Below are 53,327 nucleotides of genomic sequence, written 5' to 3'. Positions count from 1 at the left end.
CCATGGAGGATTCGGCGATGCCGATGCCGCCGGCCCAGCCGTAGTCGCCGTTGCCGGCGGTGAACGCGCCGGGGCCGTCCGGGTCCTGCTTCGACTCCGCGACCAGCGGATTCCCCTCCGGCATCAGGCGCCGTCCGTGGACTTGTTCAGGTCGTCGGCGACGCCGGATTCGTACTTGTGGTACGCCGCCGCGGCTTCGCGGACCTTGCCGGACACCGCCGTCATCGCGGCCACGGCGTCCTTGAGCGCGTCGATCCCGTACTGCTCCACCGGGTCGAGCAGCATCCGGAACGGCTGGCAGAGGATGCCGTACGCGTCCGTCGGCATGCTGACCTGGTTCGCCGCGTCGACGGCCTGCTGCAACCCGTCACCGATGGCGTCGAGCTGGTGGGCGTGCGCCGTCAGGTCGGTGCTGAGTTCCACATCCGTCATCGGTTCCCCCTCAGGAAAGGATCGGTCCGCCGAAGTCGTCGTCATCGTCGTTGTCCACCGGACGCCGTCGCCGCGGCGGCTGCGGCGGAGCAGGTGGCGCGGCCGGCGGCGGGGTCCGCGGCGGCTGCTGCTCCTCGTTGTCCTCCGGCAGGAACCGGCGGACGCGGTCGGGCTCCGGGAACGCGGGTTCGGGCTCCGGCGGCGGCTGCGGGAAGGTGCTCTGCGCCTCGCGGACGATCTCCGCCGCGGCCTGGTCGCCGGTGCCCGTGGTCTCCGTCATCGCCTGCTGCAGCAGCTCCGGGATCCGCGCCTGCGCGCGCTGCACCAGCTGCATCACCTGTGCCGACACCTCGGCCATCCGCTTGCCCGACGCGGTTTCGGCGATGACGAGGTTCTTCAGCAGCCCGCGCGAATCGACGGTCACCTGCACGGTGCCGTCCTTCGAGCGCTCGGTGACCGACTGGCCCTGCACCCGATCGGCCAGCGCCTGGTACCGCGCGGCGTTCTCCTCGAGCCGCTTGGTCCAGTTGTCGATCATCGCGTCGCTGGCGTCGATGCTGTCCGGCATCCCGGCCCCTTCTCTCTGCTCCACCACACTGACGGATCCGGGCCGCCCGCGGTTCCCCGACGTGTCCCTCAAACGCGCCAAAGGCCACCATAGGGGACCCGGAGGTCTCCCACGGTGGCCTTGGCCGAGATGTGTCAGAGGTTGCCGCGGCGCTCCTGCTCGCGCTCGATCGCCTCGAACAGGGCCTTGAAGTTGCCCTTGCCGAAGCCCAGCGAACCGTGGCGCTCGATCAGCTCGTAGAAGACGGTCGGGCGGTCGCCGATCGGCTTCGTGAAGATCTGCAGCAGGTAGCCGTCCTCGTCGCGGTCGACCAGGATGCTGTGCTCCTTGAGCGTCTCGATCGAAACGCGGACCTCGCCGATCCGGGCGCGCAGTTCCGGGTCCTCGTAGTACGAGTTCGGGGTGTCGAGGAACTCGACGCCGGCGGCGCGCATCGCGGTGACCGTCGCGATGATGTCGTTGGTGGCCAGCGCGATGTGCTGGCAGCCGGCGCCGCCGTAGAACTCGAGGTACTCGTCGATCTGCGACTTCTTCTTCGCCACGGCGGGCTCGTTCAGCGGGAACTTCACCCGGTGGTTGCCGTTCGAGACGACCTTGCTCATCAGCGCCGAGTACTCGGTCGCGATGTCGTCGCCGACGAACTCCGCCATGTTCACGAAGCCCATGACGCGGTGGTACCAGTCGACCCAGTAGTCCATCTTGCCGAGCTCGACGTTGCCGACGCAGTGGTCGACGGCCTGGAACAGCCGCTTCGGCGCGCCCTCGGGCCGCTTGACCGTGCTCTCGCGCGGCTCGTAGCCGGGCAGGTAGATGCCGGTGTAGCGCGACCGGTCGACCAGCGAGTGGCGGGTTTCGCCGTAGGTCGCGATCGCGGCGACGCGCACGGTGCCGTGCTCGTCGGAGACGTCGTGCGGCTCTTCGAGGATGGTCGCGCCCTGCGCGCGGGCGTGCTCGACGCACTTGTCGACGTCGGTGGTCTCCAGCGCCAGGTCGATGACGCCGTCGCCGTGCTTGCGGTGGTGGTCGAGCAGCGGGGAGTCCGGCTTCACGCCACCGGTGATGACGAACCGGGCCGAGCCGGACTTCAAGACGTAGGACTTGCGCTCGAAGTCACCGGTCTCGGGGCCCGAGTACGCGATGAGCTGCATCCCGAACGCGATCTGGTAGTACCAGGCCGTCTGGGTGGCGTTGCCCGCGATGAACACCACCGCGTCCATGGCCTTGACCGGGAACGGGTCGGTCGAGGCGTCGTGGTCCACGAGCCCGACGAGCTGACGCAGCTGGTCGTAGCTGACGTCGTCGAGGCCGCTCTGGGGGTCGGCAGTCTGGGTCATACCTCGAAGGATCACGCCTGCGAGGCAAGATGTGCAATGGTCCGAATTTTCACTGGGCAATCTGCCAAGTACTCGCCGGACATCGGCTGTCATGGTGGACAATCTGTGCATGCCCGAGAACCTCGATGCGCTGGATGCGCGACTGCTGCTCCTGCTCACCGATTCGCCGCGGCTCGGAGTGCTGGAGTGCGCGCGCCGGCTGGGGGTCGCGCGCGGGACGGTCCAGGCGCGCCTCGACCGCCTGACCGAGCGCGCCATCCTGGGCGGCTTCCCGCCGGAACTGGACCTGGCGGCGATGGGCTACGGCCTGACGGCGTTCGCGTGGCTGGAGATCGCCCAGGGCCGCCGCGCGGAGGTGACGGAGGCGCTGTCGGCGATCGACGAGGTCTGCGAAGTCCACGCGACGACCGGGCAGGGCGACCTGTTCGTGCGGATGGTGGCGCGGGGGAACGACGACCTGCAGCGGGTGATCGACGAGGTGGTGGGGGTGCCGGACGTGATCCGGACGTCGACGTCGATCGCGTTGTCGACCCCGGTACCCCCGCGGGTCCGCCCCCTCCTGGAGCGCACCGCACGGGGCTGACCTAAGCTGCACTTTCACGTGAAAGTGCCCACCTGGGGGCCGCACTTTCACGTGAAAGTGCGGCTCTCAGGCTTCCCCGGCCACGTGGGCCAGGTAGCGGCGGGCCGAGCGCTGGACCACCTCGGAGCCGTCGGTGCGGACGATCGCGTCCCACCAGGCCCCGTAGATCGCCTCGAACCGGTACCCCGCCAGCAGTTCCGCCGCGCGGCGCACGACGTGCGGGCGCTCCGGGATCAGGTTCGGGTAGCTGTACATGAACCCGACGTGCGTCCGGTCCGGGATCACCTGCACGATGTCGCCGGACAGCAGCGCGCCCTGCCCGTCCTCGCCGTCCGGCCAGTGCAGCACCGTGCCGCCGGTGAAGTGCACGCCGAGGTTGATCAGGCGCAGGTCGTCGGCGACGTCGAGGGTCGTGCCGGACCACAGCTTCACCGCCGGGTCGGGCCTGCCGATCCACTCCTGGTCGCCTTCGTGGAGGTAGATCGGGACGTCGAACGCGTGCGCCCACTCCACCATCGTCGTGTAGTAGTGCGGGTGGCTGATCGCGATGCCGGTGATCCCGCCCAGGTCGCGGACCTGCGCCACCAGCGCGTCGTCGAGGTACGCCGCGCAGTCCCAGAGGAAGTTGCCCGAGCGCGCCTGCACCAGCAGCGCGCGTTCGCCGATCGCGAAGCCGGGGTTCGAGCCGACGCCGATGATGCCGCGGCCCTGCTCTTCGATCCGCGGCGTGTACGTGCCGCTCGAACGCAGGGCGGCGAGGTTCGTCCACTGCTGCCCGGACTGCGGGACGTACTGGCGTTCGTCCTCGCAGACCGGGCAGTCGTCACGGGCCGCGGCGTACTGCATGCCGCACGCCAGGCAGATCGGTTCGGTGCTCACAGCGAAGTCCTCCCAGAATGTGAATCCTGGGAGGACACGCTAGCCGCGCCTACTTGGTGTCGGTGTAGGGAACCGCCTTGACGAGGGTGACCTTCTGCAGCTTGCCGTTGGGCAGCTCGTACTCGCGGGACTCGCCCTCCTTGGCGCCGAGCAGGGCCTTGCCCAGCGGCGACTCCGGGGAGTAGACGTCGAGTTCGCCCTCGGCGCCTTCTTCGCGGGTGGCGAGGAGGAACTTCTCGTCCTCGTCGTCGCCCTCGTAGCGGACGGTGAGGACCTTGCCCGGGCCGGCGGTGCCGTCGTTCGCGGGCGCTTCGCCGACCTTGGCCGAGCGCAGCAGCTCCTGCAGGTGCCGGATGCGCGCCTCGGCCTGGCCCTGTTCTTCACGGGCGGCGTGGTAGCCGCCGTTCTCCTTGAGGTCGCCTTCTTCGCGGCTGTCGTTGATGCGCGCGGCGATGACCGGACGATTCTCGATCATTTCGTCGAGCTCGTGCTTGAGCCGGTCGTAGGCATCCTGGGTGAGCCAGGTCACCTTGGTGTCGCTCACGGTCACCATCTCCTCGTCGGGCCTGCCAGGCTTGCGTGTTCAAGCCGGCCCACACGGGCGTAGTTGCCCACGTGGCTGAGATAAAGGAAAAACACGGCCCGTCGTGGGCCGTGCTGAAGGGTCAGACTATCACGGCGCGACAGGTCGACGCCCGTTAATTCCGCTGGCCCTGGGCGTTGAGCGCGCGGTTCACCCCGTTGGCCGCTATGGGGTTGACAGATACCGTGGTATGTCGTACGAGCAGCCGAAGACGTCCGCGGTCACCGGTTCCCCGATGCTCTTGATCGTCGTGGTCATCCTGCTGTACTTCGCGCCGGCGGGGATCAGGAGCTCCTTGCGGCCGCTCTCGGCGCCGGTCTTGTCGCGGGCGCGCACGATGCAGACGCCCGGCTTGCCGTTGTCGTCCCGCGTCACGTTGATGGTGATTTCCATCGCGTTGCCCGGTTTCTCACTGAACGCGACGCGCTCGGCGTCGATCGGCGCGGCACCGAGGTTGACGTAGGCGACCCACGTGATCACGCCGCTGACCAGCAGGGCGATGCCCAGGAAGAGCCAGCGGCGCCAGCGTCGCGACGGCGTGGCCCGGCGTGTGCCGTACCGGCCTTCGGGCAGCGCGGGGGCTGCCGTTTTCGCCGGTCCGCTCGCCAACGCGGGGCCTCCTGCTCGTTCTTGTCGGACCCGCGGGGACAATGGAGGGGCGGGTACGGCTTCGAGTATCCGCCCGCTGGGTGGGCGGCCCGCAGGTGGGTCGCGGAATACAGGTAGAGAAGGAGTCGTTCGCAGCATGGTGGACCAGCTGACGAAGACCGCCAAGACGCGTTTGCGCCTGATGGCCGTGCACGCGCACCCCGACGACGAGTCGAGCAAGGGCGCCGCCACGATGGCGCGCTACGCCGCCGAGGGCCACGAGGTGCTGGTCGTCACCTGCACCGGTGGCGAGGCAGGCAGCATCCTCAACCCCGCCATGGACCGCCCCGAGGTGCTGGCGAACATGTCCGAGATCCGCCGCGAGGAGATGGCCCGCGCGGCCAAGATCCTCGGGGTGAGCCAGCGCTGGCTCGGCTTCGTCGACTCGGGCTTGCCCGAGGGCGACCCGCTGCCGCCGGTGCCGGAGGGCTCGTTCGCGGTCGTGCCGCTGGAGGAGTCCACCGAGGCGCTGGTGCGCGTGATCCGGGAGTTCCGCCCGCACGTCATCACGACGTACGACGAGAACGGCGGCTACCCGCACCCCGACCACATCCGCACCCACGAGGTGTCGATGGCGGCGTGGGACGCGGCGCCGGACCCGGACCGGTTCCCCGAGGCCGGCGAGCCGTGGCAGCCGCTGAAGCTGTACTACGGGCACGGCTTCTCGCGTGCCCGGATGACGCTGTTCGACGAGGCGCTCAAGGCGGCCGGGCTCGAGTCGCCGTACACCGAGTGGCTGGCGAAGTGGGACCCGAACCGGGCCGATGTCATGGAGCGGGTGACGACCCGCGTCGAGTGCGGTGAATACTTCGAGGTGCGGGACGAGGCGCTCAAGGCGCACGCCACGCAGATCGACCCCACCAGCCGCTGGTTCGCGGTACCGCTGGAGATGCAGCGCGAGGTCTGGCCGACCGAGGAGTACGAGCTGGTCAAGTCGCTGGTGGACAGCACGTTGCCGGAGGACGACCTGTTCGCCGGCATCAAGGAGAAGGTGAGTACATGAGTCTGACGCTGCCGGCCGGCGTGGCGCTTCCGGTGACCGCGTCGGCCCTGGTGCTGGCGCAGCAACCGGGCAACGGCGACAACGGCGGGCAGGGGGAGGACTTCGGCAAGTCCTCCCCGGTCGGCTTCCTGGTGCTGATCCTGTTCCTCGTGGCGGTGGCCTTCCTGGTCCGCTCGATGACGAAGCACCTGAAGCGCGTCCCGGCGAGCTTCGACGACCCGCCCGCCGCGGCCGCGCCGGAGCAGCCCGAGGTGAAGCCGGAGCAGCCGGAAGCGGCCGAGAAGCCCGTGAAGGACTCCTCGGCCACCAAGGCCGACTAGCTCAGAGCCGCGGGTCCACCGGGTCCGACTCCAGGGCGAGCACCGCGAACACGCATTCGTGGACTCGCCAGAGCGGCTCGCCCCGGGCGACGCGCTCCAGCGCCTCCAGCCCGAGCGCGTACTCGCGCAGCGCCAGCGTCCGCTTCCGGTTCAGCCCGCGCTTGCGCAGCCGGTCCAGGTTCGCCGGCAGCGTGTAGTCCGGCCCGTAGACGATCCGCAGGTACTCCCGCCCGCGCACCTTGACGCCGGGCTGGGCCAGCCCGCGCGAGCCCCGCGTGAGGTTCGCCGCGGGCTTCACGACCATCCCCTCGCCGCCGTCGGCGGTCAGCTCCGCCCACCACGAGACGCCCCGGGCCACCGACGTTTCGTCCAGCAGGTCGACCTCGAGCGTCCGGGTCGGCTGGAACCGCGGCCCGGCCAGCTTCGCCAGTGTGGACAGGTGCCAGGCGTGCGGCCGGTCGTGGTAGGCCGCCCCTTCGGACGCCAGCAGCTGGAACGGCGCCAGCCGGACGCCGTCGAGCCCCGACGTCGGCCAGCAGTAGCGCCGGTACGCCGTCCGGTAGGCGTCCACTGTGGACGACCGCGAAGCCGTCCGCGCCAGCAGCTCCGAGACGTCGATGCCGCGCGCGGCCGCCATCGTCAAAGCGGACACCGCCGCCGGCAGCACCGCCTGGGCGGCCGCGCCGACCGACGCGTACTGGTCCGCGATCAGCGAACCCGCCTTCGCGCTCCACGGCAGCAGTTCGGCGTCGAGCAGCAGCCAGTCCGACTCCAGCTCGTCGAACAGCCCGGCCGCCGCCGAACGCACGTCGTCCAGCAGCGAAGCGTTCTGTCCGGCCGAGAAGAACGGCCGCCCGGTCCGCGTGTACACCGCGCCGCCGCCCTCGATGCCGAACCGCCGGGCCCCGGCGTCCTCCCGGCAGACGAGCACGACGGCCCGCGAACCCATGTGCTTCTCCTGACACAGCACGGTTTGGACCCCGGCCCCGCGGTACTCGGCGAAAGCCTCCTCGGGGTGCTCCAGGTAGTCCTCCCGTGACGACGTCGAGCAGGGCGCCATCGTCGGCGGCAGGTACGCGAGCCACCGCGGGTCGACCGCGAACCGGCTCATCACCTCCAGCGCCGCCGCCGACTGCTCCGCGGAGACGCCGACCCGGCCGTGGTGCGCGGTCTGCACGATCCGCTTCCCGGTGACGTCGGTCAGCTCCAGCACCGCCGGCTCGCGCCCGCCCACCGGCCGCGAAGCGTCGAGCGGACGCGCGGGTTCGTACCAGACCCGGTGCGCCTTCACCGAGACGACCTGCCGCTCCGGGTAGCGCAGCGCGGTCAGCTTCCCGCCGAAGACGCACCCGGTGTCGAGACACATCGTGTTGTTGACCCACTCCGGCTCGAGCGTCGGCGTGTGCCCGTAGAGCACCATCGCGGACCCGCGGTAGTCGCGTGCCCACGGCAGCCGCACCGGCAGGCCGTACTCGTCGGTCTCGCCGGTCGTGTCGCCGTAGAGCGCCATGCTGCGCACCCGGCCGGACGCGCGTCCGTGGTAGCGCTCGGGCAGCCCGGCGTGCGCGACGACCAGGTCGCCGCCGTCGAGGACGTAGTGCGCGATCAGGCCGTCGCAGAACTCGTGCGCCTGCCGCCGGAACTCTTCGCTCTCCGCGCCGAGCTGCTCGAGCGACTCCGCGAGCCCGTGCGCGGCGTTGACCTTCCGCCCGTGCAGCGCGCGCACCAGCTTCTGCTCGTGGTTCCCGCAGACGACCAGCGCGGTCCCGGCCGCGGCCATCCCCATCACGCGCCGCAGCACGCCCGGGGTGTCCGGGCCGCGGTCGACGAGGTCGCCGACGAACACCGCGGTCCGCCCGTCCGGGTGCGCGCCGTCGACGTACCCCAGCTCGGCCAGCAGCTCCTCGAGCTCGGCCGCGCAGCCGTGGACGTCGCCGATCACGTCGAACGGCCCGGTCAGCTCGCGCTTGTCGTTGCGCAGCGGCTCGACGGCGAGCTCCGCCCCGGCCACTTCGGCTTCGGAACGCAGCACGTGCACGCGGCGGAACCCCTCGCGCTCCAGCGACTTCAGCGACCGCTGCAGCTCGCCGCGCTGCCGCCGGATCACGTGGTCGCCGAATTCGCGGTCGGGCCGCGACGCGTTGCGCGCGACGCAGACGCCGAGCGGCAGGTCGAGCACGATCGCCACGGGCAGCACGTCGTGCTCCTTCGCGAGCTTCACCAGGCTCGCCCGCGAAGCGCGCTGGACGTTCGTCGCGTCGATGACGGTCGTGCGCCCGGCCGCGAGCCGCTTGCCCGCGACGTAGTGCAGCGCGTCGAAGGCGTCGGGGGACGCGGCCTGGTCGTTTTCGTCGTCGGCGACGAGCCCGCGGAAGAAGTCGCTGGAGAGCACCTGCGTCGGCGCGAAGTGCGTGCGCGCGAACGTCGACTTGCCGGAACCGGAAGCGCCGACGAGCACGACGAGCGCCATGTCGGGGACGGTCAGCTTCACGCGGCCACCTCCTCACTGGTCGTGAAGACCGCCAGCTGGGTCGGCGGTCCCGATTCCTGGTCCACTGGTCCGATCGGCAGGTACCGGACGTCGTAGCCGCGCCGGGTCGCGACGCCGTCCGCCCAGGCGCGGAACTCGGCTCGCGTCCATTCGAACCGGTGGTCGGCGTGCCGGAAATGCCCCATCGGCAGGAACTCGAACAGCCGGTTGTACTCCGCGTTGGGCGTCGTGACGACGACCGTGCGCGGCGCCGCGACACCGAACACCGCGTGTTCCAGCGCCGGCAGCCGTTCCTCGTCGACGTGTTCGACGACCTCCATCAGCACGGCGGCGTCGTACCCGGCGAGCGCCGGGTCGGCGTAGGTCAGCGCGGACTGCCGCAGCGTGACGCGGGTGTAGCCGCCCAGCCGCTTCTCGGCGATGCCGAGCGCGCCCGCCGAGACGTCGACGCCGACGATCTCGGTGAAGGACCGCTCCTTTTCGAGCACGCGCAGCAGCGCGCCGGAGCCGCAGCCGAGGTCCAGCACGCGCCGGGCACCCGCGGCCCGCAGCACGGCGAGCACGCTGCCGTGGCGCTGCGCGGCCAGCGGCTCGGGCCGGTCCGGCACCTCGGTGACCAGCGCCTCGGCCTCCGCCGGGACGTCGTCGGCCTCGGCCAGCCGCGAAAGCGCGTAGTTCACGACCGGGCGGCGCCGCTCCAGGTAGCGGTGCGCGATGAGCTCCCGCTCGGGGTGCCCGGCGAGCCAGCCGTCGCCGGCGCGCAGCAGCTTGTCGGCCTCGTCCTGGCCGACCCAGTAGTGCTTGTCGCCGTCGAGCGCGGGCAGCAGGACGTAGAGGTGCCGCAGCGCGTCGGCGACGCGCTGGGTGCCGGTCAGCGCCAGGTCGACATAGCGGCTTTCGCCCCACTGCGGGAACTCCGGGTCGAGCGGGATCGGCGTGGCCGAAACGCGCCAGCCGAGCGGCTCGAACAGCTTGTGCACGACCTCGGCCCCACCGCGCGCGGACAGCGACGGCACGCGGACCTCGAGGTCGAAGAGCTCGTCGACCAGCTCGGGCCGCGCGGCGCAGCGGCCCGCGAGCGCCGTGGTGAACGCCGCCCGCAGCGCGACCGCGAGGTGCGAGCCGCCGGCGTAGGGCCGGTCGTTGACGTACTGGGTCAGCGACGTCCCGCCACCGCGGACGAGCCCGATCGGGTCGATCTCCGCGAACAACGCGGCGGTGCACCGCTCCGGCCCGGCCTCGGGGTAGAAGACGTGCGCGGTACCGGCCGACAGCGCGACCGTCTGCGCCTTCTCGGGGTGCTTGTGGAGCACGTACCCCAAGTCGGTGGCGGGGTTCCGGGTCGTCGTGATGGTCAGCAGCACCCGCCCAGTGTGGCCGAGCCGCCGGTGCGTGCGCGCCCGCTTTTCCGGGGTGCGACCCTGAAGGCATGAACCGCCTCGCCAGCGCGACCAGCCCGTACCTGCTCCAGCACGCGGACAACCCGGTCGAGTGGTGGCAGTGGGGGCCGGACGCGCTGGCCGAGGCGCGGCGGCGGAACGTGCCGATCCTGCTTTCCGTCGGGTACGCCGCCTGCCACTGGTGCCACGTCATGGCGCACGAGTCGTTCGAAGACGCCGAGACGGCCGCGGTGATGAACGCGGGCTTCGTCAACATCAAGGTCGACCGCGAGGAGCGGCCGGACATCGACGCGGTGTACATGGCCGCGACGCAGGCGATGACCGGGCAGGGCGGCTGGCCGATGACCTGCTTCCTGACCCCGGACGGCGAGCCGTTCCACTGCGGCACCTACTACCCGCCGTCGCCGCGGCCGGGCATGCCGTCGTTCCGGCAGCTGCTGGCCGCCGTCGCCGAGGCGTGGGGCGAGCGGCCGGACGAACTGCTGGAAGGCGCGAAGCAGATCGTCGCGCACCTCGCGGAGCAGACCGGCCCGCTCCAGGAGTCCGTTGTGGACGAAGCGGTGCTCGCCGGCGCGGTCGCGAAGCTGGCGCAGGAGGCGGACCCGGTCAACGGCGGGTTCGGCCGCGCGCCGAAGTTCCCGCCGTCGATGGTGCTCGAGTTCCTGCTGCGCCACCACGAACGGACGGGCTCGCCGGTCGCGCTGTCCCTGGCGGACAAGACGGCCGAGGCGATGGCCCGCGGCGGCCTGTACGACCAGCTCGCCGGCGGGTTCGCGCGCTACTCCGTGGACGCGGAGTGGCTCGTGCCGCACTTCGAGAAGATGTTGTACGACAACGCTTTGCTGCTCGGTTTCTACGCGCACCTCGCACGCCGGACCGGCTCGGCCACGGCGTCGCGCGTGGCCACCGGGACCGCGGAGTTCCTCTTCGAGAGCCTGCGGACGCCGGAAGGCGGCTTCGCGTCTTCGCTGGACGCGGACACCGAAGGCGTCGAAGGCTTGACGTACGTCTGGACGCCGGCGCAGCTGCGCGAGGTGCTCGGCGACGACGCCGTGGCCGCGGCCGAGCTGTTCGGCGTCACCGAGGAAGGGACCTTCGAGCACGGCTCGTCGACGCTGCGCCTGTTCGGCGACCTGCCGGAGTCGATCCGGGTTCCCCTGCTGGCGGCGCGGAACCTGCGGCCGCAGCCGGGCCGCGACGACAAGGTGATCGCGTCCTGGAACGGCCTGGCGATCAAGGCGCTGGCCGAAGCGGGCGTGGCGCTGGATCGTCCACAGTGGATCGACGGCGCGGTCGAGGCGGCCGGACTCCTGCTGCGTGTGCACGTCGTCGACGGGCGCCTTCGCCGCAGTTCGCGCGACGGCGTCGTCGGCGAATCCGCCGGGGTGCTCGAGGATTACGCCTGCGTCGCCGACGGGTTCCTGGCCCTGCACCAGGCGACTGGCGCGGCGAAGTGGCTCACCGAGGCGACGCGGCTGCTCGACCTCGCGCTGGCGCACTTCGCGTCCCCGGACGTCCCCGGCGCGTACTTCGACACCGCCGACGACGCCGAGACGCTGGTCCAGCGCCCGGCCGACCCGGGCGACAACGCCAGCCCGGCGGGGGCGTCCGCGCTGGCGGGCGCGTTGCTGACGGCGTCCGCGCTCGCGGGGCACGCCGACGCGGGCCGGTACCGCGAAGCCGCCGAGCAGGCGCTTCGCCGCGTCGGCGTGCTGGCCACGCGGGTGCCGCGGTTCGCCGGGCACTGGCTCTCGGTCGCCGAAGCCCTGCAGGCCGGCCCGGTGCAGGTCGCGGTGGTCGGCGCGGACCCGGCGCTGCGCCTGGCCGCGGCGCGGGGCGTGCACGGCGGCGGCATCGTGCTGGCGGGCGAGCCGGACGCGCCCGGCGTCCCGCTGCTGGCCGACCGGCCCCTGGTCGACGGCGGTGCGGCGGCCTACGTCTGCCGCGGGTACGTCTGCGACCGGCCGGTCACGTCGGCGGAGGCGTTGACCGCTCAGCTCTGATCGCCCTGGGTGAACGCGTCCCTGTTGGTCTCGTATTCGGCGTAGCGTCAGCAGCGTTGTAATCATGTAATCGCGGAGGTGGCGACCATGGGACGAGGCTGGCGAGGTAGCCGGGGCTGGCAGCAGGGCGAAGTGCCTTCGGCGGAGGACGCGGCGGCCTGGTTCGGCGGGCGCCTGCCCGACGGCTGGTTCACCGGAGCCCCGGGGGTGACGGTCGACCGCGAGGAGATCATCGTGGTCGGCGAGCTGCCGGCGCTGGGCGAAGAGCACGCCGACGACGCGGCCCGCGCGGCGGCCGAGGAGGGCCGGATCAGCCGGTTCCGCGAGGAGACGCGCGACGAGCGCATCGAGATCGCGCGCCAGGCGGAGCACCGCTACCAGCGCAAGGTGGCGTGGGGTGCCCGGCTCGGCGGGACGACGGCGCTGTTCACGACGCATTCGGCGCCGGTGATGACGCGGCTGCGGCAGCCGGAGCGGCTGGTGCTGGACACGCTGGTGGACGCGGGTGTCGCGCGTTCCCGGTCGGACGCGCTGGCGTGGGCGGTCCGGCTGGTCGGCGAGCACGCCGACAGCTGGCTGGGCGAGCTGCGCGAGGCGATGAGCAAGGTCGACGACCTGCGCTCGAAGGGCCCCGACCTGGCGTGAAGAAGTCCACGTTTAGGGGTCTGCCCCCATTCTGAACCTGCGGGGCCGACGGGGCTGCGGCAGGCTTACTACCAACGAGTAGGAAGCCTGCCGTCAGTCCTTTCCGGAGGTAGCCGTGGACGTCCCCGAAGTGCCGTCGAAAGTGGACCCGGACTCGCTGACCGCCGTTCTCGACGGTCGCTGGGCCGAGCTGCGCCGCGGGGTGCGGGCGCAGATGACCGACACGGAGTTCCGGGACCCGGTCGACCTCGGCACCGAACCGCACCGCGCGCAGGTGCTCGACCAGCTGCGCGCGCTCGCCGCGACGGACCGGCCCGGCCTGGGTTTCGACCCGGCGTACGGCGGCGGTGGCGACGTCGGCGGCTCGGTCACGTCGTTCGAGATGCTGGGCTACGGCGACCTGTCGCTGATGGTCAAGGCCGGTGTCCAATGGGGACTCTTCGGCGGGGCCGTCCAGCTGCTCGGCACCGAGCGCCACCACGAGCGGTACCTGCGCTCGATCATGAACCTCGACCTGCTGGGCTGCTTCGCGATGACCGAACACGGTCACGGCTCCGACGTCCAGCACCTGCGCACGACGGCGACGTACGCCGACGGCGAGTTCGTCGTGCACACGCCGGACCACATGGCGCAGAAGGAATACATCGGCAACGCGGCCCGCGACGGCCGGCTGGCGGTGGTGTTCGCGCAGCTGGTCACCGGCGGCGAATCGCGCGGCGTGCACGCGTTCATGGTGCCGATCCGGGACACCGAGGGGAAACCGCTGCCCGGCGTGTCCATTGAGGACTGCGGCCTGAAGGCGGGCCTGAACGGCGTCGACAACGGGCGGCTCAGCTTCGACAACGTCCGTGTCCCGCGTGAAGCCCTGCTGAACCGCTTCGGCGACGTCGACGAGAACGGGACGTACTCGAGCCCGATCGAAAGCGACAGCCGCCGGTTCTTCACCATGCTGGGCACGCTGATCCGCGGCCGGGTCAGCGTCGGCGGCAGCGCGGGCAGCGCGACCAAACGCGCGCTGGCGCTGGCGATCCGCTACGGCGAGCACCGCCGCCAGTTCCTGACGCCGGACGGCGAGGAGGTCGTCATCCTCGACTACCTCGCCCACCAGCGGAAACTGCTGCCGGCGCTGGCGAAGACGTACGCGCTGCACTTCGCGCAGGAAGAGCTGGTGTCGAAACTGCACGACATCGACTCATCGGCGCCGGAGGAGGAGCAGCGCGAGCTGGAGTCGCGCGCGGCCGGCATGAAGGCCCTCAACACCTGGCACGCGACGGCGACGATCCAGGCGGCGCGCGAGGCCTGCGGCGGTTCGGGCTACCTGGCGGAGAACCTGCTGCCCGGCATGAAGGCCGACACCGACGTCTTCACGACGTTCGAGGGCGACAACACGGTGCTGCTGCAGCTGGTCGCGAAGGGGCTCCTGACCAGCTACAAGGAGGACTTCCAGGACCTCTCGCCGCTGGCGACCGCGCGGTTCTTCACCGACCAGGTGGTGAGCGCGATCCTGGAACGGACCTCCGTGCGCAAGGCGCTCGAGTCGCTGACCGAGGGGTCCGACGCGGATGTCTTCTTCCGCCGCGAGTGGCAGCTCCGGCTCTTCGAGGACCGCGAGGAACACGTCGTGGAGGGCGTGGCGAAACGCCTGCGCAAGGCGGCTTCGGACCCGTTCGGGGTGTTCAACTCGGCGCAGGACCACGTGCTGCGCGCCGGCCGCGTCCACGTCGAGCGCCTGATCCTCTCGGCGTTCGTGGCGGCGATCGAGCGCTGCGAAGACCCCGACGCCCGCGCGCTGCTGGAGCGGGTCTGCGACCTGTACGCGCTGTCGGCGATCGAAGAGGACCTGGCCTGGTTCCTGGGGCACGGGCGCCTGACGGCGTCGCGCGGGAAGGCCGTCACCGCGGCGGTGAACGGCCTGTGCGCCCAGCTGCGCCCGCACGCTCGGACGCTGGTGGACGCGTTCGCGATCCCGGAGCAGTTCCTGGCGGCGCCGATGCTGAAGTGAGGGCTGGGCGTCGGGCGCACGAAGGTCGGTTTCCCGGCGACGTCCGAACTCCGCATCTCCCGCCTCGAGCACGCGAAGTCGTGACCGCGGAGGTGGCCGGTATCGGGGACCGGCCACCCCCGCGGCGGTCTAGCGGCGGCGCTTGCCGTCGTCGTCGGTGATCTCGAACTGCTCCTTGCGCACCTTGCCGGAGACGGTCTCCTCCTCGGTGACCGACTCGGCCCGCAGCCGCGCCCGCTCGACCGGCACGGTTTCCTTGCGCACCACGGGTTTCTCGGCGTGCAGGACGAGGTCCTGCTCGGCCTCGCCGATTTCCACCTCGCCGCTGCCGGCCTCCGTGATCGGCTCGCGTTCGATGCGGACTTCTTCGTGCCGCACCGGAACGGTGACCTGCTGCTCCTCGGTGACGACGTACTTGCGCAGCCGGACGTGCCCGGTCTCGACCTGCTCGGTCCCGACGTTCAGCCGTTCCTCGGAGCGGGTCATGCTGTCCTTGGCGTCCCTGCCGGCCCGGCCCTTGGCCTGCTGCCGCTCACCCGCGCGGCCGGTCTCGCCCGTGCGGCCGTCGCCGGTACGGCCCTGGCCCGCGGGCATCCGGCCGTCGGGTGACGTGCGGGGCACGGGCAGCCCGTAGTGGCGGTAGAGCTGGGCGCTCTCCTCGGGGGAGAGGTGCCCGTCGGCGTCGATGCGGGGCGCGTCGGAAACGCTGTCCTTGTCGACCTGGACGTGGACGCCGTCGCGGTCGGTGTGCGCGCCGGAGAGCGGGACGAAGCTTTCCTTGGTGCCGAAGAGCCCGGTCTTGACGGTGATCCACTCCGGCTGGTGCGTCGCGTCGGCGAGGTAGACGTTGCCGACCTTCCCGAGCTTGTTGCCGTCCGGGTCGACCACGGCACTGTCGATGAGCTCCTGGGGTTCCATGGTCTTGGCCATCTCGGTGCGGCTCCTTTCGCGCATTGGGTCTTGGGTGCAACCACCGTCGAACGCGCCGCCGCTCACGGCAACCGTCGTGGTGTCCCCGTGGGTGACCGCCGAAAGTGATCGTTTGAAGGCGCCCCGATTGGCCACGTCCGAGGTGTCGCCGCAGGTCGGGAGGCTGTCACCGGCGTGATCGAGCGGGTCCGGGATGGCGCGAAGGTGTGGATGTGACCGGCGCCACTTCGCCCGCTGTCACAACCTCGCGGCCGTGGTCGTCATGGCTGTGAAACCGGAACACGGAAGGGAAGAACGATGGAAGCGCGCCTCAACATGTTCGAGAACGAGATCACGGCCAAGTTCGTCAAGCGCCTGATCGCGGCGTCCCGCCCGGTCGAGGAGTCCTCCCTGCCGAAGGCGACGCAGGAGCTGGTGAAGATCCGGGCGAGCCAGATCAACGGCTGCGGGATGTGCCTCGACATGCACACGAAGGACGCGGCGGCGAACGGCGAGACAGCGGTCCGGCTGGCGATGGTGGCGGCCTGGCGCGAAGCGGTGGTGTTCACGGAGCCGGAGCGAGCGGCCCTGGCCCTGACGGAGGAGGCCACCCGCCTGGCGGACGCCCACCAGGGCGTCAGCGACGCGACGTGGCAGGAGGTCCGCAAGCACTTCGACGACGAGCAGATCGGCGCGCTGATCTCACTGGTGGCGATGATCAACGCGTGGAACCGCTTGAATGTGATCGTCCAGAACCCCGCGGGCGAGTACCAGCCGGGCATGTTCGGCTGAACCGAGTTGCCGGAAAGGGGCTTCGTTCGCGGGGAGCGAGCGAGGCCCCTTTGTCGTGGGCGCACAATGGAGTCCGGACAAAGACGAGCCACGGGGAGCTTCGTGCCGCGACGAGAACGACCGCTGGAGCCGACCGAAGACGGCTTGGCCCGGTTCGCGGCCGAGCTGCGGGCCTTGCGAGTCCAGGCGGGCACCCCGACCTACCGGGAGCTGGCGCGGCGCGCGCACTACTCGTCCACGACGCTGTCCGACGCCGCGGGCGGGCGGCGGCTCCCGACGCTGCCGGTGACCGTCGGCTACGTCCGGGCGTGCGGCGGGGACGTCGAGGCTTGGGAACGGCGGTGGCACGAGACCGCCGCGGAGCTGGCGCCCGAAGACCCGGAGACCGCTCCCGGGGAGCAGTCCCCCTACGTGGGCTTGGCGGCGTTCCAGACCGGGGACGCCGACCGCTTCTTCGGTCGTGACCGGCTGGTCGACGACCTGCTCGACCGGTTGTCGCGCCGCCCTCTGGTGGCGGTGTTCGGCTCCTCGGGCGCCGGCAAGTCCTCGCTCCTGCGGGCCGGCCTGATCCCGCGGCTGACCGGCGAGCACGTCTTGTTCACGCCGGGAGCGCACCCCCTGCGCGAGTACGCCGCCCAGCCGGCGGGACGCGACCGCGTGGTCGTGGTCGACCAGTTCGAAGAGTGCTTCACGCTGTGCACCGATCCCGCCGAGCGAGCGGAATTCCTCTCGGAGCTGGTCGGCTCGGCCGTGGACGGCACCCGGGTGGTCCTCGGGATCCGGGCGGACTTCTACGAGCACTGCGCCTTCCACGAGGGTTTGGCCGACGCGCTGACCGACGCCCAGATCCTGATCGGCCCGATGCGCCCGGACGAGCTGCGGGAAGCGATCGTCCGCCCGGCCGCGGCGGCCGGCTGCACGGTCGACACGGCACTCGTCACGAGGCTGGTCGCCGAGGCGACCAGCCAGCCCGCGGTGCTGCCGTTGCTGTCGCACGCGCTGCGGGAAACCTGGCGGCGCCGGAGTGGCATCCGCCTGACCCTCGAAGGCTACGAGCGCACCGGCGGCATCGAGCACGCGCTGGCCCGCACAGCGGAAGCGACGTACGAGAGCCTGACCCCGGCGCAACGGGAGACGCTGCGGCACCTGTGCCGCCGCCTGGTCGCGTCGGAAATCGGTTCCCCCGTGGTGAAACGGCGGGTCGTGCGCGACGAGCTGGGCGACGAACCCGCTGTGCGCGAAGTCCTGGACCGCCTCGCCGCGGCGCGCCTGGTGAGCCTCGACCGCGACAGCGTGGAGCTGACCCACGAAGCACTGCTGCGGCACTGGCCGCGGCTGCAGGACTGGCTCGCCGAAGACCGCGAAGGCCTGCAGGTCCACCGCCGTCTGGCCCGGGCCGCCGGCGAATGGGAGACGTTCGACCGCGACCCGGGCGCCCTCTACCGCGGCGCGCGCCTGGACGCCGCCCTGACGTGGCGCGCGGGCAACGAGACGAGCCTGAACGGCGTCGAGCGCGCGTTCTTGGCGGCCGCGACCGCGCTGAGGGACGGCGAGCGGAACGCCGAGCGCCACCGGGCGAACCGCCGTCGCCTGTTGACGACGATCGTCGCGATCCTGGTCGTGCTCATCGCGGCCATCACGGCGTACGGCGTGTCCGCCCGGCACCAAGCGGCGGAGCAGGCCGCACTGGCGACGTCGCAACGCATGGTGTCGCAAGGCCGGGGCTTCCTCGTCACGGACTCCGCCGAGGCCGCGCGCCTGGCACTGGCGGCGTACCGGATCGCCCCGACCGACGAGGCCCGTGACCTGGTGCTGAGCGCGGCCGCCGCCGGCGACCGCATCGACTTCTCGACCACCATCCGGGACGCCACGCTCAGCCGCGACGGCCGCTTGCTCGCGTTCACCACAGCGGCGGCCGTGCAGGTGTGGGACGTGCCGCACTACCGCCGCCTGGCCACCATCCCCGGCGACCTGGGCCCCCCACCGGCGATCGGGTTCAGCCCGGACGGCCGCTGGCTCACGGTGTCGCGACCGCGCAACGTCGTCGAGCTGTTCGACGTGGCGAACCCGGCAGCGCCGGTCGCAACGTTCCCGGACGCCGAGAGCGCCCGCATCGACCCCACGGGAAGGGTTTTGGCGCTGCGCGCGGACGGGCACCCCACGCGCCTGCTGGCGATCGACCACGTCGACGCGCCCAGGCAACTCGCCGAGCTGCCCCCGACCAGATCGGTCACCTTCGGCCCGGACGGCCACACGGTGTTCACCGGCCTGCAGGAGTGGGACACGGCGTCGATCCAGGTCTGGAACCTGACGGACGAGGCCCGCCTGACCACGACGTGGCGCGGAATCGGCAACGTGGTCTTCGACGCGGCTCAGGGATTCATGGCGATCGCCGACGTCTACGGGGACGAGCAGCTGCGGTTGTGGGACACGAGCAACGTCCTCGAGCCCCGCGAGCTGGGCACGCTACCGCTGCCCCCGAGCAGCATCCAGACGGCGGTCTTCGACCCGGGAGCGCGGAAGCTGGCGGTGAACGACCGCAGCACAACGGTCCGGATCATCGACCTGACCGACCCCCACCACCCACGCCTGGACGCGTCCCTGTCCGGGCACCTGGCCCCGATCCACGCGATGACGTTCCTGCCGGACGGACGCCTGTTGAGCGCGGGGGCGGACGGGACAGCGCGCCCGTGGAACCTGGACTTCGACGCGGTCACTGCCCACATGCGACGGTGAGACCGCAGGCTAGGCGTACATGGCCAGCCAGATCGCGATGATCTGCTCCTGGCCTCTTCTCGACCTGCGGCCTGGCGCCTTCTGCGTGCCCTGAGCTGCGGTTTTACCTGTCATCAGTTCTCGCGGTTGCCTGCCTCTTTCCGACCTCTGACGGCCTGGAGACGGCCTGGCGACCGACGCCACACCATGCCCTGCATCCCGATACGAAGCCTCCACGCGGCCGGTGGTGCCGGGTCAAGACACGCTTCATCGTCTTGACGCGGTGCTACCGGCCGTTGTCACGATCAGGCGTCGGGATGGAGGTCTCCTACAACCGTGCGTAACGGAGATCCACTCCCAAACGACCCGAATGTCACCACCGCTCGTAGCTCGTCGAGGAGGCCGGGATGGCTCAGGGGACTCGTATGCCGCCGCCGAGCGGCGCTGCGCCAGGTGACCCGCTGGCGGCCGCACCGCCCGGCCGGCGGGCGAAGCGGAGCGGCAGCCCGCCGTGTCGGAAGCGGATGCGGCCGCCAAGGCGAGTGGCTACATAGGCGACAGGCGCGCCGCCACCGGCGGCGCGCCCTTGATCCCATAGAGCCATGTTCGGCAGCTGGCGGCACTAGCAACAACGAGAGAAGCAGATGGCGGAGATTCCGGGGGAAGTAGTGGTCGAGCAAGCTGTCGTACCTGATGTCCTCGCGGCGGCCGAAGAAAAGGTTCCTGAGTTCGACTTTGAAGAGCATCGCAAGAAGGCGATATCTGATTACCAAAAGGTCAGATCGTTCTACGACGAGTACTCGAACTCGATTAGGTCAATAATCGAAACGTGTGTCGCTGCGAAAAGCATTTTGGTTCATTCGATTGAGTGCCGGGCGAAAGAGTTGGAAAGCTTTGGAAAGAAGGCGTCGAAGCCTGCTTCCAAGAATCCAGGAATGCCAAAGTATGAGGACCCGCTCTCTCAGATAACCGACCTTGCCGGGGTAAGGGTCATTACCTTCTTTCTTAGTACGATCGATGAAATTGAACCGATAATTTATAACGAGTTCGAGGTTGTTGAAAGAAGCAACAAGTCGGAGTTGCTCGAAAAAGAGGAAAAGCTAGGCTACCATAGCATTCATTATCTGGTTGGCCTGAAGCAAAATCGGCTTACGTTACCGGAATATCGCCAGTTCAAAGGTCTGGTGGGTGAGATTCAGCTGAGAACGATCCTGCAGCACTCTTGGGCTGAAATTGAGCATGACGTCCAATATAAGGCGAAGTCGGCGCTGCCGAACGAGATTAAACGCCGATTCATGACATTGGCGGGTTTGCTTGAGATTGCAGACCGCGAGTTTCAACAGATTCAGATTGAGGACGAAAGGCTTCAGAAGGAGGCGCGTCAGAAAATCGATGAAGGCAATCTTCGCGAGGTTGAGATTACTCCGGATTCGCTCAAGTCCTATCTAAATAAGCGATATGGAGCTGATGGTCGTATGGCTCAATGGTCATACCGGTATACCGCACAACTTCTGGAATTTCTTGGCTTCTCAAATCTGGAACAAGTTGAAAACGCCATCAAAGACCACAGTGATGACGCCGTGAGTCGTGCTATATATGGATTCAGGCAAGGGCAGTTGACGAGGTTTGAGTCAGTTCTCTTGGCTTCAATGGGCTCAAAATTTATGGATCGGCATCCCTGGTCCGGTCAGGGATATGAGTGGTTTGGCGAGCGCTGCCTTCATCATTTTGAACTACTTAAGGAAAAAGGGATTCCTGTCGGGTCCTATGATCCGAAGGTTGACGGCTAGACTTGATGGTCAGTGTCGATTCTAGCTGAAATAGGTTTCGCCGCGGACTCTGGTTAGTGCATGTTCTAGTCGAAGCTTGATGGATTTGTGAATATTAAGTGTGGAGAGTTGATCCTGGTGTACCCAGATTACCTCTTTGCTTTCAGCGCTTAGTCTCCCGTGGCCGGATATATAGGCGGCGCGAAAGCAAATAGAAAATTCTTGGCGAATCTCGCCGTCATCGTAAGCGATGACGTGCTTGGGATCTGAATACAGGCCGATTACTTCCGTGACCTCGCACTCAACGCCGGTCTCTTCGCGGACCTCCCTTACTGCCGCTTCGGCGAGGGTCTCTCCGAGTTCCAGTTGGCCGCCGGGGATCGAGTACAGGTCGTTGTCCGTGCGCCTGATCATCAGGATCCGACCTTCGTCGTCCTGGATGAACGCCGAGACCGCTACTGCGATGCTGTTGGCCTTCGGTGCGTTCGGGTCGTTGTAGTAGTCGACTCGGGTCATGCTGCCTCCTAGAAGGTGGCCGGCTTGGCGAGGCTCCAGACTGATTCAAAGCTCTCGGAGTAGGTCTCGAAGAGGTCCCCGGCGGACAGTCTCCGCAGGTGGAGGGATGGGGCGTGGGCTCCCTGGAACCCGTACACGTGCGTGTTGATGATCATCTCGTCATCGAACCGAAAAATCGAGTTGTAGAGCGTCGTGTTGTGGAACCGCATCTCCACTCCGTCTACGCCGACCAGCGGACGGTAGGACGCCAGCGCGTTGCGGATGCGTGCCGCGAGTGTCCCGTCGCCGAGCTGCTCTTCCTCGCCGCGAAGGGTGACGCTCTCCCCTTCCGGATCTCCGAACACGAGCCGGATTCGAGTGCCGGCTGCTGCCTTGGCGTTCAGATCCTTGATGAACCGTGGGCGTTCCACCAGGAACAACGCAGCGTGTACCAGGATCTCGACGGTCTCCGATGCATCCTTGATCAGCCGGTCCCACAGCTCGACGGGCACGGCGTTGCGGTGCGGGAAGACCTGCACCAGCTCGGCGGCGGCCGTCTCGGCCTTGCGCTCCGGGGCGACCGAGTCCGGCCAGAGGTAGGTCTCTGACTCGCGTGCCATGGCGGCGATCTTGTGTCGGTGCTTGGGGTAGGGCGTCCGGTTCTTGGTGATCCAGCGCTCGACGGTCTTCTGATCGACGCCGACCGCCTTGGCGATCTCCTCAAGGCCCAGGCCGTTGCGCAACAGCGCGTCACGCAGGCGTTCGTTCGGCATCGACACCCCTCGGGACGTGTAGGGACGTCTTCGACGGTACCGGAGACGTCTCAAGATGTCCTGCCACGTGGTGATCACGTCCGGCGTTTCGGCGAAGACTCGACGTCGGAGTGCCGGGACACACCCGGTGTCAGAGCGCCGAGAAGGTGGGGAAGCCGTGACGGTGCGGAAGGCTGAGCCGAGGACGCTCCGCGACGCCCACGAGGTCGTGCTGGACCGGCGGCCGCCGAAGGGTGCGAATCCGTCAGTGTGGCTGGCGTTCCGGCTCGGCAACGCGCGCCTGTACCAAGCCGTCGCGGACGTCGATCGGGGGCATCACCACGAGGCGCTGTACTGGGCCGGGTACGAGGAGCGGAAGGCCGGCGAGATCTCGGCGGAACTCCAGGCGGACAGCTAGGCGTACATGGCCAGCCAGATGGCAATGTAGTGCGAAACCGCCGCCAGCACCGTGCACGCGTGGAAGAACTCGTGGTAGCCGAACGTCTCCGGCCAGTGGTTCGGCCACTTGAAGCCGTAGAACGCCGCTCCCAGGGTGTAAAACAGCCCGCCCACGCAAAGCAGGACCAAAGCCGCGACTCCGGCGTGCGAAAGGAGCTCCGGGAACACGAACACCGCGACCCAGCCCAGTGCGATGTAGATCGGCACCCCGAGCCACCGCGGTGCGTGCGGCCACAGCATCTTCAGGGCCACACCCGCGATCGCTCCACCCCAGACGATCGACAGGATCACGTACCCCGTCGGCTTCGACATCGCCAGCAGCGTGAACGGTGTGTACGTGCCCGCGATGAACAGGAAGATCATCGAGTGGTCCGCGCGCTTCATCCACTTGTACGCGCGGGGGCTCCAAAAACGACGGTGGTACAGCGCGCTCACGCCGAACAGGCCCAGCACCGTCAGGCCGTAGACCGACGTCGCCAGTGCCGCCACCGGGGACACCGTCGACGCTGCCAGGCTGATCAGCGCCGCCGCCGCGGCGAGGGCGCCGAAGAACGTCCAGAAGTGGATGTGACCGCGCAAGCGGGGGCGAAGGTCCTCCACCGGCTCGGGTTCCGTCGTCAGGCTCACCCTTCCAGGTTACGTGAGCGTAGGTTCTCCAGCAGTGCTCAGTCACGCGCCTCACACCGGGTGCGTAGGCTGCCTCGACGTGAGTGTTCGCTCCTTCTTGTCCGACGTCGTGTACAGCGCCTACGGCAGGCGCCTCATCCAGCAGGCCGCCGGCCGGCATCCCCGGCACATCGCCATCATGCTCGACGGCAACCGCCGTTGGGCCCGGGAAGCGGGCTTCGCGGACGTCGCGGACGGGCACCGGGCCGGGGCGAAGAAGATCGCGGACTTCCTCAGCTGGTGCCAGGAGGCCGACGTCGAGGTCGTCACCATGTGGCTGCTCTCGACCGACAACCTCAACCGCGATCCGGACGAGCTCACGCCGCTGCTGAAGATCATCACCGACGTCACCGACGAGCTCGCCGGACCCGGGACGTCGTGGCGGCTGCGGATCGTCGGGGCGCTCGACCTGCTACCGGCCGAAGTCGCGAAGCGACTCAGCGAAGCCGCCGCGCGCACCGAGGGGCGGACCGGGATGGAGGTCAACGTCGCGGTCGGTTACGGCGGGCGTCAGGAAATCGCGGACGCCGTGCGCAAGCTGCTGCTCCAGCACGCCGACGAGGGCACGACCATTCACGAGCTCGCGAAAATCCTCGACGTCGATCACATCTCCGAGCACCTCTACACCTCGGGGCAGCCGGATCCGGACCTCATCATCCGAACTTCCGGTGAACAGCGGCTTTCCGGATTCCTGCTCTGGCAATCCGCGCATTCGGAATTCTGGTTCACCGAAGCTTATTGGCCCGCTTTCCGCCGGGTCGACTTCTTGCGCGCCATCCGCGACTACGCGTGGCGGCACCGGCGCTTCGGGTCCTGAGCACGCCGAAGGGCCCCCGGAGCGGACTCCGGGGGCCCTTCGAAGCCCACACTCAGTGGTGGTGGTGCTCCAGCGAGTGCAGGATCAGCGCCGGGGTGGTGGCGATGCCCGTGTAGGCACCGGCCACCAGGGAAGCCGCACCGTAGCCCAGCGCGCCGCCGCCCTCGATGAAGGTGGCGTAGGCGTCGCCGAACGTCGGGTCCGGGGTGCCCGTCGTGTCGCCCGTGGCGGCGAACGCGGTGCTGCCGATCATCATGAGGCCCGCAGCGGTGGCGGCCACGAAACCAGCCTTCTTCAGCACTTCGCACACTCCTAGGTAGAACTGTTGGGGTCCGGGCACCGGCGAACCGGTGGTGTGTCCCGCAGCCAGAAAATTACTCGCTTAACGGGCATCCCGTCCGGCTTGTACGCCCATTGTGTGAGCCTGATGCAGGCGCTTTCACTCGGACCGGTTCTCTCTTGGTGGCGCAAAATGCGCGGCCCATCCGAACGTGGTAAAAGCCGTTCAGTCGATCTTGTGAATACGCGCGGTCAGCAATTTTCTCAAGATCAATCCGACGAGTGTACATCGATCGAGACGATGATGACGCAGGGTGAGCGTCACCGGTCGTCGATGTCGGACGACCGACAGTGAGGTGACGATCTGGCGAATCACCGTGTTGGCTCCCTGCGCGATCCGGCATTCGTGGGTACCTTCCGAAGTGAGGGCGCGCGATCAGTGCGGGTCCTCGCGGGAGGCCCTGGTCGTGACGGTGATCGAGGGGGCGGCGCAGCCGCCCACGAGACGCACGAGGGGGCCGGCACCCGGCCCTCGTGGCCGCGCCACCTGACCCACCGGTCAGAGGGAGTGGTCCAGCCAGGGAGGTGCCCGGCCCAGCGAGTGCGGGCGTGAGGTGCACACGCCCTCGAGGGAGATGCCGTCGTGACTGCGCAGCGTTTGCCCCGTAAGGCCTCTGGCCGTTCTTCGACCGGTGCCGTTCCTGGCCCGGAGAAAGCCTCGACCTCGCCCGAATCCCAGCAGCACATGTACGTGCTCGACACGTCGGTCCTCCTGTCGGACCCGTGGGCGGTCACCCGCTTCGCCGAGCATGCCGTCGTGCTTCCGCTGGTCGTGATCAGTGAACTGGAGGCCAAGCGCCACCACCCGGAGCTGGGCTGGTTCGCCAGGGAATCCCTGCGCATGCTCGACGACCTGCGCCGCCAGTACGGCCGGCTCGACGCGCCGCTCCCCATCGGGGACCACGGCGGCACGTTGCAGGTGGAGCTGAACCACTCCGACCCGTCGGTGCTCCCGTCGGGGTTCCGGACCGACTCCAACGACCACCGGATCCTCGCCTGCGCGCTCAACCTGGCGGCGGAGTTCGAGTCGGTCACGCTGGTCACGAAGGACATCCCGCTGCGGGTCAAGGCCGGGGCCGTCGGTCTCGAGGCGGACGAGTACCGCGCGCAGGAAGTCACGCCGTCCGGCTGGACGGGCATGGCGGACGTCGACGTCGAACAGGACGTGCTCGACACGCTGTTCGGCGGCGGCACCGTCGACCCGGTCGAGTACGGCATGGACGAGCTCGCCGAACTGCCCTGCCACACCGGGCTGCGGCTGCTCGCGGGCAGCTCCAGCGCGCTCGGGCGGATCACGGCGGACAAGCGCATCCGGCTGGTGCGCGGCGACCGCGAGGCGTTCGGTCTGCACGGCCGCAGCGCCGAGCAGCGCGTCGCGCTCGACCTGCTGCTCGACTCCGACGTCGGCATCGTCTCCCTCGGCGGTCGCGCCGGCACCGGAAAGTCGGCGCTCGCGCTGTGCGCCGGCCTCGAGGCGGTGATGGAACGCCGTCAGCACCGCAAGGTCGTGGTGTTCCGGCCGGTCTACGCGGTCGGCGGCCAGGACCTCGGCTACCTGCCCGGGTCCGAGAGCGAGAAGATGCAGCCGTGGGCGCAGGCGGTGTTCGACACCCTCGGCGCGCTGGTCAGCCAGGAGGTCCTCGACGAGGTCTTCGACCGCGGCATGCTCGAGGTGCTCCCGCTGACCCACATCCGCGGCCGCTCGCTGCACGACACGTTCGTCATCGTCGACGAGGCGCAGTCACTGGAACGGAACGTCCTGCTCACGGTGCTTTCGCGGCTCGGCACGGCGTCGCGGGTGGTGCTCACGCACGACGTCGCCCAGCGCGACAACCTGCGCGTCGGACGGCACGACGGCGTCTCGGCGGTGATCGAGAAGCTGAAGGGCCACCCGCTGTTCGCGCACGTCACGCTGACGCGCTCGGAGCGCTCGCCGATCGCCGCCCTGGTCACCGAAATGCTGGAGGACCACGGCTGACGTCGCACCAGGTCGTGCGTGTTCAGGGCGGTTCTAACCGCCCTGAACACGCACGACCGGGGTCACCAGCCGGAGGGGAGGGGGCGGCCTTCGGCGAAGCCGGCGGCCGACTGGACGCCCAGCAGCGCGCGCTCGTGGAACTCCTCCAGGGTGCGCGCGCCCGCGTACGTGCACGACGAGCGGACGCCGGAGCCGATCGAGTCGAGCAGGTCCTCGACGCCGGGGCGGGCCGGGTCCAGGGACATCCGCGACGACGAGATGCCCTCCTCGAACAGCGCCTTCCGCGCGCGCTCGAACGAGTTGTCGGTGCGCGTCCGTGCGCCCACCGCGCGCTTCGACGCCATGCCGAACGACTCCTTGTAGGGACGGCCCTGCTCGTCGAACCGCAGGTCACCGGGGGATTCGTAGGTGCCGGCGAACCACGAGCCGACCATCGCCGCGGACGCGCCGGCGGCCAGGGCCAGCGCGACGTCGCGCGGGTGGCGGACCCCGCCGTCGGCCCAGACGTGCTTGCCCAGCTCGCGGGCGGCGGCCGCGCAGTCGGCGACCGCGGAGAACTGCGGGCGGCCCACCCCGGTCATCATCCGGGTCGTGCACATCGCGCCCGGCCCGACGCCGACCTTGACGACGTCGGCGCCGGCCTGGATCAGGTCGCGCGTGCCCTCGGCGGTGACGACGTTCCCGGCGACCACCGGGACCTTCGGCGACACCGACCGGACGGCCTTCAGCGCCGCGATCATCTTCTCCTGGTGCCCGTGCGCGGTGTCCACGACCAGCACGTCGACGCCCGCGCCGAGCACGGCTTCGGCCTTCGCCGCGACGTCGCCGTTGACGCCGACCGCGGCGGCCACGCGCAGCCTGCCCGCGTCGTCGACGGCCGGGGTGTAGATGTCCGCGCGCAGCGCCCCGACGGCGGTCAGCACGCCCGCGAGGCGGCCTTCGGCGTCGAGGCCGAGGGCCAGGGTCGCGCCGTGGCTGTGGAGCTGCTCGAAGACCTCACGCGCCGGTGTGGTCAGCGGCACCGCGACCGACGCGGGCTGCGCGACGTCGGCGAGCCGCGCGAAGCGGTCGACGCCCGCGCAGGCCGCTTCGTCGACGATGCCGACCGGGCGGCCTTCGCCGTCCACGACCACGACGGCGCCGTGCGCGCGCTTGTGGACCAGGTTGAGCGCGTCGGCGACCGCGTCACCGCCGGTCAGCACCAGCGGGGTGTCCCACACGGTGTGGCGGCTCTTGACCCAGCCGACGATCTCGCTGACGGCGTGACTGTCCACATCCTGGGGCAGCACCACCAGGCCGCCGCGGCGGGCGACGGTCTCGGCCATCCGCCGTCCGGCGACCGCGGTCATGTTGGCGACGACGATCGGGATGGTGGCGCCGGTGCCGTCCGCGGTGGCGAGGTCGACGTCGAAGCGGGACTCCACGTCCGAACGGTTCGGCAGCAGGAACACGTCGTCGTAGGTCAGGTCGTGGGCAGGCCGGTGGCCGTCGAGGAAACGCACGAGTCACCAGGCTACCCGTGGCAGGATCGAAGGCATGAGCCGCCGCGACCGCGACCCCGAAGGACGGGCACGCAACGCACGCCCGCGCGACGGCCTCGGCCGGCCGTTGCCGTACGGCGCCGACGGCGTCGAGCGCCAGCCCGAAGGCATCGCGAGAACGCCGGCGCAAACGCTTGCGGAGGCGCAACGGCTGCTCGACGACGGCAAGCCGTTCCACGCGCACGAGGTCTTCGAGGACGCGTGGAAGACGACCGACGGCCCCGACCGCGAACTCTGGCGCGGCCTGGCCCAGCTCGCGGTGGGGCTGACGCACGCGGCCCGCGGCAACAACGTCGGCGCGGTGTCCCTGCTCGAGCGCGGCGCGGCGAACATCGAGCCGTTCCGGGGTGAGCCGCCGCACGGGATCGACGTCGCCGGCCTGCAGCAGTGGGCGCTCGCGCTGGTCGAAGAGGCGAAACAGCGCGTCCGGGTGTCGCCGACGCCGCCGCGGTTGACGTGCTGACGGCGGTCGGAGCCGCGGCCATCGCGGCCGTAGCGTCGCTGATCGGCGTGACGCTGGGGGCGCTCGTCGAGCCGGTGAAGCTCAACGCCGCCCGGCGCGCGAAGCTGCGGCAGGACCGGGCCGACCGCTGTGCCGGCCTGATCGAGGCGGCCGTGCGGGCGCGGCAGCACAACATCGACGTGAACGTCACGCACCGCCGCCGTAAATTCGAGGGGGACACCGAAGCCGACGCGGAACGCGAAGCCAGCTATGAAGACGCCTACTACACCGCTCGCGCCCAGATGCGATCTTCCTTCGGGCTGCTCGTGATGAGCGGGCCCGACGAATTGGTCGAGCAGGCCAGGGCGCTGCGCAAGGCAGAAATGGGCCTACACCACGTCCGATTCGAGTTGGACGTGGACGGGAAGTTCAACCGGCTGTTCGTGCCGCCCGCGATGCGTGAAGCCACCGCGGCGCTGGACCGGGCGATCGAGGAGTTCGCCCTCGTCGCCCGGAAGCACACCTCTTAAGGCTGGTCCCAGCCGCTCGAAACGGCCTTCTCGGCGCCGATCGTGGTGCCGTCGCCGTGGCCGGTGTGGACCTTCGTCGACTCCGGGAGGGTGAACAGCTTCTCGCGGATGGACTTCACGATGGTCGGGTAGTCCGAATAGGACCGTCCGGTGGCGCCGGGGCCGCCGTGGAACAGGGTGTCGCCGGTGAACAGCACGCCCAGTTCCTCCGCGTAAAGGCAGACCGCGCCCGGGGCGTGGCCGGGCGTGTGGATGACGCGCAGGGCCGTGCCCGCGATCGTGAGGGTCTGGCCGTCGGTCAGCTCGCCGTCCGGGGCGCGGTCGGGGTGGGTGAGGTTCCAGACGACCCGGTCGTCCGGGTGGAGCAGGATCGGCGCGCCGGTCGCGTCGGCGAGTTCCGGGGCGGCGTTGACGTGGTCGTTGTGCGCGTGGGTGCAGACGATCGCGACCAGCTTCCGCTCGCCGACGACGTTTTCGATCGCCTTCGCGTCGTGCGCCGCGTCGATCACGATCACTTCCGCGTCGTCGCCCACCAGCCACACGTTGTTGTCGACGTCCCAGCTGCCTCCGTCGAGCCGGAAGACACCGGACGTCACCAAGTTCTGCACGATCGCCGTCATGCGCCCGACCCTAACGGTCATTCGACGGGTAGATGACATACCGGCAGTATGCTACTGTCGCGTCACCTTACTGCGAGTAAGTTCGAGGAGCGACGCGATGACCGCGACCCGGGAACTCCTGGCGGAGCCGCTGAAACTGCGCTGCGGCGCGGTGCTGCCGAACCGCCTGGTCAAGTCGGCGCTGAGCGAGCAGCTCGGCGACCGCCGCAACGCGCCCACCCGCGAGCTGGCCGAGCTGTACCGCACCTGGGCCCGCGGGGGCGCCGGCGCGCTGATCACCGGGAACGTCATGGTCGACCCGGCTGCGTTGGGCGAGCCGCGCAACGTCGCCGCCGCCGGAGACCCGGACGGCTACCGGCCCTGGGCCCGCTCGGTCGAGGGCACGGACACGCAGCTGTGGGTTCAGCTGAACCACCCGGGCCGGCAGAGCCCGCGCTACCTCTCGCGCGAGCCGGTGGCGCCGTCCGCCGTGCCCTTCGGCAACCGCGGCATCCGTACCGCCTTCGCCGCTCCGCGCGCGTTGTCCGGCGAAGAGATCGAAGCGATCATCGAACGCTTCGCCGTCGCGGCGCGCACGTTCGTCGAAGCGGGCTTCGCGGGGGTGCAGATCCACGGCGCCCACGGCTACCTCGTGTCCCAGTTCCTGTCCCCGCTGACGAACCTGCGCACGGACGAATGGGGCGGCGACGCGGTCCGCCGGCGCCGCTTCCTGCTGGAAGTCGTGCGGCGCGTGCGGGCGGCCGTCGGCGACGGCGTCCCGGTGTCGGTGAAGCTCAACAGCGCGGACTTCCAGCGCGGCGGCTTCACCGAGGAGGAATCGCTCGAAGTCGTGCGTGAGCTCGGGGAAACCGGGCTGGACCTGCTCGAGGTATCGGGCGGCACGTACGAAAAGGCCGCGATGATGGGCTCCGGGCGGGCCAGTTCGCAGGCGCGCGAAGCGTACTTCCTGGACTACGCGGCGAAAGCACGTTCGGTGTCCGACGTCGCCCTGATGGTCACCGGCGGGTTCGCGACGCCGGGCGGGATGACCGAGGCGCTGCGCTCGGGCGCGCTGGACGTCATCGGGCTCGGCCGGCCGCTGATCGTCGACCCCGGGCTGCCCGCGCGGCTGCTCGACGGCGAGGACGCCCGCGCGGAGCGGCGGTGCCCCCAGACCGGCGTCCGGCTGGCCGACAGCCTCCTCGAGATCCAGTGGCACACCCGGCAGATGCACCGGATCGCGGCGGGCAAGCCGGTCGACCGGCGCGGCGCGCTGCCGACGCTGGTCCAGGCCGGGCTGACCGACGGGCTCAACGCGTTCCGTCGGGTGCGAGGCTGAGCCGGCGGTCGTAGTAGCGCGCGCCCGCGGCGAGCGCGGTGAAGAACAGGCCGATGAAGACGCAGTTGAGCGCCACCTGGCCGTAGCCGAGCGCGCCGGCGTCGACGAACGGGTACGGGTAGAAGCCGGTGATCGCGCCGCGCGGCAGGGTGAACGCGAGCCAGGCCAGCGGGTAGAGCAGCGACCACCAGACCGTGCGCCAGGTCAGGACGCCGCGCGGGGCCGCGAGGAGCCAGCCGAGCACGAACAGGATCGGCGTCACCTTGTGCAGCATGGTGTCGGCGAAGAAGGCCAGGCCGTCCAGCTCGTACAGCCCGGCGAGGGCGACCTGGTAGACGATGCCGGTCACGATGATGCCGACCAGCGCGTCGAGCCACAGCACGGTGAACAGGCGCCCGCGGGCCCGGCCCAGCGCGACCAGCGCCGAGGTGAGCGCGACCAGCAGGTTCGAGTCGATGGTGAAGAAGCAGAGCAGGTTCGCGACCCGGCCGTCCCCGGACGCGGTGGACACCACCTGGCTGACGAGCCCGGTCAGCGCGACCACGGCGGTGACCGCGAACCAGGCGCGGGTGAGCTTCTCGCTGCGCATTTCGGGAGCTTAGCTCCACAGTGGACTCCTCGATCGGGATGACTCGATCGAGGCGCGTCGGGTTGCCGGGGTGATCGTGCCGCTCTGTTCGCCGAGCGGCACGATCACGAGGTCAGCGGAGTGCTTTCACCAGGGCCGGCACGAAGACCGACGCGTCGACGGTGCCCCAGCCGCTGGCGATGTCGAAGCCCTTCGCCGCGGTGAAGCCGACGACGCCGTCCTGGCTGTTGTCACCTTCGGTGACGTCCACGATGCCCGCCTTCGCACCCGCCGGGCCCAGCTTCGTGTACAGCGCCGGGTTGATCTGGCCGAGCTTGCCGTGCTTGGCCTGCACCGCGAGCGCGAGGACGCCGGCGAACAGCGGCGCGGACTGCGACGTCCCGTAGACGCCTTCCATGCTGATGTCCGGGAACGAGCGCATCTTGCTGCCGGTGATCTTCTTGACGCCGTCCTGCCAGTTCGGCCGCGCGTAGGCCTTCGACAGCCCGGCGCCTTCGGAGAAGCCGTTGTCGGCGACGTTCACCACGTCGTCGGCCTTGGTGCGAGTGCCGTTCGCGTCGAGGTGCAGCTGCGTGCCGCCGAGCGTCGTGACGCGCGGGTCGGACGCCGGCCAGCTCGCGACGCGGTACGGGTAGTTGCCCGGGCCGTAGAGGTAGCCGCCGGTCGGGCCGTCGTCGCCGGAGGAGGCGACCATCGTGATGCCCGCCTTGCTCGCGCGGTCCAGCGCCGGGTCGAGCGTCTTGATCGAGTCGAACGACGGGAAGTTCTCTTCCGTCGTCCCGAAGCTCATCGAGATCACGTCGACGAGCTTGTGCTCGGTCATGTAGTCGACCGCGTGCATCATCTCAGGCAGGCCGGTGAAGCCCTGCGTCTCGGCGACCGGCGTCGCCGCGACGACGATCTTCGCGTTCGGCGCCATGGCGTGCATCATCGTGACGTCGAGGTCGGTCTCGCCGCCCCAGCCCTGGCAGGTGGCGGTGTCGACACCCGGGTCGGTGCACGCGGGCACGGCGCCGGACGGCTCGATCACCTCGACGTTCGCCGGCGGCAGGCCGTGGTTCTTCGAGTAGGTGTCGAGCACCTCCTTCACCTTGTCGTCCCCGAAGGACACCAGTGTCGCCACGGTGCTGCCCGCGCCGGTGATGCCGGCGTTCCACAGCTTCGTCGCGTTGTACGCGGTGCTCTCCTTCGGCAGCGACGCCATCGCCGCCTCGAGCTTCGCGACGCGCTTCTGCACGGTGTCGGCGCCGACGAACGACCGCGCGGCCGCCGAGAAGTGGTGCTTCGACGGCTGGTGCCCGGCGTCCGGCGTGCTCGGCACGGGCGTGGCGAGAGCCGGTGCCGCGAACGCGGTCACGAGCAGGGTCGTGCTCGCGAGCAAGCCGGACACAGCGCGCAATCTCATGCTTTTCTCCCGTGGCTGAAGGAAACTCCGTCAGCCACTCTGGCCAGAACCGGGAGGGGGCAACATCGACTTTCGTCTTTCCTTTTACGAGGAAAGCACCCCGAAGACGCGCGATGTCGTGATCGAGACTTTCGTAGTCAGCTCCTTTCGCGTCCACGTCGGTCTGGAGGTCCTCTGCGAGCAGCTGATGCTCCCGGGCCACCCTCGCTGGCCTTTCCGGCCGTTTGCGTTCAGCTGGATGTACTGCAGTAGTGCTGCCCGAAGCACGTCCGACCGATCTCGGTGCTGCCTGGCGGCGAGATCGTGAAGGCATCCAAGAGTGCCTCGTCGACGCGGAGTGAAATTCGAGCTGTCATGGGATCCAGTGGGCCCACCGGATGCGCAGGGTGGATGCCCGTAGTCAGCTCCCTTCCGACCGGTCGCCGTGCAGGAGGCCGCGGACCGTGTCGATCGTGTCCGCGTCGGCCGGGTCCTTGTCCGGGCGGTAGCGGACCACCCGGGCGAACCGCAGCGCGAGGCCGCCCGGGTAGCGCGTCGAAACCTGGGCGCTGTCCAGCTCGATCTCCACCACCACCTCGGGCCGCACGTACACCGTCCAGTCGTCGCGGTGGGTCTCGATCTCCTGGAACCTCGTCGTCTGCCACGCGAGGATCTCGTCGGTCATGCCCTTGAACGTCTTGCCCACCATGATCGGCGGGCCGCCGTCCGGGTCGCGGGCGCCCAGGTGGAGGTTGGACAGCTTGCCCGTGCGCCGGCCGTGCCCCCACTCCGCCGCGAGCACCACCAGGTCGATCGTGTGCACCGGCTTGACCTTCAGCCACGCCCGCCCGCGCCGCCCGGCCGCGTACGGCGACGCCAGGTCCTTGACCATCACCCCTTCGTGCCCGGCCTCCATCGCCGCCTCCAGCACGGCATCCGCCCCCGCCACGCCCACCTCGCCGGGGATCACGTGCGCCCCGGCGACCTTGCGCAGCGCCGCGTTGCGCTCGGACAGCGGCGCGTCCAGCAGGTCGACGCCGTCGAGGTGCAGGCAGTCGAAGAAGTACGGCCGCAGCAGCAGCGCCTTGACCTGTTCCTCGCGCGTGCTGCCGAACCGGCTCATCGTGTCCTGGAACGGCCGCGGCCGCCCCGCGTCGGTCAGGGCGAGCGTTTCGCCGTCCAGCACCACCGATTCGCACGGCAGCGCCCGCACGAGCTCGACCAGCTCCTGCACGCTGGAGGTGATCTCGCGCAGCGTCCTCGTCCAGACGTGCACGTCGTCGCCGTGGCGGTGCACCTGGATCCGCGCACCGTCCATCTTGTACTCGACGATCGCCTCGCCGTGCTCGGCGACGGCCTCCTCCAGCGACTCCGCCGGTGAGGCCAGCATCGGCTTGACCGGCGTGCCCAGCGTCAGCCGGAACTCCGCCAGCGCGGCCTGCCCGCCGGTCATCGCCGCGACCCCGGTGGTGCCCAGTTTCCCGGACAGCATGAAGGCCCGCCGCACGTCCTCGGCCGGCACCTCGGCCGCGGCCGCGACGGCGTCGACCATCACGCCTTCCAGCGCGCCCTGCCGCAGCTCGCCGGTGACCAGCCGGAATAGGAACTGCTGCTCCTCCTCGGTGAGCCGGACGAACAGCGCCCGCAGCACGTCCTGCCGCCGCGTCGACGAGCCCGTGCCCGCCGCGACGCCCGCGGCCTCCGTCAAGGCCGCGTCCACCTCCAGCACCGTGATCGTGGGCTCCGACGCGGGCGACGCGCCGAGCCCGGCCAGGGTGCGCCAGCCCGCACCCAGCCGGTCCTGCGCCGTCTGCCCGGTCAGGTACGCGATCACCGTGGCCAGCTCGGGGAACTCGGCGGCACGCAGCAGCGCGGCCAGGACGGCGATCTTCGCCTTCCTGGACCTCGTCGCCGCCAGCTCGGCGGACGCCCGGACTATCTCGCTCAGCAACACCCGGACATCATGACCCGCACCACCGACAATTTCAGTCCGGTCAGATGTCTCCCCTGGTGCAGAGGGGGTCGAGCAGGCCGTCCCTGGTCACGCAGGGGGTGTACCCGGCGTCCTGCAGCTCGGCGCGGGCGGTCGCGCTCGCCAGGTAGTCGAGGAACCGCTTCAGCACGCTCTCGCCGTCCGGTACGCCCTTCGTGTAGAGGTACTCGACGGTCCAGAAGCGGTAGCCGGCACCGATCGTCGTGGTGTCCGGGTAGTGGCCGTCGAGCTGCACGATCGTCACCTGCTGGTCGCGGGCGGCCGCGGTTTTGGCCGCCGGGACGTCGGCGTAGCCGATCGCGCCCGGCACGTTCGCGACCTCGGTGAGCACCTCGGCCGTCGTGCCGCGCTCGCAGCGGGTGGTCGCCGCGGCCGGGTCGCGCTCCGGCTTGCGGCACGAGTCCGACGTCAGCCGGTCCTCGGCCCCGCCGAGCACCTTCTGCTCGAACGTCTTGCGCGTGCCGGACTCCTGTCCGCGCCCGACGATCCCGATCGGCACCGACGGTCCCGGCCGCAGCTGGTCCCAGTTCCGCACGCGGCCGCTGAAGACGTCCTCGACCTGCTGGGTCGTCAGCTTGTCGACGCCGGCGGCGCGGTTGACGACCAGGCTGTAGACGACCACCGCGACGGCCTTCGCCTCGAGGTCGGGCCCGGCTTCCCCGGACCGGCCGTCCGACAGCACCGCCAGCCCGTTCTTGCCCGCCGCGTCGACCGGGGCGAGCGCGCGGACCCCGGTGACGCTGCCGGTCGCGCGGGTCGTGATCGCGGCGCCGTCGCACTGGCCGTGGTACTCGGCGGCGATGCGGTCGATGATCGGGACGAACGCGCTCGACCCCTCGACCGACAGCTTCCCGGTGGCGCACTGCGCGGAGACGGCCGGTCGCGACCAGGACACGAGCAGCGTGGCCAGCAGGGCACCGGTGAGCAGCACCCCGACCGCGGTCGTGATGACCGGCCAGCCGAACCGGCGCTGCTTGCGGTCGTCCTTGATCCGGCCGGCGGCGAGCCGCGCGTGGTGCTCGATCTCCTTGCTGATCTCGCCGTCGTGCCCGGCCGATTCGCGCAGGACGACGACGAGCTTGAACTTCTCCTTGCGCTTCAGGGAAAGCCGCGCCAGCCGCACGCCGTGCCACTCGGGCGCCTCGGGCGGGGGCTCGGCCGCGGTCAGCCCGGCGAACCGCTTCGGCAGCCACGCGCGCACGCGGGACAGCTGCACGGCTTCGACCGGCCGTTGCGGGCTCTCGCGCGTGAAGAACTCGAGGCCGTCGCGGACATGCTGGCGCAGGCCGTCGTCGGTCGCGTCGGACACCCGCGCGTCCCAGACGATCCGGCTGCCGAAGGTGAACGACAGCGGGATTTCGAAGTCGCCGGGCGCGATGTCGAACCCGCCGGTGTTGTGGATCCGGATGACGACGATGCTCATCCGATCGAGCAACCGCCCGACCTGTTCGAGCTGCGGGGCCGCCTGCGCCGAGCCGTTCTCGCCGTCGTGCAGGTCGATCGGGGACAGCCCGATCTTGGAGTTGTAGAGCACGCGGAACGTCAGCCGGCGTCGCCGGATGAAGTAGCGGTCGATGAACGGCGCGGCGATCGCGACCAGCGCGGCGATGCCGAGGACGAGGCTGCCGGAGTCGGAGCTCAGTATCTCGGCGAGGGACTGCATGGTCGCGCCGACACCCACCGTGCTGCTCCCCACCCCCGGCTCCCCAGGACAAGGAGCCTAGGCAGGGCTCACCCGGCGTGGGGCTGCGACGACCGAGTGTTCACCGGCCGTTCATCGGCGGCGATCCAGCTGGCCAGCAGGCCGAGCGCGCGTTCGGTCTCCGACCCCGGTTCGGCGTGGTAGACGACCAGGCCCTGGTCGGGGTCCTGGGGCAGCCGCAGCGTCTCGTAGCGCAGCCGCAGCTCGCCGACGACGGGGTTCATCAGCACCTTCCACCCCTGCGCCTTCTCCCGCACGGCGTGCTCGGCCCACAGCTTCCGGAACTGCTCGCTGGCCAGCGAAAGCTCGCCGATCAGCTGGGCGAACCGCGGGTCGCCGGGGTGCCGGCCGCTCTCCGCGCGCAGGTTCGCGACGAGCTCGCGGCAGACGGCGTCGTACTCCGGGTGCAGCTGCTTCGCGCGTTCGTCGGTGAAGACGAGCTTCGGCATGTTGCGCTCGTCGAGGTCGGCGAAGGCGAACGCGACGGCGCCGCCGAGGGCGTTCCAGGCGAGCACGTCCATGTACCGCCCGAAGACGAACGCCGGCGTCCCGATGGCGTCGAGCAGCTGCTGCAGCTCGGGCCGGACCCGCTGCGGCGCGCGCTCGTCCCGGCGCTTCGGCGCGGCGAGGTTGCGCAGGTAGGCCTCCTCGCCGGGGTTGAGCCGCAGCGCGCGGGCCAGCGCGTCGAGGACGGCGTCCGAGACGTTCTTCGCGCGGCCCTGCTCCAGCCGCGTGTAGTAGTCGACGCTGATGCCGGACAGCTGCGCCAGCTCTTCGCGGCGCAGGCCCTTGACCCGCCGCTGCGTGATCCCGGGCGGCAGGCCCAGGTCGGCGGGGTCCAGTGCGGCGCGGCGCGCCTTCAGGAAGGCGCCGAGCTCGGCTGCGTCACTCATGCCCTCCAGTATCCCCGGCTCACGGCCGCCCGCCTGGTACTGCCGGACCCAGGTTGCGCGTGACCTGGTCCGGCGTCCCCGCCGGCCGCAGGGTGGTGGCATGGAACGACGAATTCTGGGCGGCACGGGGATTTCGGTCAGCGAGTACGCGTTCGGCGCGATGATGCTGGGGCAGTGGGGCAACCCGGACCACGAAGAGGGGGTCCGGATGCTGCACACGGCGCTCGACGCCGGGGTCAACTTCTGGGACACCGCCGACATGTACAGCCACGGCGAGAACGAGCGGATCGTGGGGAAGGCGCTGAAGGGCCGCCGCGACGACGTCGTGCTGGCCACCAAGGGCTTCTTCCGGATGGGCGATGACCCCAACCAGGGCGGGCTGTCCCGGCGCTGGCTCACCCGCGCGCTGGACGACAGCCTGCGGCGGCTCGACACCGACTACGTCGACCTCTACCAGGTGCACCGGCCGGATCCTGCGACCGACATCGAGGAGACGCTTTCGGTGCTCACGGACTTCGTGCGGGCGGGAAAGGTGCGCGCGATCGGGTCGTCGGACTTCCCGGCCGAGCAGATCGTGGAAGCCCAGTGGGTGGCGGAAAAGCGGGGCCTGGCGCGGTTCCGCGCCGAGCAGCCGCCGTACTCGATCTTCAACCGGGCGATCGAGGCCGCCGTGCTGCCGACCGCGCGGAAGTACGGCATGGGCGTGCTGACGTGGAGCCCGCTGGCGAGCGGCTGGCTGTCGGGCAAGTACCTGAAACCGTCCGATGTGGACCTTTCCGAAGGCCGCCGGACGTTGCAGATCCACAAGTTCGACCCGGCGCTGCCGGAGAACGCCGTCAAGTTCGAGGCGATCGCGCAGCTCAAGAAGATCGCCGACGACCTCGGCCGGCCGCTCACGCACCTCGCGACGGCGTTCGTCCGCGCCCACCCGGACGTGACGTCGGCGATCATCGGCCCGCGCACGCCCGCCCAGCTCGACGACCTGCTCGCGGGCGCGGACCTGGTGCTGGACGGCGACGTGCTGGACCGGATCGACGAGATCGTCCCGCCGGGCACGGACCTGAACCCGGCGGAGAAGGACTACACCCCGCCGTCGCTGGCGGACAAGACCCTGCGCCGGCGGTGAGCTACTTGCCGCCGCGGGCCATGCGGAGGACGTCGAGCGCTTCGTCGAGCTGGGCTTCGGTGAGCTTGCCGTCCTGCACGTACCCGCGCTCGATGACGACCTCGCGGATCGTCTTCAGCTCCTTCAACGCCTGCTTCGCGACCGCGGCGGCTTCTTCGTAGCCGATGTACTTGTTCAGCGGCGTCACGATCGACGGCGAACCTTCGGCGTAGGTGCGGGCGCGGTCGACGTTGGCCTGGACGCCGTCGAAGACCTTGTCCGCCAGCAGCCGCGAGACGGCCGCGAGCAGGCGCGCCGATTCGAGGACGTTGCGGGCGATCACCGGCAGGTTGACGTTCAGCTGGAAGTTGCCCGCGGCGCCCGCGAACGCGACGGCCGCGTCGTTGCCGATCACCTGCGCGACGACCTGCAGCGTCGCCTCCGGGATCACCGGGTTCACCTTGCCCGGCATGATCGACGAGCCCGGCTGCAGGTCGGGTAGCGCCAGCTCGGCGAGGCCGGTGCGCGGGCCGGAACCCAGCCAGCGCAGGTCGTTCGCGATCTTGTTGAGCGACACGGCGACCGTGCGCAGGTGCCCGGACGTCTCGACGACGCTGTCCTGCGTCGCCTGCGCCTCGAAGTGGTCGCGGGCCTCGGTCAGCGGCAGACCGGTCACGGTCGCGAGTTCGGCGGCCACGCTGGAGCCGAAGCCTTCGGGCGCGTTGAGGCCCGACCCGACGGCCGTGCCCCCGATCGGCAGCTCGCCGAGGCGCGGCAGGCCGGACTTCAGCCGTTCGACGCCGAAGCGGACCTGCGAAGCCCAGGCGCCGGCTTCCTGGCCGAGGGTGATCGGAACGGCGTCCATCAGGTGCGTGCGCCCGGACTTCACGACGCCGGCCCACTCGGCGGCACGGACCTCGATGGCACCGGCGAGGTGTTCGAGCGCCGGGACGACGTCCTTGAGCACGGCTTCGGTGGCAGCGACGTGGATGGTCGTCGGGAAGGTGTCGTTCGAGGACTGCGACGCGTTGACGTGATCGTTCGGGTGCACGTCCCGGCCGAGGGCCCGGCTGGCGAGCGTGGCGATGACCTCGTTGGCGTTCATGTTCGACGAGGTACCGGACCCGGTCTGGAAGACGTCGATCGGGAAGTGCGCGTCGTGCAGCCCTTCGGCGACCTCGTCGGCGGCCTCGGCGATGGCCTCCGCGACATCGGCGTCGAGCACACCGAGCTTGAGGTTCACGCGCGCGGCGGCGGCCTTGAGCAGGCCGAGCGCACGGATCTGAGCCCGCTCCAGCCCCCGGCCGGAGATGGGGAAGTTCTCGACGGCCCGCTGGGTCTGCGCGCGGTAGAGCGCGTCGGCAGGCACGCGGACCTCGCCCATGGTGTCGTGTTCGATCCGGTATTCCTGATCAGCCATGACACCGATTCTGGACCTGTTCGGGAGTTACCGCGTGGTGGCGTTGCGCACCCTGCGACGGCGGGGGTGGTTTCCAGGGATCGCTGCACCACCTGAGTGGTCAGGAGTCGCAACGCACGACCACACGTAACCGTGACCGGATTCCGGAAGGCATGAGCCGGGATCGGTTTCTGCGTGGCAAGGTACCGAACCTCTGACCGGGCCGTCTGCCTTGCGCTGGGGGGGTGTCAGGCCGCCGGGTTGTCCACAACCGCACGAGGCTGTGGATCGTCGGCCGAGCCGTCTCGTCCGGAGCGGGCGAAAGGCAGGGGACGAGACCAAGCCGTCAGCGCGTGGTGGCGTTGCGCACCCTGCGCCGCTCGCCGGCCGTCGCCGTCACGGCCACCGAACCGATGAGGCCGCCCACGCCCAGGCACGCGAAGACCAGCGGCACCGCCGGGTCCTGCTTTCCCGCCCGCTGGGTCGCGACGAGGCCGCCGGGATCTTCGACGACCGGTACCCGGCTGCCGACCTTTAGGCGGGTGTCGACGCCCGGGTCGAGTGAGCCGGTGCTGCCGTCCGGGTTCCGCAGGTCGTACGTGTAGTCGATGCCGGCCTTGAGGCGGTGCGGGGTCTCCGCCGCCACCACGGCGTCGACCGGCCTGCCCCGCGAGAGCAGGATCTCGTCACCCGTCGCCGCCCAGCCGCCGAAGAACGCGGAGTACGCCGGCAGCAGGCCGAGCAGCACGAGCAACGCGCCCGTCCGGGCCAGCCAGCGGCCGAGCACCAGCAGGAGCACGAAGGACCCCGCCACGAAGAACACGAGACCGTCCGCTTCCGCCGACGGCAGCGAGAGCCAGACCGCGAGCACGAACCAGCCGAGCAGCACGACGGCCGCGGTCAACCCGCTCAGCAGCGTCCGCCGCACGCCCCAGGGTGGCCGCCGGTCGTCCGGACGCCGGTGTCGCACCACGTCGAGTGAACTCCGATCCGGCTAGGATCGGATGTGTTCTCGATCACCGCCATCCACCACTGGCTGGAGCGAGCATGACTGAAGTCCCTGGGGACTCCTACGACCTCGTGATCATCGGCGCGGGCCCGACCGGCCTGTTCGCCGCCTACTACGCCGGGTTCCGCGGCCTCTCCATGGCGGTGGTCGATTCGCTGCCCGAGCCCGGCGGCCAGGTCACCGCGATGTACCCCGAGAAGATGATCTACGACGTCGGCGGGTTCGCCGAGGTCCGCGGCCGCGATCTGGTCGATGGCCTGGTCAAGCAGGCCGCGCCGTTCAAGCCGAAGTACCTGCTGGGGCGCAAGGCCGAGAAGCTCGAGACCGTCGGCGACGAGGTCGAACTGACGCTGGACGGCGGCGAGACCCTCAAGGCCGGCGCCGTCCTCATCACCGCGGGCATCGGCGAGTTCACCCCGCGCCCGCTGCCCGCCGGCGACGGCTGGCTCGGGCGCGGCATGGTCCACTTCGTCCCGGCGCTGCAGGCGCACGCCGGGCAGCACGTCGTGGTCGTCGGCGGCGGGGACTCCGCGTTCGACTGGATCCTCGCGCTGCACCCGGTCGCGGCGAGTGTGACGCTCGTGCACCGCCGCGCCAAGTTCCGCGCCGCCGAGTCCATCGTCCGGCAGGCGCGCGAGCTCGGGACCCGGATCATCACCGACGCCGAGGTCACGCGGTTCGTCGAGAACGCCGACGGCGCGCTCGAAGCCGTCGACGTCGCGGTCAAGGGCGCCGAAGAAGAGCGGCTGCCGGCCAACGCCGTCGTCGCGGCGCTCGGGTTCACCGCCGACCTCGGGCCGATCGAGAGCTGGGGGCTGGAGATCGACCACCGCGCCATCGCCGTCGACTCGACGATGGCGACCGCGCGCGAACGCGTCTACGCGGCCGGCGACGTCGCCGCGTACCCGGGGAAGGTCAAGCTGATCGCGACCGGCTTCGGCGAGGCCGCGACGGCCGTCAACAACATCGCCGTCGCGCTCGACCCGGACGCCCACCTGTTCCCCGGGCATTCGAGCAACGCCGAGTAGTTCAGGCCTTCGTCTTCTCCGCGATCCACGGCGCGTACGCGACCACCGACGTGTAGATCGACGGCGCCGTCGCGCATTCCGGGTCGTTGTTGCCCGGGCGGCTCGTGACGCCGACGAGGGACCAGTGGTCGCCGTCGCGCACGATTTCGGGACCGCCGGAGTCGCCGAAGCACGCGCCGGACTTGCCGCCGGGGTTGTCCGTGCACAGCTCGGCCGTGCCGTCGAATACCGATGTGCATTTCGCGCCCTCGACGATGTGCGTGTCGAGCTGCTGCAGCGTCTTCGGGATCTGGCCGCAGTTCAGCTTCGGGCACGTCTGGCCCCAGCCGAGGAGCCGGGTCGCCGTGCCCGGTGCCGCCGCCGTCGCGAGCCCGACCGGCGCCGCCTGCACCGGAGCCGTCAGCCGCAGCAGCGCGATGTCGCCCGCCGGGCTCTGGGTGTTGAAGGCCGGGTTGACGACGATGCCGGCGAGCTTGGCGACCTCGCCGCCTTCGCCGGAGTCGTTCGTCCCCACCCGCACCGACACCGCGGCCGGGGACTTGTCGAACGCGCAGTGCGCCGCGGTGACCACCCAGGTGGGGGTGATCAGCGCGCCGGCGCAGAACAGCCTGCCGCTCGAGGAGTGCAGCGACGCCGCGAACGGGTACGGCTCGCCGGCGTCGCCGCCCCCGACGATGCCGGGTTCGGCCGACGCGGTGGCGGGGACCAGGGCGAACACCAGAACCAGCAGGACCAGCAGTCGCCTGGGCACGGATCTCCTTACGGCAGCGGGGGCACGACGTCGTCGTCGGGCGCGTCCAGCTGGCCGTCGAAGTTGACCGAGGAGTACGCCCGGAGCTTGGTGAGCCGGTGGTAACCGTCGATCATTCTGACGGTCCCGGACTTGGACCGCATCACGATGGACTGCGTCGTCGCGCCGCCCTCGCGGTAGTGGACGCCGCGCAGCAGGTCGCCGTCGGTGACGCCGGTGGCGCAGAAGAAGACGTTGTCGCCGGTCACGAGGTCGTCGTTCAGCAGCACGCGGTCGAGGTCGTGCCCGGCGGCGATGGCCTTCTCGCGCTCGGCGTCGTCCTTCGGCCACAGCCGGCCCTGCAGCTCGCCGCCGAGGCACTTCATCGCGCAGGCGGCGATGATGCCCTCGGGGGTGCCGCCGATGCCGACCAGCATGTCGACGCCGGTGGTCGGGCGGGCCGCGGCGATCGCGCCCGCGACGTCGCCGTCGGAGATGAACCGGATCCGCGCACCCGCGTCGCGGATCTCCTTGATGAGCTGCTCGTGGCGCGGGCGGTCGAGGACGCACACGGTGACGTCGCCGACGCTGCTGTTCTTCGCCTTGGCCACGCGGCGGATGTTCTCCGCGATCGGCGCGCCGAGCTCGACCTTGCCCGCCGCCTCCGGCCCGACGGCCAGCTTCTCCATGTAGAACACCGCGGACGGGTCGAACATCGCGCCGCGCTCGGCGACCGCGAGGACCGCGAGCGCGTTCGGCATGCCCTTGGCCATCAGCGTGGTGCCGTCGACCGGGTCCACCGCGACGTCGCAGTCCGGCCCGTCGCCGTTGCCGACCTCTTCGCCGTTGAACAGCATCGGGGCTTCGTCCTTCTCGCCCTCGCCGATCACGACGACACCGCGCATCGACACCGTCGACACCAGCTGGCGCATCGCGTCGACGGCCGCGCCGTCCCCGCCGATCTTGTCGCCGCGGCCGACCCAGCGACCGGCGGCCATGGCGGCGGCTTCGGTCACCCGGACCAGCTCCATCGCGAGGTTGCGGTCGGGTGCTTCACGACGACGCGGCTCGGTGGACATCAGGCCTCCCGGATCGTGGAACTGGCGGGTGCTAAGTCTGTCAGATCCCTGTCCGGTTTCCCGATGCCGAAGACATGGCAAACGTCACTGACCGTCGCCGGTTTCGTCCTCCGAAGACTCCACGGACGCCAGAGCAGCTTCGACGCGTTCGCGCGCGCCTTCGAGATGGCGCTCACAGACCTTCGCGAGCTTCTCGCCCTTCTCCCACAACGCGAGCGACTGCTCGAGGGACAGGCCACCGGCTTCGAGCTCGCGGACGACCTCGACGAGGCGGTCGCGGGCCTGCTCGTAGCCGAGTTCCTCGCTGGCTGCTTCACTCACGCTCGGTGCTCTCCGACCTTCCGGGCTTCCACGCTGTTCGCGCACACTACCGCGCTGGCCATGGCGTGGTCGTACCCGACGAACGCCAGCGCGAACTCCTGGCCGTCACCGTCCGCGATCGCCTCTTCGAGGTTCTCCTGCGCGCCGGCCACCCGCCGCCGGTGCCCGGCACCCTCGGCGAACCACCAGCGCGAGCCGACCTGCATCGACGTCGCTTCGGACAGCCGGCGCAGCTGCGGGCCCAGGTCGCGGCGGCCGGCGCTGTGGCAGCCGGCGAGCAGCGCCGTCCAGCACTCGGCGGCGGCCCGGTCGGTGCGCTCCGCCTGGTCCAGCAGCGGCCGCGCGCCCAGGCGCCGGGCCGCGTCCACCGTGAGCGGGAGGAACGTCGCTCTCACTCCTGTGCCCCTTCCGCCACCGCGCCGATCGCGCCGTCGCCCACGCGCACGCGCAGCTGGGCACCGGCCTCGACCTCGGAGACGGAGCGGAGTACCTGGAGGTTGCCTTCGGCGTCGATGAACTGCACGACCGCGTACCCGCGGGCCAGCGTCGCGGCCGGGCCGAGCGCGGTGAGCCGGGCCCGCGCGCTGGCGACTTCGGCCTGGTCCTTGGCGAGCAAGGTCAGCATGGCTCGGCGCGCGCGCTCGCGGTGGACGTCGACGTCGTCCTGGCGCCGTTGGATCGGTCCGAGGGGATCGGCCAGCGCCGGACGGCTGCGGATCTGGTTCAGCAGCCGCGCCTGGGTGTCGACCCAGCCGTGCAGGGCGCGGCGCCCGCGGTCGCGCATCTGCCGGACGCGTTCGGTCTCCTCGCGCAGGTCCGGGACGATCCGCTTGCCCGCGTCGGTCGGCGTCGAACAGCGCAGGTCGGCGACGTAGTCGAGCAGCGGCGTGTCCGGCTCGTGCCCGATCGCGCTGACGACCGGCGTGCCGGTGGCCGACACCGCGCGGCAGAGCGCTTCGTCGGAAAACGGCAGCAGGTCCTCGACGCTGCCGCCGCCGCGGGCGATGACGATCACGTCGATCTCGGGGTCGGCGTCCAGCATCTTCAGCGCGCGCATGACCTGCGGCACCGCCTGCGAGCCCTGGACAGCGGTGTTGAACACCTTGATCCGCACGTGCGGCCACCGCCCCTGCGCGTTGGCCAGGACGTCCCGCTCGGCCGCCGACGCGCGGCCGGTGATCAGCCCGACGCCCTTCGGCAGGAACGGGATCGGCCGCTTGCGCTGGGCCGAGAACAGGCCCTCGGCGGTCAGCAGCTTCTTGAGGCGTTCGATCCGGGCCAGCAGCTCACCGATGCCGACCGCGCGGATCTGGTCGGCGCGCAGGCTGATGGTGCCGCGGCCGAAGAAGAACGACGGCTTCGCGTGCACCACCACGCTCGCGCCTTCGCGCAGCGGCGGCTCCATCTCGCGGATCAGCCAGTTCGGGCAGGTCACCGACATCGAGACGTCCGCTGACGGGTCGCGCAGGGTGAGGAACGCCGTCTGCGTGTTCGGGCGGGAGCTGACCTGCGTGACCTGGCCTTCGACCCAGACGGCGCCGAGGCGGTGGATCCAGTCGCCGATCTTGCGCGCGACCGTGCGCACCGGCCACGGCTTCTCGGCGGTGCTCGCTTCGGTTTCGGTCACTGGCCTTCCGCGTCGTCGCCGGTTTCTTCGGGCGGCTCGGTCCCGGCTCGTTCGGCCTTGCGCGCGTTGGCGATCCGGCGGGACAGCATCCCGGTGAACGACGAGCGGTCGGCGTGCGCGCGCTCGTAGTCGAGGATGGTTTCGAGCTGCGGGATCGAGAACTGGCGCAACCGGGCCCGCAGCTGCGGGAGGGTGAGCTGGTCGTAGCCGGTCAGCCCGGCCGGACCCTCGTACCCGCCGGCACTGGTCCGCGGAACCTCGCTCTTGGCCTTCTTGTCGATCTTGGGCGTGCCGGGCTGCGGTTTGTTGTCCTCCGGGGCGTCGTTCTCGCCGTCGGCGTGGTCCTCGGCGAGCGCGCGCTCCTCGTCGGCCCACGGATCACCCAGTTCCGCTTCGAGGTCGGAAAGTGACCCAGGGTGACCGTTGAGTTCCGAACGGGGTTCCGGGACGTCGGCGACCGGCGTCAGGTTCGGCCGCACGTCTTCGAGGTCCTCGTCGAAGGTCGCCCAGCTGGGCGCGTCCTCGACGGGACGCAGGCCGGAGAGGGCGTTGTCGCCCTTGATCGCCAGCTCGGTGACGTGCTGCTGGACGCGCATGGAGGCCTGCAGCACCTGGCTGACCACGGTCACCGGGAGTCCGGCGAGCTGTCGGGGAAGCTCACGAACCCGCTCGGCGGTGGAGACGGCGAGGCCCGCGGCGACCCGGAGGGGGAGCGGGAATGGCTTCATGCGTCTAGCCTGCCCCATGTCCGCCATCCTGCCCAACCGAACGGGTGGGTTCGGGCGCGTTGCGTGACCCCGGGCACAGCACCGAAGGGGGACGAAGCTCACCCGAAAGGGACTTCGAGTTCGGCTCCGGGCTGCCCGTACCCTGGGTGCCATGAGTTCAGCGAGTCCCGGAATCGAGCCCGCGGGTACCCCGACGATCACCGGAACCGCCTCCGGCAAGCGGGTGCTGCTCGCCAAACCGCGTGGTTACTGCGCCGGCGTGGACCGGGCGGTGATCGCCGTCGAGAAGGCCCTGGAGGTCTACGGCGCCCCGGTGTACGTCCGCAAGGAGATCGTGCACAACAAGCACGTCGTCGAGACGCTGCGCGAGCGCGGCGCGATCTTCGTCGACGAGACGTCCGAGGTGCCCGAAGGCGCGCTCGTGGTGTTCTCCGCCCACGGCGTCTCGCCGATGGTGCACCAGGAGGCCGCGGACCGGAACCTGCGCACGATCGACGCGACCTGCCCCCTCGTCACGAAGGTGCACAAGGAGGTCAACCGGTTCGCGAACGACGACTACGACATCCTGCTGATCGGCCACGAAGGCCACGAAGAGGTCGAGGGCACGGCCGGCGAGGCGCCGGACAAGGTCCAGCTGGTCGACAAGGCCGAGGACGTCGACAAGGTCGAGGTGCGCGACCCGTCGAAGGTGATCTGGCTGTCCCAGACGACGCTGTCGGTCGACGAGACGATGGAGCGCGTCGACCAGCTCCGCGAGCGCTTCCCGGGTCTGGCGGACCCGCCCAGCGACGACATCTGCTACGCGACGACGAACCGCCAGGTCGCGGTCAAGGCCATGGCCGCCGAATGCGACCTGGTGCTGGTGGTCGGGTCGACGAACTCGTCCAACTCGAAGCGCCTGGTCGAGGTGGCGCTGAAGGCGGGGGCGCGGGCTTCGTACCTGGTCGACTTCGCGCACGAGGTCGACGAGGCGTGGCTGTCCGGGGTGACGACGGTGGGCGTCACGTCGGGTGCGTCGGTGCCGGACGAGCTGGTCATGCAGCTGCTGGACTGGCTGGCCGAGCGCGGCTACGGCGACGTCAACGAGGTGACGACGGCGAACGAGAAGATCACCTTCGCGCCGCCCAAGGAACTGCGCAAGGTCTGAGGTTCCTCCGCGAAACGGCGGTCATCTCCTGGCTGGAGGTGACCGCCGTTCTCGTTGCTTCAGCGCTCTTCGTCGTCCCAGGGACGGTTCCGCCGAGGCGGCGCACCCCGCCCACCGGACGGACGTCGAGGCGGCGGAGCGTCCCGGCCGTCTTCGGGCGGCCGCGGACGGCGTCGCGGAGCATCACCGCGAGGCTCACGCCGACGCGGGTCGGCGTCGTCCGGACGCGGCCGCCGGTTCGCGGGCGGCGGCTTGCGGGCGCCCCGGGTGTTCGGGTCACCGGCAGGCGGGCGCGGCGTCCGGCGTTCGCCTTCCGCAGGGGGACGCGGACGTCGAGGCGGTTCCCCGTCCCGGCCACGTCGCGGCGGCACGGGCGTCTGACCGGTCCGGTTCGCCGGCCGCGGCCGGCTCGGCCGGGGTTGCTCGTCGTCGTCCTCGACGGCCTTGGCCTTCTTCGGGGCGTCCGGGTCGCGCTCGCGGAAGATGCGGACGAAGCCGATCAGCAGCGTGATGCCGGTGGTGATGGCCATCATGGGGAAGCTGTTGATCAACGGGCTGCCGATGTTGAGGGCCTTCGCCAGCATGTCGTCACCCTGCGAACCCGAGGTCAGCAGGATGACGCCGGGCACGGTGACGGCCAGCACGAGCGGCGGCATCACCATCGGCCCGAACAGCCCCCGCCGCCGCACCGCGCAGACCGCGATCACGGCCCCGGCGATGTAGCAGACGACGAAGACCACCGGAATGTTCGCCTGACTCGGCTTGCCGAGGAGGGCGCCCACGACCGCCAGGACAAGGCCGACCAGGACCGCCGCCCACCAGGGCAGTCCGCGCCTCGAACCGACGACAGGACGCTCATCCCACGGAACAGGGACGTCGTCGGCATCTGGATCGCTCTGGCGATCGCGAATCGCGGTCACAGGGCAACACCGTATCTCGTGGTTGTGAAGATCTTGCCAGCACCGCCGCCGACGTGGGGCTAAAGCCACCCGGCGGCCTGACCCGGAGGCCAGGCCGAAGCGGACGGTAACGGTGCTGGAGACCTTCGCCACGAGTGCTCAGGCGAGGGGTGCGGAGGTGCGCGGTTCGGCTTCGAGCGACTTGCCCCGGGCTCACTCGGCGGCGGATCGTGCCTGGTCACGACGGCCGCGAGCATGCTCGCGGTACGGCGCCGGTCCTCGTGGCTACCTGCGCGGGCTTGGCCGCCGCTGGAGGTGGCTTGCGCCGCTGATCGCGTCGCCCGCGCGGCTGCTCGCCGTGTGCGTGGCCAGGTGGTCGAGGGCCCGCGCCGCCGCTCGCCCGGCTCGGCATGCGCTCGGGTCGCCCCGGGCCGCCGGTGGCTCATGCGTCGCCGGCCGCAGGCTCGCCGGCCGAGGCGGCCTGCGCTACCGATCGCGCCCGCCTGCGCTGCTGTTCGCGCCCGGCGTCGCCGCAAGAGCGCGCCCGGCCTGCGCCGCTGCTCGCCATCGGCCTGCGCCGCCGATCGCAACCGGCCTCGCCGCAAGGCCGCGACCGGTCTCGCCGCAGGAGCCGGAGTGCCGCTGCCGTCCGGCTTGGCCGCGTAGCCGCCTGTAGAAGCCGCCGCAGGAGCGTCCGGAGTGCCGCTGCCGCCTGCCTGGCCGCGGAGCCCGGAGTGCCGCTGCCGTCTGGCTTGGCCGCGTAGCCGCCTGTAGAAGCCGCCGCAGGAGCGTCCGGAGTGCCGCTGCCGCCTGCCTGGCCGCGGAGCCCGGAGTGCCGCCGCCGTCTGGCTTGGCCGCGTAGCCGCCTGTAGAAGCCGCCCCAGGTGCCGTGCCGCTGCAGCCTGGCCGCCGCCGGGGTGCGGGTCGCTCAGCTTGCCGCCAGTTCGTCTCCCTTCCGCACCGTCGGGACTGGCGCCGGACTACCCGACGCGTCCGTCAACGGCGCCACCGTCGCCCGGAACGTTTCCAGCGCCTCCAGCTCCCGCCGCCGGGCCGACAGGAACCGCTGCAGGTGCGTGCTCGACAGGTTCAGCGCCTCCACCGCGCCGCCGGCCGCCCGGTGGGCCGCCGCCGCTCCCGCGCGGACCTGCTCGACGTCCGCCTCCAGGGTCCGGTCGCTCGCCGCGAACAGGGCCGCCGAAGCCAGGACCCCGAAGCCCGTCGGGCCGCACAGGAACACCCGGCGGTCGATCAGCCACCTCAGCAGCTCCGGGTCCGTGTCCATCGCCGCGACCACCGCCGCGTCCGAGGGGACGAACATGATCGTGCCGTAGATCGCGTCCGCCCAGCGCTGGTAACCCTTGCCCGCCAGCTCGGCCGCGCGTGAACGGATCTGACGGACGTGCGCGCGCAACGCGTCGATCCGCTCGTCCGGGTCGTCGGTCTCGATCGCCTCCGACCACGTCGCCATGCTCGCCTTCGCGTCGACCGGCACCGTGCGGCCGCCGCCGACGCTCAGCACCATGTCCGGTTTCGCCGCGCCGCCGCCCGCCAGGTCGGTCTGCAGCGTGAAGTGGAGGTCTTCGCGCAGCCCGAGCGCGCGCGCCGTCTCGACCAGCACCTGCTCGCCCAGCTCGCCGCGCCCGCTGATCGACGCGAACGCCACCTCGTAGCGCCGCAGCGCCAGCTGCTGCTGATCCGCCTTCGCGCGCTCGGCCGCCACCAGCCGGGCCGCCGCGTCCGCCCGGCGCATCCCGTCGTTGTACAGCCGCCACAGCACCGCGACGGCGACGAGCAGCAGGACCGCCAGCACGATCGCCGCGGTGGTCAGCACTGTCGCCACTTCGTCTCCTCCCTCCGGCCGGAATCGGACCGCGGGGACATCATGGCGGACCCCACCGACAAAAACCGCACCCGGACCGTCGCTCTGGGTAGCTGACCTGCGAACACTTCGATTCCCCGCAGGGCGTGTCCGAACCGGCACTCTCGTGTTAGTACACACGTTCGAGTGAGCAGGCGGCGAGCCTCCGGGTTTTCGTCGGACCCGGGTCGTACCTTGGCTTCCGTGAGATTCCTGCACACCTCCGATTGGCACATCGGCCGCACGTTCCACGGCGCCGATCTGCTCGCGGAACAGGAAGCGGTGCTCGGGCACCTCGCCGACCTCGTGGCCGGCGAGGCGATCGACGCCGTCCTGGTGGCAGGCGACGTCTACGACCGCGCGGTGCCCTCCGCCGAGGCGGTCCGGGTGGCCACCGCGGCCGTCGCCCGGATCCGCGCGGCCGGCGCCCAGCTGATCGTCACGCCCGGAAACCACGACTCCGCGCCCCGGCTCGGCGCCTTCGCGGAGTTCGCCGCGGCGGGCGGCCTGCACCTGCGCACCACCGTCGGCGGGCTGGCCGAACCGGTGCTGCTCGACGACGACCACGGCCCGGTCGCCGTCTACGGCATCCCTTACCTGGAACCGGAACCGGCGCGCCACGCGCTGGGCGTGCCGGAGGCGCGCGGCCACACCGGCGTGCTCACCGAGGCCATGCGCCGGATCCGCGCGGACCTCGCCACCCGGCCGGGCGTGCAGTCGGTCGTGCTCGCGCACGCGTTCGTCACCGGCGGCGAGCCGACCGAGTCCGAGCGGACGATCGCGGTCGGCGGCGTCGAGCAGGTGCCCGGCTCGGTCTTCGACGGCGTCGACTACGTGGCCCTCGGCCACCTCCACGGCCCGCAGACGCTCGCCGAGCACCTCCGCTACTCCGGCAGCCCGCTGGCGTACTCGTTTTCCGAAGCGCGTCAACGGAAATCGGTCTGGCTGGTCGACGTGGACGCCGGTGGCCTCGGCGAGGTGCGCCGGCACGAGCTGCCGGTGCCCCGGGCGCTCGCCACGATCAGCGGCGAGATCGAGGACCTCCTGCACGACCCGGCGCACGAGGTCCACCTCGGCCACTTCCTCTCGGTCACGGTCACCGACCGGGTCCGCCCGGTGGACGCGATGCGGCGCCTGCGCGAGCGGTTCCCGTACGCGGTGCACCTGGAGTGGGAGCCCGCGGGCGGCCACGACGGCGCCCCGCTGCGCTATTCCGAAGCCGTCCGCGGCCGGTCCGACATCGAGATCTCGCGCAGCTTCCTCGACGACTGCCGCGGCGCCCCGCCGACCGAGAGCGAAGAGCAGCTCCTCTTCAAGGCACTGGAAGCGGCCGACCGGGGGGCCCTCGCGAAATGAGGCTGCACAGGCTGGAGGTCGAAGCCTTCGGGCCGTACTGCGCACGCGAAGTGGTCGACTTCGACGTGCTCGGCGCCGACGGTCTCTTCCTCCTGCACGGCGAAACCGGGGCGGGCAAGACCACGCTGCTCGACGCGATCGCGTTCGCGTTGTTCGGCGTGGTCCCCGGCGCCCGCAACGAAGCCAAGCGGCTGCGCTGCGACCTCGCCGATTCCGACCAGGTCACCGAGGTCGCGCTGGAGCTCACCGTGCAGGGGCACCGGCTGAAGATCGTGCGCAACCCGGAGTACCAGCGGCCGAAGCGGCGCGGCGAGGGCACGACCACCCAGCAGGCCCGGGTTTCGCTGAGCTGGATCGGCACCGCGCCCGCCGGCCTGGCCCCCGAGGGCCTGATCCGGATCGAGGAGGTCGCGCGCACAGTCGAGCGGCTGCTCGGGATGACCGCGGCGCAATTCTTCCAGGTGGTGCTGCTGCCGCAGGGCGAGTTCGCCCGGTTCCTGCGGTCGGACACCGCCGAGCGCGAGAAGCTCCTCGAGCGGCTCTTCGGCACCGAGCGCTTCGCCGACGTCGAACGCTGGTTCGCCGACCTGCGGGCCGAGCGCGGCCGCGAGCTGGAAAAACGGCAGCAGGACGTGCGGGAGCTGCTGGCCCGGTACGCGCAGGAGGCCCAGCAGGATCCACCGGAGACCGACGTCGCCGAGTGGGTCGCCGGCGTGCTCGCCGCCTCGGGCGAACGCGTCGGGCAGGTCACGGCCGAGGAGGAACGCGCGCGGGCGGCCGCCCAGCGCGCGGACGTCTACCTGCAGGAAGAGCGCGCGGGCGCGGAGAAGATCCGGCGCGTCCGCACCGCGCACCTGCGGCTCCTGGAGATCACCGAGCAGGCGCCGCAGCGGGCCGAGTGGGCGCAGGAGGTCGCGGCCGCGCGGCGGGCGGCCGGGGTCGCCGTCGAAGCCGACCTGCTGGACCGCCGGGCCGCCGAACTCGCCGAAGCCGAGCAGGCGGAGAAGGCGTGCGGTGGGCACCTGCGGGAGTTCGGCACCCGCGCGACCGGTGACCTGAAGGCGCGGGCGGCCACCGCGCGGGAAGAGGCCGGCGCGGTCGCCGAGCTGGTCGCCGAAGCCGAGCAGCAGCAGATCGACGTGATGCGGCGCGACGACCGGAAGCTGGCCGCCGTCACGGCCCGGCAGCAGGCCGAGCAGCTGACCGCCGAGCTGGCCGCGATCCCCGGCCAGCTGGCCAAGCTGCGGGCGGACGCCCTCGAAGCGGCCGAGGCGGAAGCCAAGCTCGACGGGGCCCGCGCCAAGGTCGAGGAGCTGGCGGCGGCGGCGCGTGACGCGGCCGATCTGCCCGAGGCGCAAGCGAAAGTCGGACGCGGCGAGGCGAAGCTGCGCGAGGTGATCGACACGCACCAAGCGGCGCGGCAGCGGCGGCTCGACCTGCGCGA

The 53,327-nt window shown here is 70.6% G+C and carries 51 protein-coding genes (1 of these 51 only partly in view); 21 read left to right on the top strand and 30 right to left on the bottom strand.

Going from position 1 to position 53,327, the window contains the following annotated elements; all coding sequences use genetic code 11:
- Positions 1-123: 123 nt before the first annotated feature.
- The 3 genes from ACLJQM_RS18965 to hppD form a co-directional block, all read right to left on the bottom strand.
- The gene (locus ACLJQM_RS18965; protein ID WP_247018654.1) at positions 124-432 is read right to left on the bottom strand and encodes a type VII secretion target; all 309 of its coding nucleotides are present in this window, start codon (positions 430-432) and stop codon (positions 124-126) included.
- 10 nt (positions 433-442) lie between these two features.
- The gene (locus ACLJQM_RS18960) at positions 443-1,000 is read right to left on the bottom strand and encodes a YbaB/EbfC family nucleoid-associated protein (RefSeq protein WP_410632179.1); all 558 of its coding nucleotides are present in this window, start codon (positions 998-1,000) and stop codon (positions 443-445) included.
- A 134-nt stretch (positions 1,001-1,134) separates the two neighbouring features.
- Positions 1,135-2,334: a 4-hydroxyphenylpyruvate dioxygenase gene (hppD, locus tag ACLJQM_RS18955; protein WP_247018658.1), complete on the bottom strand. Its 1,200-nt coding sequence runs from the start codon at positions 2,332-2,334 to the stop codon at positions 1,135-1,137.
- Between the two features lie 109 nt (positions 2,335-2,443).
- Here hppD and ACLJQM_RS18950 point away from each other — a divergent pair, with 109 nt between their 5' ends.
- Positions 2,444-2,917 (top strand): Lrp/AsnC family transcriptional regulator, encoded by a 474-nt coding sequence (locus tag ACLJQM_RS18950; RefSeq protein WP_247018660.1) that lies wholly within the window; start codon positions 2,444-2,446, stop codon positions 2,915-2,917.
- 66 nt (positions 2,918-2,983) lie between these two features.
- Here the strand turns inward: ACLJQM_RS18950 and ACLJQM_RS18945 are convergent, their stop codons facing one another.
- The 3 genes from ACLJQM_RS18945 to ACLJQM_RS18935 form a co-directional block, all read right to left on the bottom strand.
- Positions 2,984-3,796, bottom strand: coding sequence for an MBL fold metallo-hydrolase (locus tag ACLJQM_RS18945; RefSeq protein ID WP_410632178.1), 813 nt, complete (start codon positions 3,794-3,796; stop codon positions 2,984-2,986).
- A gap of 49 nt (positions 3,797-3,845) precedes the next feature.
- The gene (greA, locus tag ACLJQM_RS18940; protein ID WP_247018662.1) at positions 3,846-4,349 is read right to left on the bottom strand and encodes a transcription elongation factor GreA; all 504 of its coding nucleotides are present in this window, start codon (positions 4,347-4,349) and stop codon (positions 3,846-3,848) included.
- Positions 4,350-4,544: 195 nt separating this feature from the next.
- Positions 4,545-4,988, bottom strand: coding sequence for a DUF4307 domain-containing protein (locus tag ACLJQM_RS18935; RefSeq protein ID WP_410632177.1), 444 nt, complete (start codon positions 4,986-4,988; stop codon positions 4,545-4,547).
- 136 nt (positions 4,989-5,124) lie between these two features.
- Here ACLJQM_RS18935 and mca point away from each other — a divergent pair, with 136 nt between their 5' ends.
- Both mca and ACLJQM_RS18925 read left to right on the top strand, forming a co-directional pair.
- Positions 5,125-6,030 carry a mycothiol conjugate amidase Mca gene (gene mca, locus ACLJQM_RS18930; protein WP_410632176.1) on the top strand — a complete coding sequence of 302 codons (906 nt, stop codon included), beginning with the start codon at positions 5,125-5,127 and terminating at the stop codon, positions 6,028-6,030.
- Entirely contained in the window at positions 6,027-6,350 is a 324-nt protein-coding gene (locus tag ACLJQM_RS18925) for a hypothetical protein (RefSeq protein WP_360784455.1), read from the top strand. The genes mca and ACLJQM_RS18925 overlap by 4 nt, the downstream gene beginning before the upstream one ends.
- Before the next feature lies 1 nt (position 6,351).
- Here the strand turns inward: ACLJQM_RS18925 and ACLJQM_RS18920 are convergent, their stop codons facing one another.
- Positions 6,352-8,841, bottom strand: coding sequence for a polynucleotide kinase-phosphatase (locus tag ACLJQM_RS18920; protein WP_410632175.1), 2,490 nt, complete (start codon positions 8,839-8,841; stop codon positions 6,352-6,354).
- On the bottom strand, positions 8,838-10,205 hold the full coding sequence (locus tag ACLJQM_RS18915) for a 3' terminal RNA ribose 2'-O-methyltransferase Hen1 (protein WP_410632174.1): 1,368 nt from the start codon (positions 10,203-10,205) through the stop codon (positions 8,838-8,840). The genes ACLJQM_RS18920 and ACLJQM_RS18915 overlap by 4 nt, the downstream gene beginning before the upstream one ends.
- Before the next feature lie 65 nt (positions 10,206-10,270).
- Between ACLJQM_RS18915 and ACLJQM_RS18910 the strand changes: the two genes are divergently transcribed.
- The 3 genes from ACLJQM_RS18910 to ACLJQM_RS18900 all read left to right on the top strand — a co-directional run bounded on the left by ACLJQM_RS18910 (position 10,271) and on the right by ACLJQM_RS18900 (position 14,891).
- Entirely contained in the window at positions 10,271-12,244 is a 1,974-nt protein-coding gene (locus tag ACLJQM_RS18910; RefSeq protein ID WP_410632173.1) for a thioredoxin domain-containing protein, read from the top strand.
- 87 nt (positions 12,245-12,331) lie between these two features.
- Complete coding sequence (locus ACLJQM_RS18905; RefSeq protein WP_410632172.1) at positions 12,332-12,889, top strand: hypothetical protein; 558 nt, start codon at positions 12,332-12,334, stop codon at positions 12,887-12,889.
- A 115-nt stretch (positions 12,890-13,004) separates the two neighbouring features.
- Positions 13,005-14,891: an acyl-CoA dehydrogenase gene (locus ACLJQM_RS18900; RefSeq protein ID WP_410632171.1), complete on the top strand. Its 1,887-nt coding sequence runs from the start codon at positions 13,005-13,007 to the stop codon at positions 14,889-14,891.
- 129 nt (positions 14,892-15,020) lie between these two features.
- Here ACLJQM_RS18900 and ACLJQM_RS18895 read toward each other — a convergent pair whose 3' ends face one another.
- Positions 15,021-15,821: a DUF2382 domain-containing protein gene (locus tag ACLJQM_RS18895; RefSeq protein WP_410632170.1), complete on the bottom strand. Its 801-nt coding sequence runs from the start codon at positions 15,819-15,821 to the stop codon at positions 15,021-15,023.
- A 297-nt stretch (positions 15,822-16,118) separates the two neighbouring features.
- On the opposite strand from ACLJQM_RS18895, the gene ACLJQM_RS18890 reads away from it, so the two are divergent.
- The 3 genes from ACLJQM_RS18890 (at position 16,119) to ACLJQM_RS18880 (ending at position 21,097) form a co-directional block, all read left to right on the top strand.
- Positions 16,119-16,592, top strand: coding sequence for a carboxymuconolactone decarboxylase family protein (locus ACLJQM_RS18890; RefSeq protein ID WP_247018683.1), 474 nt, complete (start codon positions 16,119-16,121; stop codon positions 16,590-16,592).
- 102 nt (positions 16,593-16,694) lie between these two features.
- Positions 16,695-19,328 carry a helix-turn-helix domain-containing protein gene (locus ACLJQM_RS18885; RefSeq protein WP_410632169.1) on the top strand — a complete coding sequence of 878 codons (2,634 nt, stop codon included), beginning with the start codon at positions 16,695-16,697 and terminating at the stop codon, positions 19,326-19,328.
- A 623-nt stretch (positions 19,329-19,951) separates the two neighbouring features.
- A complete protein-coding gene (locus ACLJQM_RS18880; protein ID WP_410632168.1) occupies positions 19,952-21,097 on the top strand; it encodes a GTP pyrophosphokinase family protein in 1,146 nt (381 codons plus the stop codon).
- Positions 21,098-21,118: 21 nt separating this feature from the next.
- On the opposite strand, the gene ACLJQM_RS18875 is transcribed toward ACLJQM_RS18880, so the two are convergent.
- On the bottom strand, positions 21,119-21,592 hold the full coding sequence (locus ACLJQM_RS18875) for an NUDIX hydrolase (RefSeq protein ID WP_410632167.1): 474 nt from the start codon (positions 21,590-21,592) through the stop codon (positions 21,119-21,121).
- An 8-nt stretch (positions 21,593-21,600) separates the two neighbouring features.
- The gene (locus tag ACLJQM_RS18870) at positions 21,601-22,344 is read right to left on the bottom strand and encodes a DUF5919 domain-containing protein (protein ID WP_410632166.1); all 744 of its coding nucleotides are present in this window, start codon (positions 22,342-22,344) and stop codon (positions 21,601-21,603) included.
- Between the two features lie 157 nt (positions 22,345-22,501).
- Between ACLJQM_RS18870 and ACLJQM_RS18865 the strand changes: the two genes are divergently transcribed.
- Positions 22,502-22,741: an AMED_5909 family protein gene (locus tag ACLJQM_RS18865; protein ID WP_410632165.1), complete on the top strand. Its 240-nt coding sequence runs from the start codon at positions 22,502-22,504 to the stop codon at positions 22,739-22,741.
- Here ACLJQM_RS18865 and trhA read toward each other — a convergent pair.
- Positions 22,738-23,409 (bottom strand): PAQR family membrane homeostasis protein TrhA, encoded by a 672-nt coding sequence (trhA, locus tag ACLJQM_RS18860; protein WP_247018707.1) that lies wholly within the window; start codon positions 23,407-23,409, stop codon positions 22,738-22,740. The two genes, ACLJQM_RS18865 and trhA, sit on opposite strands and share 4 nt — an antisense overlap.
- Positions 23,410-23,488: 79 nt before the next feature.
- Here trhA and ACLJQM_RS18855 point away from each other — a divergent pair, with 79 nt between their 5' ends.
- Complete coding sequence (locus tag ACLJQM_RS18855; protein ID WP_360784434.1) at positions 23,489-24,265, top strand: isoprenyl transferase; 777 nt, start codon at positions 23,489-23,491, stop codon at positions 24,263-24,265.
- A gap of 52 nt (positions 24,266-24,317) precedes the next feature.
- Here the strand turns inward: ACLJQM_RS18855 and ACLJQM_RS18850 are convergent, their stop codons facing one another.
- Positions 24,318-24,566, bottom strand: coding sequence for a hypothetical protein (locus ACLJQM_RS18850; RefSeq protein ID WP_086683841.1), 249 nt, complete (start codon positions 24,564-24,566; stop codon positions 24,318-24,320).
- A 117-nt stretch (positions 24,567-24,683) separates the two neighbouring features.
- Here ACLJQM_RS18850 and ACLJQM_RS18845 point away from each other — a divergent pair, with 117 nt between their 5' ends.
- Together ACLJQM_RS18845 and ACLJQM_RS18840 are read left to right on the top strand one after the other, a co-directional pair.
- Positions 24,684-24,899, top strand: coding sequence for a hypothetical protein (locus ACLJQM_RS18845; protein WP_410632164.1), 216 nt, complete (start codon positions 24,684-24,686; stop codon positions 24,897-24,899).
- Positions 24,900-25,289: 390 nt separating this feature from the next.
- Positions 25,290-26,582: a PhoH family protein gene (locus ACLJQM_RS18840; protein ID WP_360784428.1), complete on the top strand. Its 1,293-nt coding sequence runs from the start codon at positions 25,290-25,292 to the stop codon at positions 26,580-26,582.
- Positions 26,583-26,644: 62 nt separating this feature from the next.
- Here ACLJQM_RS18840 and ACLJQM_RS18835 read toward each other — a convergent pair whose 3' ends face one another.
- Positions 26,645-28,084 (bottom strand): GuaB1 family IMP dehydrogenase-related protein, encoded by a 1,440-nt coding sequence (locus ACLJQM_RS18835; RefSeq protein ID WP_247018711.1) that lies wholly within the window; start codon positions 28,082-28,084, stop codon positions 26,645-26,647.
- Positions 28,085-28,118: 34 nt separating this feature from the next.
- On the opposite strand from ACLJQM_RS18835, the gene ACLJQM_RS18830 reads away from it, so the two are divergent.
- Positions 28,119-28,586: a DUF309 domain-containing protein gene (locus ACLJQM_RS18830; protein ID WP_360764808.1), complete on the top strand. Its 468-nt coding sequence runs from the start codon at positions 28,119-28,121 to the stop codon at positions 28,584-28,586.
- Complete coding sequence (locus ACLJQM_RS18825; RefSeq protein WP_410632163.1) at positions 28,580-29,095, top strand: hypothetical protein; 516 nt, start codon at positions 28,580-28,582, stop codon at positions 29,093-29,095. Before ACLJQM_RS18830 ends, ACLJQM_RS18825 begins: the two co-directional genes overlap by 7 nt.
- Here ACLJQM_RS18825 and ACLJQM_RS18820 read toward each other — a convergent pair.
- Positions 29,092-29,715, bottom strand: a complete 624-nt coding sequence (locus ACLJQM_RS18820) for an MBL fold metallo-hydrolase (protein ID WP_410632162.1) — start codon at positions 29,713-29,715, stop codon at positions 29,092-29,094. The two genes, ACLJQM_RS18825 and ACLJQM_RS18820, sit on opposite strands and share 4 nt — an antisense overlap.
- Before the next feature lie 97 nt (positions 29,716-29,812).
- Here ACLJQM_RS18820 and ACLJQM_RS18815 point away from each other — a divergent pair, with 97 nt between their 5' ends.
- Positions 29,813-31,033 carry an NADH:flavin oxidoreductase/NADH oxidase family protein gene (locus ACLJQM_RS18815; RefSeq protein ID WP_410632161.1) on the top strand — a complete coding sequence of 407 codons (1,221 nt, stop codon included), beginning with the start codon at positions 29,813-29,815 and terminating at the stop codon, positions 31,031-31,033.
- Here ACLJQM_RS18815 and ACLJQM_RS18810 read toward each other — a convergent pair.
- The 5 genes from ACLJQM_RS18810 to ACLJQM_RS18790 all read right to left on the bottom strand — a co-directional run bounded on the left by ACLJQM_RS18810 (position 31,005) and on the right by ACLJQM_RS18790 (position 37,594).
- A complete protein-coding gene (locus tag ACLJQM_RS18810; RefSeq protein WP_360764817.1) occupies positions 31,005-31,622 on the bottom strand; it encodes a Pr6Pr family membrane protein in 618 nt (205 codons plus the stop codon). The genes ACLJQM_RS18815 and ACLJQM_RS18810 overlap by 29 nt on opposite strands.
- Positions 31,623-31,734: 112 nt before the next feature.
- Complete coding sequence (locus tag ACLJQM_RS18805; protein ID WP_410632160.1) at positions 31,735-33,027, bottom strand: S8 family serine peptidase; 1,293 nt, start codon at positions 33,025-33,027, stop codon at positions 31,735-31,737.
- Between the two features lie 400 nt (positions 33,028-33,427).
- Positions 33,428-34,960, bottom strand: a complete 1,533-nt coding sequence (locus tag ACLJQM_RS18800) for an ATP-dependent DNA ligase (RefSeq protein WP_410632159.1) — start codon at positions 34,958-34,960, stop codon at positions 33,428-33,430.
- A 40-nt stretch (positions 34,961-35,000) separates the two neighbouring features.
- Positions 35,001-36,695 carry a PstS family phosphate ABC transporter substrate-binding protein gene (locus tag ACLJQM_RS18795; RefSeq protein ID WP_410632158.1) on the bottom strand — a complete coding sequence of 565 codons (1,695 nt, stop codon included), beginning with the start codon at positions 36,693-36,695 and terminating at the stop codon, positions 35,001-35,003.
- Between the two features lie 35 nt (positions 36,696-36,730).
- The gene (locus ACLJQM_RS18790) at positions 36,731-37,594 is read right to left on the bottom strand and encodes a helix-turn-helix domain-containing protein (protein WP_410632157.1); all 864 of its coding nucleotides are present in this window, start codon (positions 37,592-37,594) and stop codon (positions 36,731-36,733) included.
- Positions 37,595-37,694: 100 nt separating this feature from the next.
- On the opposite strand from ACLJQM_RS18790, the gene ACLJQM_RS18785 reads away from it, so the two are divergent.
- The gene (locus tag ACLJQM_RS18785) at positions 37,695-38,720 is read left to right on the top strand and encodes an aldo/keto reductase (RefSeq protein WP_247018725.1); all 1,026 of its coding nucleotides are present in this window, start codon (positions 37,695-37,697) and stop codon (positions 38,718-38,720) included.
- A 1-nt stretch (position 38,721) separates the two neighbouring features.
- On the opposite strand, the gene ACLJQM_RS18780 is transcribed toward ACLJQM_RS18785, so the two are convergent.
- Together ACLJQM_RS18780 and ACLJQM_RS18775 are read right to left on the bottom strand one after the other, a co-directional pair.
- Positions 38,722-40,119: a class II fumarate hydratase gene (locus tag ACLJQM_RS18780; protein WP_360764834.1), complete on the bottom strand. Its 1,398-nt coding sequence runs from the start codon at positions 40,117-40,119 to the stop codon at positions 38,722-38,724.
- Positions 40,120-40,444: 325 nt separating this feature from the next.
- Entirely contained in the window at positions 40,445-41,068 is a 624-nt protein-coding gene (locus ACLJQM_RS18775) for a hypothetical protein (RefSeq protein ID WP_410632156.1), read from the bottom strand.
- 77 nt (positions 41,069-41,145) lie between these two features.
- On the opposite strand from ACLJQM_RS18775, the gene ACLJQM_RS18770 reads away from it, so the two are divergent.
- Positions 41,146-42,135, top strand: coding sequence for an NAD(P)/FAD-dependent oxidoreductase (locus tag ACLJQM_RS18770; protein ID WP_410632155.1), 990 nt, complete (start codon positions 41,146-41,148; stop codon positions 42,133-42,135).
- A gap of 1 nt (position 42,136) precedes the next feature.
- On the opposite strand, the gene ACLJQM_RS18765 is transcribed toward ACLJQM_RS18770, so the two are convergent.
- The 6 genes from ACLJQM_RS18765 to ACLJQM_RS18740 form a co-directional block, all read right to left on the bottom strand.
- On the bottom strand, positions 42,137-42,886 hold the full coding sequence (locus tag ACLJQM_RS18765; protein ID WP_410632154.1) for a S1 family peptidase: 750 nt from the start codon (positions 42,884-42,886) through the stop codon (positions 42,137-42,139).
- 8 nt (positions 42,887-42,894) lie between these two features.
- On the bottom strand, positions 42,895-43,944 hold the full coding sequence (gene glpX / locus ACLJQM_RS18760) for a class II fructose-bisphosphatase (RefSeq protein ID WP_247018730.1): 1,050 nt from the start codon (positions 43,942-43,944) through the stop codon (positions 42,895-42,897).
- A gap of 84 nt (positions 43,945-44,028) precedes the next feature.
- Positions 44,029-44,265, bottom strand: a complete 237-nt coding sequence (locus tag ACLJQM_RS18755) for an exodeoxyribonuclease VII small subunit (protein WP_360764847.1) — start codon at positions 44,263-44,265, stop codon at positions 44,029-44,031.
- Complete coding sequence (locus ACLJQM_RS18750) at positions 44,262-44,660, bottom strand: hypothetical protein (protein WP_247018740.1); 399 nt, start codon at positions 44,658-44,660, stop codon at positions 44,262-44,264. The genes ACLJQM_RS18755 and ACLJQM_RS18750 overlap by 4 nt, the downstream gene beginning before the upstream one ends.
- On the bottom strand, positions 44,657-45,892 hold the full coding sequence (gene xseA / locus ACLJQM_RS18745; protein WP_410632153.1) for an exodeoxyribonuclease VII large subunit: 1,236 nt from the start codon (positions 45,890-45,892) through the stop codon (positions 44,657-44,659). The genes ACLJQM_RS18750 and xseA overlap by 4 nt, the downstream gene beginning before the upstream one ends.
- Positions 45,889-46,620, bottom strand: a complete 732-nt coding sequence (locus ACLJQM_RS18740; RefSeq protein ID WP_410632152.1) for a lipid droplet-associated protein — start codon at positions 46,618-46,620, stop codon at positions 45,889-45,891. The genes xseA and ACLJQM_RS18740 overlap by 4 nt, the downstream gene beginning before the upstream one ends.
- Before the next feature lie 151 nt (positions 46,621-46,771).
- Between ACLJQM_RS18740 and ACLJQM_RS18735 the strand changes: the two genes are divergently transcribed.
- Positions 46,772-47,767 (top strand): 4-hydroxy-3-methylbut-2-enyl diphosphate reductase, encoded by a 996-nt coding sequence (locus ACLJQM_RS18735; protein WP_360764856.1) that lies wholly within the window; start codon positions 46,772-46,774, stop codon positions 47,765-47,767.
- A 59-nt stretch (positions 47,768-47,826) separates the two neighbouring features.
- Here ACLJQM_RS18735 and ACLJQM_RS18730 read toward each other — a convergent pair whose 3' ends face one another.
- Positions 47,827-48,687 carry a DUF6542 domain-containing protein gene (locus tag ACLJQM_RS18730; RefSeq protein WP_247018748.1) on the bottom strand — a complete coding sequence of 287 codons (861 nt, stop codon included), beginning with the start codon at positions 48,685-48,687 and terminating at the stop codon, positions 47,827-47,829.
- 907 nt (positions 48,688-49,594) lie between these two features.
- Entirely contained in the window at positions 49,595-50,509 is a 915-nt protein-coding gene (rmuC, locus tag ACLJQM_RS18725) for a DNA recombination protein RmuC (RefSeq protein WP_247018750.1), read from the bottom strand.
- A gap of 222 nt (positions 50,510-50,731) precedes the next feature.
- On the opposite strand from rmuC, the gene ACLJQM_RS18720 reads away from it, so the two are divergent.
- Both ACLJQM_RS18720 and ACLJQM_RS18715 read left to right on the top strand, forming a co-directional pair.
- The gene (locus ACLJQM_RS18720; RefSeq protein WP_410632151.1) at positions 50,732-51,883 is read left to right on the top strand and encodes an exonuclease SbcCD subunit D; all 1,152 of its coding nucleotides are present in this window, start codon (positions 50,732-50,734) and stop codon (positions 51,881-51,883) included.
- Positions 51,880-53,327 carry the 5' portion of an AAA family ATPase gene (locus ACLJQM_RS18715; protein WP_410632150.1) on the top strand. 1,504 nt of this gene lie beyond the right edge of the window, so 1,448 of the gene's 2,952 nt are visible here — the first part of the coding sequence; its start codon is at positions 51,880-51,882; the stop codon falls past the right edge of the window. Before ACLJQM_RS18720 ends, ACLJQM_RS18715 begins: the two co-directional genes overlap by 4 nt.

It is taken from the genome of Amycolatopsis sp. cmx-4-83, from assembly GCF_046548815.1.
Taxonomy (GTDB): domain Bacteria; phylum Actinomycetota; class Actinomycetes; order Mycobacteriales; family Pseudonocardiaceae; genus Amycolatopsis; species Amycolatopsis pretoriensis_A.
This window is presented reverse-complemented; position numbering and strand designations above follow the sequence as displayed.

Bases quoted from the DNA above. Each gene is read 5' to 3' on its own strand.
- ACLJQM_RS18740 (WP_410632152.1), bottom strand. From the start codon at position 46,620: ATGAAGCCATTCCCGCTCCCCCTCCGGGTCGCCGCGGGCCTCGCCGTC.
- ACLJQM_RS18770 (WP_410632155.1), top strand. From the start codon at position 41,146: ATGACTGAAGTCCCTGGGGACTCCTACGACCTCGTGATCATCGGCGCG.
- greA (WP_247018662.1), bottom strand. From the start codon at position 4,349: ATGGTGACCGTGAGCGACACCAAGGTGACCTGGCTCACCCAGGATGCC.
- ACLJQM_RS18910 (WP_410632173.1), top strand. From the start codon at position 10,271: ATGAACCGCCTCGCCAGCGCGACCAGCCCGTACCTGCTCCAGCACGCG.
- ACLJQM_RS18810 (WP_360764817.1), bottom strand. From the start codon at position 31,622: ATGCGCAGCGAGAAGCTCACCCGCGCCTGGTTCGCGGTCACCGCCGTG.
- glpX (WP_247018730.1), bottom strand. From the start codon at position 43,944: ATGTCCACCGAGCCGCGTCGTCGTGAAGCACCCGACCGCAACCTCGCG.
- ACLJQM_RS18890 (WP_247018683.1), top strand. From the start codon at position 16,119: ATGGAAGCGCGCCTCAACATGTTCGAGAACGAGATCACGGCCAAGTTC.
- ACLJQM_RS18870 (WP_410632166.1), bottom strand. From the start codon at position 22,344: ATGCCGAACGAACGCCTGCGTGACGCGCTGTTGCGCAACGGCCTGGGC.
- ACLJQM_RS18875 (WP_410632167.1), bottom strand. From the start codon at position 21,592: ATGACCCGAGTCGACTACTACAACGACCCGAACGCACCGAAGGCCAAC.
- ACLJQM_RS18880 (WP_410632168.1), top strand. From the start codon at position 19,952: ATGGCGGAGATTCCGGGGGAAGTAGTGGTCGAGCAAGCTGTCGTACCT.
- ACLJQM_RS18895 (WP_410632170.1), bottom strand. From the start codon at position 15,821: ATGGCCAAGACCATGGAACCCCAGGAGCTCATCGACAGTGCCGTGGTC.
- mca (WP_410632176.1), top strand. From the start codon at position 5,125: ATGGTGGACCAGCTGACGAAGACCGCCAAGACGCGTTTGCGCCTGATG.
- ACLJQM_RS18815 (WP_410632161.1), top strand. From the start codon at position 29,813: ATGACCGCGACCCGGGAACTCCTGGCGGAGCCGCTGAAACTGCGCTGC.
- ACLJQM_RS18830 (WP_360764808.1), top strand. From the start codon at position 28,119: ATGAGCCGCCGCGACCGCGACCCCGAAGGACGGGCACGCAACGCACGC.
- ACLJQM_RS18950 (WP_247018660.1), top strand. From the start codon at position 2,444: ATGCCCGAGAACCTCGATGCGCTGGATGCGCGACTGCTGCTCCTGCTC.
- ACLJQM_RS18960 (WP_410632179.1), bottom strand. From the start codon at position 1,000: ATGCCGGACAGCATCGACGCCAGCGACGCGATGATCGACAACTGGACC.
- ACLJQM_RS18965 (WP_247018654.1), bottom strand. From the start codon at position 432: ATGACGGATGTGGAACTCAGCACCGACCTGACGGCGCACGCCCACCAG.
- ACLJQM_RS18820 (WP_410632162.1), bottom strand. From the start codon at position 29,715: ATGACGGCGATCGTGCAGAACTTGGTGACGTCCGGTGTCTTCCGGCTC.
- ACLJQM_RS18780 (WP_360764834.1), bottom strand. From the start codon at position 40,119: ATGGCTGATCAGGAATACCGGATCGAACACGACACCATGGGCGAGGTC.
- ACLJQM_RS18925 (WP_360784455.1), top strand. From the start codon at position 6,027: ATGAGTCTGACGCTGCCGGCCGGCGTGGCGCTTCCGGTGACCGCGTCG.
- ACLJQM_RS18785 (WP_247018725.1), top strand. From the start codon at position 37,695: ATGGAACGACGAATTCTGGGCGGCACGGGGATTTCGGTCAGCGAGTAC.
- hppD (WP_247018658.1), bottom strand. From the start codon at position 2,334: ATGACCCAGACTGCCGACCCCCAGAGCGGCCTCGACGACGTCAGCTAC.
- ACLJQM_RS18805 (WP_410632160.1), bottom strand. From the start codon at position 33,027: ATGAGATTGCGCGCTGTGTCCGGCTTGCTCGCGAGCACGACCCTGCTC.
- ACLJQM_RS18790 (WP_410632157.1), bottom strand. From the start codon at position 37,594: ATGAGTGACGCAGCCGAGCTCGGCGCCTTCCTGAAGGCGCGCCGCGCC.
- ACLJQM_RS18905 (WP_410632172.1), top strand. From the start codon at position 12,332: ATGGGACGAGGCTGGCGAGGTAGCCGGGGCTGGCAGCAGGGCGAAGTG.
- ACLJQM_RS18840 (WP_360784428.1), top strand. From the start codon at position 25,290: ATGTACGTGCTCGACACGTCGGTCCTCCTGTCGGACCCGTGGGCGGTC.
- ACLJQM_RS18735 (WP_360764856.1), top strand. From the start codon at position 46,772: ATGAGTTCAGCGAGTCCCGGAATCGAGCCCGCGGGTACCCCGACGATC.